The 55318-nt window shown below is 59.5% G+C and carries 61 protein-coding genes and 1 tRNA gene (2 of these 62 only partly in view); 40 read left to right on the plus strand and 22 right to left on the minus strand.

Annotated elements, in window-relative coordinates; translation table 11 throughout:
* The 5 genes in view from LZ536_RS09115 to LZ536_RS09135 are tightly spaced (at most 56 nt apart) and all read left to right on the plus strand, a layout consistent with a single transcriptional unit that may run on beyond the window.
* Nucleotides 1–443 carry the 3' end of a sensor histidine kinase gene (locus LZ536_RS09115; RefSeq protein WP_249848313.1) on the plus strand. 751 nt of this gene lie to the left of the window's left edge, so only the last 443 of its 1194 coding nucleotides appear in the window; its start codon lies beyond the left edge, outside the window; it ends in the stop codon at nt 441–443.
* Nucleotides 440–1246, plus strand: a complete 807-nt coding sequence (locus LZ536_RS09120; protein WP_249848315.1) for a LytR/AlgR family response regulator transcription factor — start codon at nt 440–442, stop codon at nt 1244–1246. The genes LZ536_RS09115 and LZ536_RS09120 overlap by 4 nt, the downstream gene beginning before the upstream one ends.
* Before the next feature lie 45 nt (nt 1247–1291).
* Nucleotides 1292–1579 (plus strand): hypothetical protein, encoded by a 288-nt coding sequence (locus LZ536_RS09125; protein ID WP_249848317.1) that lies wholly within the window; start codon nt 1292–1294, stop codon nt 1577–1579.
* A gap of 11 nt (nt 1580–1590) precedes the next feature.
* Nucleotides 1591–2334 carry an isocitrate lyase/PEP mutase family protein gene (locus LZ536_RS09130; protein ID WP_249848318.1) on the plus strand — a complete coding sequence of 248 codons (744 nt, stop codon included), beginning with the start codon at nt 1591–1593 and terminating at the stop codon, nt 2332–2334.
* 56 nt (nt 2335–2390) lie between these two features.
* Complete coding sequence (locus tag LZ536_RS09135) at nt 2391–3146, plus strand: isocitrate lyase/PEP mutase family protein (RefSeq protein WP_249848320.1); 756 nt, start codon at nt 2391–2393, stop codon at nt 3144–3146.
* On the opposite strand, the gene LZ536_RS09140 is transcribed toward LZ536_RS09135, so the two are convergent.
* The 4 genes from LZ536_RS09140 to LZ536_RS09155 all read right to left on the minus strand — a co-directional run bounded on the left by LZ536_RS09140 (nt 3115) and on the right by LZ536_RS09155 (nt 6481).
* Nucleotides 3115–3951, minus strand: a complete 837-nt coding sequence (locus tag LZ536_RS09140; protein ID WP_249848322.1) for a hypothetical protein — start codon at nt 3949–3951, stop codon at nt 3115–3117. The two genes, LZ536_RS09135 and LZ536_RS09140, sit on opposite strands and share 32 nt — an antisense overlap.
* Before the next feature lie 68 nt (nt 3952–4019).
* Nucleotides 4020–4310, minus strand: a complete 291-nt coding sequence (locus tag LZ536_RS09145; RefSeq protein WP_249848324.1) for a hypothetical protein — start codon at nt 4308–4310, stop codon at nt 4020–4022.
* 9 nt (nt 4311–4319) lie between these two features.
* Nucleotides 4320–5537, minus strand: coding sequence for an ABC transporter permease (locus LZ536_RS09150; protein ID WP_249848326.1), 1218 nt, complete (start codon nt 5535–5537; stop codon nt 4320–4322).
* Nucleotides 5534–6481, minus strand: coding sequence for an ABC transporter ATP-binding protein (locus LZ536_RS09155; protein WP_249848328.1), 948 nt, complete (start codon nt 6479–6481; stop codon nt 5534–5536). The genes LZ536_RS09150 and LZ536_RS09155 overlap by 4 nt, the downstream gene beginning before the upstream one ends.
* 28 nt (nt 6482–6509) lie before the next feature.
* Between LZ536_RS09155 and queG the strand changes: the two genes are divergently transcribed.
* Nucleotides 6510–7592: a tRNA epoxyqueuosine(34) reductase QueG gene (queG, locus tag LZ536_RS09160; RefSeq protein WP_249848330.1), complete on the plus strand. Its 1083-nt coding sequence runs from the start codon at nt 6510–6512 to the stop codon at nt 7590–7592.
* Here the strand turns inward: queG and LZ536_RS09165 are convergent.
* Entirely contained in the window at nt 7542–7880 is a 339-nt protein-coding gene (locus LZ536_RS09165) for a hypothetical protein (RefSeq protein WP_249848332.1), read from the minus strand. The two genes, queG and LZ536_RS09165, sit on opposite strands and share 51 nt — an antisense overlap.
* Before the next feature lie 140 nt (nt 7881–8020).
* On the opposite strand from LZ536_RS09165, the gene LZ536_RS09170 reads away from it, so the two are divergent.
* Complete coding sequence (locus tag LZ536_RS09170; protein WP_249848333.1) at nt 8021–9016, plus strand: adenosine kinase; 996 nt, start codon at nt 8021–8023, stop codon at nt 9014–9016.
* A 55-nt stretch (nt 9017–9071) separates the two neighbouring features.
* On the opposite strand, the gene LZ536_RS09175 is transcribed toward LZ536_RS09170, so the two are convergent.
* Nucleotides 9072–10643: an amino acid permease gene (locus LZ536_RS09175; protein WP_249848335.1), complete on the minus strand. Its 1572-nt coding sequence runs from the start codon at nt 10641–10643 to the stop codon at nt 9072–9074.
* Nucleotides 10644–10740: 97 nt separating this feature from the next.
* Nucleotides 10741–11118: a histidine triad nucleotide-binding protein gene (locus LZ536_RS09180; RefSeq protein WP_249848336.1), complete on the minus strand. Its 378-nt coding sequence runs from the start codon at nt 11116–11118 to the stop codon at nt 10741–10743.
* Nucleotides 11119–11165: 47 nt separating this feature from the next.
* Here LZ536_RS09180 and LZ536_RS09185 point away from each other — a divergent pair, with 47 nt between their 5' ends.
* The 4 genes from LZ536_RS09185 (at nt 11166) to LZ536_RS09200 (ending at nt 14155) form a co-directional block, all read left to right on the plus strand.
* Nucleotides 11166–11651 carry an SspB family protein gene (locus tag LZ536_RS09185; protein WP_249848339.1) on the plus strand — a complete coding sequence of 162 codons (486 nt, stop codon included), beginning with the start codon at nt 11166–11168 and terminating at the stop codon, nt 11649–11651.
* A gap of 143 nt (nt 11652–11794) precedes the next feature.
* On the plus strand, nt 11795–13189 hold the full coding sequence (gene fumC / locus LZ536_RS09190) for a class II fumarate hydratase (RefSeq protein WP_249848340.1): 1395 nt from the start codon (nt 11795–11797) through the stop codon (nt 13187–13189).
* Between the two features lie 40 nt (nt 13190–13229).
* Nucleotides 13230–13766: a DUF4142 domain-containing protein gene (locus LZ536_RS09195; RefSeq protein ID WP_249848342.1), complete on the plus strand. Its 537-nt coding sequence runs from the start codon at nt 13230–13232 to the stop codon at nt 13764–13766.
* On the plus strand, nt 13763–14155 hold the full coding sequence (locus tag LZ536_RS09200) for a hypothetical protein (protein ID WP_249848344.1): 393 nt from the start codon (nt 13763–13765) through the stop codon (nt 14153–14155). The genes LZ536_RS09195 and LZ536_RS09200 overlap by 4 nt, the downstream gene beginning before the upstream one ends.
* Nucleotides 14156–14162: 7 nt before the next feature.
* On the opposite strand, the gene LZ536_RS09205 is transcribed toward LZ536_RS09200, so the two are convergent.
* Together LZ536_RS09205 and LZ536_RS09210 are read right to left on the minus strand one after the other, a co-directional pair.
* Nucleotides 14163–14681, minus strand: a complete 519-nt coding sequence (locus tag LZ536_RS09205) for an acyloxyacyl hydrolase (protein ID WP_249848346.1) — start codon at nt 14679–14681, stop codon at nt 14163–14165.
* A 61-nt stretch (nt 14682–14742) separates the two neighbouring features.
* On the minus strand, nt 14743–15297 hold the full coding sequence (locus tag LZ536_RS09210) for a DUF2585 family protein (RefSeq protein ID WP_249848348.1): 555 nt from the start codon (nt 15295–15297) through the stop codon (nt 14743–14745).
* 67 nt (nt 15298–15364) lie between these two features.
* On the opposite strand from LZ536_RS09210, the gene LZ536_RS09215 reads away from it, so the two are divergent.
* From LZ536_RS09215 to LZ536_RS09230, 4 genes are all read left to right on the plus strand, one after another.
* Complete coding sequence (locus tag LZ536_RS09215) at nt 15365–16678, plus strand: NRAMP family divalent metal transporter (RefSeq protein ID WP_249848350.1); 1314 nt, start codon at nt 15365–15367, stop codon at nt 16676–16678.
* Nucleotides 16679–16763: 85 nt separating this feature from the next.
* Complete coding sequence (acnA, locus tag LZ536_RS09220) at nt 16764–19457, plus strand: aconitate hydratase AcnA (RefSeq protein WP_249848352.1); 2694 nt, start codon at nt 16764–16766, stop codon at nt 19455–19457.
* Between the two features lie 5 nt (nt 19458–19462).
* On the plus strand, nt 19463–19720 hold the full coding sequence (locus LZ536_RS09225) for a CBU_0592 family membrane protein (RefSeq protein ID WP_249848601.1): 258 nt from the start codon (nt 19463–19465) through the stop codon (nt 19718–19720).
* Nucleotides 19717–20376: a cyclase family protein gene (locus LZ536_RS09230; RefSeq protein WP_249848354.1), complete on the plus strand. Its 660-nt coding sequence runs from the start codon at nt 19717–19719 to the stop codon at nt 20374–20376. Before LZ536_RS09225 ends, LZ536_RS09230 begins: the two co-directional genes overlap by 4 nt.
* On the opposite strand, the gene ygfZ is transcribed toward LZ536_RS09230, so the two are convergent.
* A complete protein-coding gene (gene ygfZ / locus LZ536_RS09235) occupies nt 20369–21067 on the minus strand; it encodes a CAF17-like 4Fe-4S cluster assembly/insertion protein YgfZ (protein ID WP_249848356.1) in 699 nt (232 codons plus the stop codon). The two genes, LZ536_RS09230 and ygfZ, sit on opposite strands and share 8 nt — an antisense overlap.
* Before the next feature lie 23 nt (nt 21068–21090).
* On the opposite strand from ygfZ, the gene pyrC reads away from it, so the two are divergent.
* The 3 genes from pyrC (at nt 21091) to LZ536_RS09250 (ending at nt 23948) form a co-directional block, all read left to right on the plus strand.
* The gene (pyrC, locus tag LZ536_RS09240) at nt 21091–22116 is read left to right on the plus strand and encodes a dihydroorotase (RefSeq protein ID WP_249848358.1); all 1026 of its coding nucleotides are present in this window, start codon (nt 21091–21093) and stop codon (nt 22114–22116) included.
* An 81-nt stretch (nt 22117–22197) separates the two neighbouring features.
* Nucleotides 22198–22290: transfer RNA gene (locus LZ536_RS09245), tRNA-Ser, on the plus strand.
* Nucleotides 22291–22631: 341 nt separating this feature from the next.
* The gene (locus LZ536_RS09250; protein ID WP_249848359.1) at nt 22632–23948 is read left to right on the plus strand and encodes a tyrosine-type recombinase/integrase; all 1317 of its coding nucleotides are present in this window, start codon (nt 22632–22634) and stop codon (nt 23946–23948) included.
* Between the two features lie 562 nt (nt 23949–24510).
* Here LZ536_RS09250 and LZ536_RS09255 read toward each other — a convergent pair.
* From LZ536_RS09255 to LZ536_RS09285, 7 genes are all read right to left on the minus strand, one after another.
* Nucleotides 24511–25251 carry an isocitrate lyase/PEP mutase family protein gene (locus LZ536_RS09255; RefSeq protein WP_249848360.1) on the minus strand — a complete coding sequence of 247 codons (741 nt, stop codon included), beginning with the start codon at nt 25249–25251 and terminating at the stop codon, nt 24511–24513.
* Nucleotides 25252–25728: 477 nt separating this feature from the next.
* Nucleotides 25729–26550, minus strand: coding sequence for an SDR family oxidoreductase (locus LZ536_RS09260; RefSeq protein ID WP_249848361.1), 822 nt, complete (start codon nt 26548–26550; stop codon nt 25729–25731).
* Nucleotides 26551–26660: 110 nt separating this feature from the next.
* Nucleotides 26661–27491: a hydroxyacylglutathione hydrolase gene (gloB, locus tag LZ536_RS09265; RefSeq protein ID WP_249848366.1), complete on the minus strand. Its 831-nt coding sequence runs from the start codon at nt 27489–27491 to the stop codon at nt 26661–26663.
* A 2-nt stretch (nt 27492–27493) separates the two neighbouring features.
* Nucleotides 27494–27886 (minus strand): MAPEG family protein, encoded by a 393-nt coding sequence (locus LZ536_RS09270; RefSeq protein WP_249848368.1) that lies wholly within the window; start codon nt 27884–27886, stop codon nt 27494–27496.
* 23 nt (nt 27887–27909) lie between these two features.
* Nucleotides 27910–28548 carry a glutathione S-transferase family protein gene (locus LZ536_RS09275; protein ID WP_249848370.1) on the minus strand — a complete coding sequence of 213 codons (639 nt, stop codon included), beginning with the start codon at nt 28546–28548 and terminating at the stop codon, nt 27910–27912.
* 16 nt (nt 28549–28564) lie between these two features.
* Entirely contained in the window at nt 28565–28870 is a 306-nt protein-coding gene (locus LZ536_RS09280) for an EthD family reductase (RefSeq protein WP_249848371.1), read from the minus strand.
* A 99-nt stretch (nt 28871–28969) separates the two neighbouring features.
* Nucleotides 28970–29683 (minus strand): winged helix-turn-helix transcriptional regulator, encoded by a 714-nt coding sequence (locus LZ536_RS09285; RefSeq protein ID WP_249848373.1) that lies wholly within the window; start codon nt 29681–29683, stop codon nt 28970–28972.
* Nucleotides 29684–29806: 123 nt separating this feature from the next.
* On the opposite strand from LZ536_RS09285, the gene LZ536_RS09290 reads away from it, so the two are divergent.
* From LZ536_RS09290 to LZ536_RS09305, 4 genes are all read left to right on the plus strand, one after another.
* Complete coding sequence (locus LZ536_RS09290; protein ID WP_249848375.1) at nt 29807–30511, plus strand: isochorismatase family protein; 705 nt, start codon at nt 29807–29809, stop codon at nt 30509–30511.
* A gap of 50 nt (nt 30512–30561) precedes the next feature.
* Nucleotides 30562–30996 (plus strand): GFA family protein, encoded by a 435-nt coding sequence (locus LZ536_RS09295; RefSeq protein WP_249848377.1) that lies wholly within the window; start codon nt 30562–30564, stop codon nt 30994–30996.
* 810 nt (nt 30997–31806) lie between these two features.
* Nucleotides 31807–31974 carry an excalibur calcium-binding domain-containing protein gene (locus tag LZ536_RS09300; RefSeq protein WP_249848602.1) on the plus strand — a complete coding sequence of 56 codons (168 nt, stop codon included), beginning with the start codon at nt 31807–31809 and terminating at the stop codon, nt 31972–31974.
* 3 nt (nt 31975–31977) lie between these two features.
* A complete protein-coding gene (locus LZ536_RS09305) occupies nt 31978–32583 on the plus strand; it encodes an SOS response-associated peptidase (protein ID WP_249848379.1) in 606 nt (201 codons plus the stop codon).
* On the opposite strand, the gene LZ536_RS09310 is transcribed toward LZ536_RS09305, so the two are convergent.
* Nucleotides 32578–33237: a hypothetical protein gene (locus LZ536_RS09310; RefSeq protein ID WP_249848380.1), complete on the minus strand. Its 660-nt coding sequence runs from the start codon at nt 33235–33237 to the stop codon at nt 32578–32580. The two genes, LZ536_RS09305 and LZ536_RS09310, sit on opposite strands and share 6 nt — an antisense overlap.
* Before the next feature lie 325 nt (nt 33238–33562).
* Here LZ536_RS09310 and LZ536_RS09315 point away from each other — a divergent pair, with 325 nt between their 5' ends.
* Together LZ536_RS09315 and LZ536_RS09320 are read left to right on the plus strand one after the other, a co-directional pair.
* Nucleotides 33563–33706, plus strand: a complete 144-nt coding sequence (locus tag LZ536_RS09315) for a hypothetical protein (protein ID WP_249848381.1) — start codon at nt 33563–33565, stop codon at nt 33704–33706.
* On the plus strand, nt 33706–34551 hold the full coding sequence (locus LZ536_RS09320; RefSeq protein ID WP_249848382.1) for a hypothetical protein: 846 nt from the start codon (nt 33706–33708) through the stop codon (nt 34549–34551). The genes LZ536_RS09315 and LZ536_RS09320 overlap by 1 nt, the downstream gene beginning before the upstream one ends.
* 35 nt (nt 34552–34586) lie before the next feature.
* Here the strand turns inward: LZ536_RS09320 and LZ536_RS09325 are convergent, their stop codons facing one another.
* The gene (locus tag LZ536_RS09325; protein WP_249848390.1) at nt 34587–34868 is read right to left on the minus strand and encodes a hypothetical protein; all 282 of its coding nucleotides are present in this window, start codon (nt 34866–34868) and stop codon (nt 34587–34589) included.
* A gap of 230 nt (nt 34869–35098) precedes the next feature.
* On the minus strand, nt 35099–35596 hold the full coding sequence (locus LZ536_RS09330; RefSeq protein ID WP_249848391.1) for a hypothetical protein: 498 nt from the start codon (nt 35594–35596) through the stop codon (nt 35099–35101).
* A 354-nt stretch (nt 35597–35950) separates the two neighbouring features.
* Here LZ536_RS09330 and LZ536_RS09335 point away from each other — a divergent pair, with 354 nt between their 5' ends.
* Nucleotides 35951–36880 (plus strand): DUF4157 domain-containing protein, encoded by a 930-nt coding sequence (locus LZ536_RS09335; RefSeq protein WP_249848393.1) that lies wholly within the window; start codon nt 35951–35953, stop codon nt 36878–36880.
* 242 nt (nt 36881–37122) lie between these two features.
* Complete coding sequence (locus LZ536_RS09340) at nt 37123–37647, plus strand: hypothetical protein (protein ID WP_249848394.1); 525 nt, start codon at nt 37123–37125, stop codon at nt 37645–37647.
* A gap of 114 nt (nt 37648–37761) precedes the next feature.
* Here LZ536_RS09340 and LZ536_RS09345 read toward each other — a convergent pair whose 3' ends face one another.
* Nucleotides 37762–38052 (minus strand): hypothetical protein, encoded by a 291-nt coding sequence (locus LZ536_RS09345; protein WP_249848395.1) that lies wholly within the window; start codon nt 38050–38052, stop codon nt 37762–37764.
* A 685-nt stretch (nt 38053–38737) separates the two neighbouring features.
* On the opposite strand from LZ536_RS09345, the gene LZ536_RS09350 reads away from it, so the two are divergent.
* The 12 genes from LZ536_RS09350 (at nt 38738) to LZ536_RS09405 (ending at nt 50670) form a co-directional block, all read left to right on the plus strand.
* The gene (locus LZ536_RS09350) at nt 38738–39178 is read left to right on the plus strand and encodes a hypothetical protein (RefSeq protein ID WP_249848396.1); all 441 of its coding nucleotides are present in this window, start codon (nt 38738–38740) and stop codon (nt 39176–39178) included.
* Nucleotides 39179–39202: 24 nt separating this feature from the next.
* On the plus strand, nt 39203–39526 hold the full coding sequence (locus LZ536_RS09355; RefSeq protein ID WP_249848398.1) for a helix-turn-helix domain-containing protein: 324 nt from the start codon (nt 39203–39205) through the stop codon (nt 39524–39526).
* Nucleotides 39519–39851 (plus strand): hypothetical protein, encoded by a 333-nt coding sequence (locus tag LZ536_RS09360; protein ID WP_249848400.1) that lies wholly within the window; start codon nt 39519–39521, stop codon nt 39849–39851. Before LZ536_RS09355 ends, LZ536_RS09360 begins: the two co-directional genes overlap by 8 nt.
* A complete protein-coding gene (locus tag LZ536_RS09365; protein WP_249848402.1) occupies nt 39848–40024 on the plus strand; it encodes a hypothetical protein in 177 nt (58 codons plus the stop codon). The genes LZ536_RS09360 and LZ536_RS09365 overlap by 4 nt, the downstream gene beginning before the upstream one ends.
* Nucleotides 40025–40299: 275 nt before the next feature.
* Nucleotides 40300–40602 (plus strand): hypothetical protein, encoded by a 303-nt coding sequence (locus LZ536_RS09370; RefSeq protein ID WP_249848403.1) that lies wholly within the window; start codon nt 40300–40302, stop codon nt 40600–40602.
* Nucleotides 40603–40607: 5 nt separating this feature from the next.
* Nucleotides 40608–41312 (plus strand): hypothetical protein, encoded by a 705-nt coding sequence (locus LZ536_RS09375; RefSeq protein ID WP_249848405.1) that lies wholly within the window; start codon nt 40608–40610, stop codon nt 41310–41312.
* A gap of 35 nt (nt 41313–41347) precedes the next feature.
* Nucleotides 41348–41776, plus strand: coding sequence for a hypothetical protein (locus tag LZ536_RS09380; protein ID WP_249848407.1), 429 nt, complete (start codon nt 41348–41350; stop codon nt 41774–41776).
* A 28-nt stretch (nt 41777–41804) separates the two neighbouring features.
* Nucleotides 41805–42266 carry an SHOCT domain-containing protein gene (locus tag LZ536_RS09385; protein ID WP_249848408.1) on the plus strand — a complete coding sequence of 154 codons (462 nt, stop codon included), beginning with the start codon at nt 41805–41807 and terminating at the stop codon, nt 42264–42266.
* A gap of 247 nt (nt 42267–42513) precedes the next feature.
* Nucleotides 42514–43098, plus strand: coding sequence for a tyrosine-type recombinase/integrase (locus LZ536_RS09390; protein WP_283938398.1), 585 nt, complete (start codon nt 42514–42516; stop codon nt 43096–43098).
* Nucleotides 43099–43217: 119 nt separating this feature from the next.
* The gene (locus LZ536_RS09395) at nt 43218–48977 is read left to right on the plus strand and encodes a DUF4011 domain-containing protein (protein ID WP_249848412.1); all 5760 of its coding nucleotides are present in this window, start codon (nt 43218–43220) and stop codon (nt 48975–48977) included.
* A 180-nt stretch (nt 48978–49157) separates the two neighbouring features.
* Nucleotides 49158–49349: a hypothetical protein gene (locus tag LZ536_RS09400; protein ID WP_249848414.1), complete on the plus strand. Its 192-nt coding sequence runs from the start codon at nt 49158–49160 to the stop codon at nt 49347–49349.
* 82 nt (nt 49350–49431) lie between these two features.
* Nucleotides 49432–50670: a hypothetical protein gene (locus LZ536_RS09405; protein ID WP_249848415.1), complete on the plus strand. Its 1239-nt coding sequence runs from the start codon at nt 49432–49434 to the stop codon at nt 50668–50670.
* A gap of 961 nt (nt 50671–51631) precedes the next feature.
* Here the strand turns inward: LZ536_RS09405 and LZ536_RS13175 are convergent.
* Nucleotides 51632–52231 (minus strand): GTP cyclohydrolase II, encoded by a 600-nt coding sequence (locus LZ536_RS13175; protein ID WP_431357927.1) that lies wholly within the window; start codon nt 52229–52231, stop codon nt 51632–51634.
* A 52-nt stretch (nt 52232–52283) separates the two neighbouring features.
* Between LZ536_RS13175 and LZ536_RS09410 the strand changes: the two genes are divergently transcribed.
* Together LZ536_RS09410 and LZ536_RS09415 are read left to right on the plus strand one after the other, a co-directional pair.
* Nucleotides 52284–54524 carry an AAA family ATPase gene (locus LZ536_RS09410; protein WP_249848416.1) on the plus strand — a complete coding sequence of 747 codons (2241 nt, stop codon included), beginning with the start codon at nt 52284–52286 and terminating at the stop codon, nt 54522–54524.
* Nucleotides 54525–54785: 261 nt separating this feature from the next.
* A protein-coding gene (locus LZ536_RS09415) for a tyrosine-type recombinase/integrase (RefSeq protein WP_249848417.1) crosses the window boundary here: on the plus strand, nt 54786–55318 show its 5' end (the start). 682 nt of this gene lie beyond the right edge of the window; only the first 533 of its 1215 coding nucleotides appear in the window; the start codon lies at nt 54786–54788; its stop codon lies beyond the right edge, outside the window.

A 55318-nucleotide genomic window follows, 5' to 3' on the forward strand; every position in this document is an offset into this window, starting at 1 on the left:
AGGAAGTGGAGACGCTGAAGCTCTACCTCGAGATCGAGAAGATGCGCTTCGAGGATCGCCTCCGCCCGCACTTCCGTATCGACCCGTCGACCATCGGCGCGCGCTTGCCGTCACTGCTGCTGCAGCCGCTGGTCGAAAACGCCATCAAATATGCGGTGACGCCGAGCGAAAACGGCGCCGACATCTGGATCAAGGCGGAGCGGCAGGGCCACGGCATTCGCATCGAAGTCGCCGACAGCGGCCCGGGAACGCAGTCCGGCCTCGCGGTCCACGAGTCCACCGGCGTCGGTCTGCCGAACATCAAGGACCGTCTGGCGCAAGCCTATGGCGCCGCGCACGACTTCCAGACCAGACAGAACGAACATGGGGGGTTCAGCGTTATTCTCGACATTCCGTTCGAGAGCAGGGGGCGCGACATTCACGAAGATAAGGAATCCGAATGACCATCCGCACCATCCTGGTCGATGATGAGCCGCTGGCGACGCAGGGGCTGCAGCTCCGTCTGCAGGCGCATGAGGACGTCGAGATCGTTGCGACCGCCGCCAACGGCCGCGAGGCGATCCGCGCCATCAAGACGCACAAGCCCGACCTCGTCTTCCTCGACATCCAGATGCCGGGCTTCGACGGCTTCTCGGTCGTCCAGGGCCTGATGGAGGTCGAGCCGCCCTTGTTCGTCTTCGTCACCGCCTTCGGCGAGCACGCCTTGCGCGCATTCGAAGCGCAGGCCGTCGATTACCTCGTCAAGCCGGTGGAGGAAGACCGCCTCGCCGCTACCCTCGACCGGGTGCGCCAGCGCCTCGCCGAGAAGCGCGGGGCCGAAGAGGCCGAGCGCCTGCGCGAAACGCTTGTCGAACATGCGCCCGAAGCGGCGGAGGAACTGGCCGAAACCGTCGGTGCGGAAGGCCCCGCCGCCAACCGCTTCGAGAAGATGATCAACATCCGCGACCAGGGCCAGATCTTCCGGGTCGACGTCGACACGATCGAGCGGATCGATGCCGCCGGCGACTATATGTGCATCATGACCGGCGACAACACGCTCATCCTGCGCGAGACGATGAAGGACCTCGAAAAGCGGCTCGACCCGCGCCGGTTCCAGCGCGTGCACCGCTCGACGATCGTCAACCTCGACCTCGTCCGGCAGGTGAAGCCGCACACCAACGGCGAATGTTTCCTGGTCCTGGATTCGGGAGCGCAAGTGAAGGTTTCGCGTTCCTACCGGGACGTGGTTGCGCGGTTTGTGCACTAATCCTGGCTGCGCCGTCGTTCTTTAAACCATCAACGAGAGGCTGCCGTGGCGAGACGGGTGAAGGATTTCATCGAGATCAGTGAGTACACCTCGCTCGACCGGCTGATCGAATATCTGAAGACGATCCGGGACAATTTGCCGGAGGATTCGGAGGCCGAGCTCAGGCTCAAGGGCGACGATTTCTTCGGCCGTCGGCTGACCATTTCCTATACGCGCGAGCTGACTCCCGAGGAGGCGGAGCGGGAGATCCGCTACGGCACTGCCGCCACCACGCCGGGCGGGTCGGAGGACTGGATCGAGGAATTGAAGAAGAAGCTCGACAAGGTTCCTTAAGGGGGAAAGTCATGCCGTCGAAATATGAGACCTTTGCCGCTTTGCACGTGCCCGGCGACCCAGTCATTCTGTACAATATCTGGGACCCGGGCAGCGCGGTCGCGGTCGCGGCGGCAGGCGCAAAGGCGTTTGCGACCGGCAGCCATCCGGTCGGCGACGCCGCGGGTTTCGGCGACGGCCAGAAGGTCCCGCTCGACTATGTCTTCGCCAACGCCAGCCGCATCATGGCCGCGGTCGACCTGCCGCTCACCGTCGATTTCGAGGGCGCCTATTCCGAGGATCCGCTGCTGGCAGGCGCCAATGTCGCGGCGCTCGCCGCAATCGGCGTCATCGGCTGCAATTTCGAGGACCAGGTGATCGGCGGGGAGGGCGTCCACCCGTTGAAGTCCCAGGCGAAACGCATCGAGGCCATCCGCAAGGCGGTCGGCGATGCGTTCTTCATCAATGCCCGCACCGACCTCTACATCAAGTCCCAGGACCATGATGCGGCGCTGCTCGACGAGGTGATCGAGCGCGGCAAGGCCTTCGCCGATGCGGGCGCCAGCGGCTTCTTCGTGCCGCGCATGGCCGATCCGAAGCAGGCCGAACGCGTCGTCAAGGAAGTGCCGCTGCCGCTCAACCTCATCGCTTTCCCCGGCGCACCCGACAAGAAAGTCTGGGCCAATGCCGGCGTCGCCCGCATCAGCCACGGCCCCTTCCCGCACCGCGCGCTGATGGCGAAACTTACCGAGATGGCGAGCGCGGCCATCAACTAGGGGTTGAGCGCAAGAAACGGGAAGCGGCGCCACGGACCGACGGATACGGGGGCGCAATGACCCAGAATGACCAGGCACGCGCCTTCGCGGCGCTTCATATTCCCGGCGACCCGTTGATCCTGTTCAACGCCTGGGATGCAGGCTCGGCCACGGCCATAGCCGAGGCTGGCGCCAAGGCCATCGCCACCAGCAGTTCCTCGGTCGCCATGGCCAACGGCTTTCCCGATGGCGAGGCGGTGCCGATGGACTTCGCGCTCGCCAATGCCGACCGCATCGTCCAGTCGGTCGGCCTGCCGGTGACGGTCGATTTCGAGGGCGGTTACGCTGTGGCGCCCGAAGCCGTCGCCGCCAACGCGAAGCGGCTGGCTGCTACCGGCGTCGTCGGCTGCAATTTCGAGGACCAGGTCGTCGGCGGCGAGGGACTGCATTCGATCGACTATCAATCCCACCGCATCCGCGCCCTCCGCGACGCCGTCGGCCCCGACCTCTTCATCAACCTGCGCACCGATTTGTTCCTGAAGGCCGACGCCTCGGCCCATGACGCCACCTTGGCCGACGCCGCCATCGAGCGCGGCCGCGCCTATGCCGATGCGGGCGTGAGCGGCTTTTTCATTCCCGGCCTCGGCGACCTGACGCTGGTAGAGCGCATCTGCAAGGCCGTGCCCCTGCCGGTGAACGCCATGCATTTCCCCGGCGCGCCGAACCGCGAGCAATGGGCCAGCGCAGGCATCGCCCGCATCAGCTACGGGCCATTTCCCCACATGGACTTGATGGCTGCGCTTACTTCGATGGCGCGGGAGGCGATTTCTTAGCGTGGTCCTCCCGGTACTTGAGGATTGCCTTGTTCAGGATCTTCATATCGTCAGGAGCCAGTTGGCCGCCCACAGTCGGGTTACAGCGCCGGCCGAGGCTCTCTCCTAGAGCCGCGCACATCCAGATTGCGTCTTCATATGCCCCTTCATGATAGCTTAGCGCAACGCGATGCTGTCGGGTTTCCTGGGCCATCCGGTTCTTAAATGCTTGATCACTGCAAAGAGCCTCACGATCATAGGTTTCAACCTGCGGCTCATCCGCTTTTGGATCGTACGCCACACGTACTCTGGCGTCTTCAGCGGGGACTGGATCGCGTTTCACCATCCTGAAATAGTCGATCTGCTTTTGGCCCCACGCCATCGACCGGTTGAAATTCGTGATCTGCGCTCGAACGGACTCGTCGTCTATTGACGATAAACCCCCGGCCCCCATCAACTCATTGTAAACCGAGCGAGGGGCATCAAGAGCCGGCAACATCGCTACGGTACCCACGGCGCGCCAGAGATCTTCTGGCGGGCACTTGCCGCTGCTAAGCTGGGAGGCGAACTCCTCCTCATCTTTCACTTGCTCACGCATGCCGTCCCTGAACGGTCGCAGGATGGTGATGTCCCACTCCGATTCCTCGAATAGGCGTTCCATCATCATTTGATGACGCGCAGCCTCGTTCCGCCGCGATGCCCATTCGTTGAGTTCGAACGCGATCATGATCCCGGCGACGACGCCTAGCGTCTCCAGCGTCAGGAGCGCCCACTCACGCCCCTCGATGCCCTTGAAAGCACTGCCCACGCGCTTGAACAGGATCATGCCCCACGCCCCCCGTTGGGCGCACTATGCCTGATTCTGCGCGCCTTGCCAGATGGCGCGCGGCGCCTTCAGATCACCGACGACCACCAGGCCGCGACCAGCCAACAGGCGATGGGCGCGGTGATGGCGCCGCACAGCCAGCCCGCCTCCGTCAAAGTCTCGCGGCGACGGAGTGACCGGATGGTCATCGGCACGGCGAGGGCAAGCATCAGTACGTATGCGGCGAAGCTCGCCATCAGGACCATGATGGTGCCGATGGCGCCGTCGCCATATTGAGGCAGCTGCATCGCCCAGACTAGCAACAGGATCGCTATCACGGCGAGCGTGATGATCAGCCCCTTTGTACCTTTGACGATCATTGTCCCAACTCAGGCCGCCGCGCGCCTTTGCCACGGCCAGCGGAAGCCGGGGCCGGACTTGAGTACGCTTCGGCGGAAGAGGCCTGCCGAAATCTTCAGGATCAGCACTACCCACAGGGCCTGCCAGAGCAGTGCGACCGCGTGCGGCCAGAGCGCTGCCTGTTCGGCGGCGCGGCCGAACATCGAGAAGGGCGAGGACAAGGGGAAGACGGACGCGCCGAGGGCGACGGGACTGTCGGGATGGCCGACGCCCATGCTGGCGAAGCCGAACAGCAGCACCTGCGCCATGGTCACCGGCATCGACAGGGTCTGGACCTCGCGGACGGTCGAAGCCTGCGCGCCGATGCCGAGGAAGACGCCGCCGATCAGCAAATAGCTCATGGCGAAATAGACGGGCCCCAAAGCCAGGAACATCGGCCAGCCGACGGCCGGCTCCGGCAGGCTGCCGAGACCGTTGGGGGCCCAGATGGAAATGGCCGCGGCGCCGGCGATAACCCAGACGGCGATGCCGACCAGCGAGATGGCGAGCATGGCGAACAATTTGCCAAGGAAGATGGCGTCGACCGGAACGGCGGCGGACAGAATCTCGATCACCTTGTTCGATTTCTCCTCGATCAGCTGCGACAGCACCATGCCGGCCAGCAGCAGCGTCAGGAAGAAGAGCAGGAACTGCCCCGCTCGCGCTGTCAGTGCTCGCGCGGCCTGCAGCGTCCCGGACGACTGGTTGAGGATTTTCACGCCCAAGGCGACGTTCGGGACATGCTCCGCGATGGGCCTTCGGGTGTCGTCGAGCATCCACTGCAGCTGGCGGATGGTCCGCCCGTCGGCATTCACGGCGCCGGAGAAGAACGGCTTTTCAAGACCGCCTTCGAGGACGCCGAGGACAGGCGGGTCTTCCTGCTTCAGCAAGCGGTCTCGCTGGGCGCCGAGATTTGCTTCGGGCCTCGCCTGGACGAGGATGATCAGGTCTTCTTCGCTCATCGCCATGGCCAGACGCCCTCGCGCTTGCGCGATTCGGGCAAAGTCCGTGTCGTTGGCGATCACCTCCACCACCGGCTTCCTGGCGTCTTCGTCGATCTTGGCCCCGATGCCGCCCAAGCCGCCGCCCAGCAGCGCCGGGAACAACGGGCCGATCAGGAATAGCAGGAAGGTCTTGCTGAACACCGTCGCGGTGAAGTCGCGGCGGGCGATGACGAAGGCCGACTGGATGATTTGCTTCAGCTTCATGCGGCCACCGCCTGGTTCTGGGCGTCGCCCATTTCACGGGCCGCCGCCTCGCCGGCGATGGCGACGAAGGCATCGTGCAGGCCTGGCCGCTCGATGCTCAGGGTCTCGATACCCGCGCCGCCTTCAATCAGCGCCTTGAGCAGCGGCTCGGGGCCGCCGGACGGAAGCTCGAACACCCATTCCTTGCCGACGCGGCGCGCATCCGCCGGGATCGCGGAGCGCCACGGGCCATCCTCGGCGCGGGTGCGCAAATGGACGATCTGCCGAAGCCGGTTGCGGGCCTCGTCGACGCCGCCTTCGAATGCGACCTTGCCGCGCGCGATGATAGCGATGCGCTCGCACAGCCGCTCGGCATGGGCGATGACGTGGGTGGAAAAGAGGATGGTCGTGCCCTCCGACGTTTGCCGCCGGATCAGCGCCTCAAGCTTTTCCTGGTTGATGGCGTCGAGGCCGGAGAAGGGCTCGTCGAGCACGATCAGCTTTGGCTTGTGGACGATGGTGCCGAGCAGCTGGACCGTCTGCGCCATGCCCTTGCTCAGGGTGCGGATCGGCTTCTTCGCCCAGTCGCCAAGGCCATGGCTCGCCAGCAATTCCGCGCCGCGCGCCCTGCCTTCGCGGACCGGAAGGCCGCGCAGCGCACCCATGAAGGCGATGGCTTCGAGGCAGCTCATGGCGGGATAGAGGCCGCGCTCCTCGGGCAAATAGCCGACCACGTGCGCGGCCTCTAGCGGCCGGTCGTAGCCGAGCAGGCTCCGCTCGCCGGTCGAAGGGTCGATGATGCCGAGCAGCATCCGCAAGGTCGTCGTCTTGCCGGCGCCATTGGGGCCGAGGATGCCGTAAATCGAGCCGGCCGGGACGGCCAGGCTGACGCCGTCCACCGCCTTGGTGTCCCCGAAAAATTTCACGAGATCGCGGGCCTCGACGGCCAAAATACTGGCGTTCATGGCCACTGTGCTAAGCCGCCATCCTTAAATGACAATGACCATCGAGCAGGAGATCCGCGAAAAAGCGGCCGAATTGGGCTTTATTGCCTGCGGTTTCGCACGCGCTGACTCTGCGCCCCAAGCCGGCGGCGAGCTGATGGACTGGCTCGGTGACGGCCGGCACGGCGAGATGGGCTGGATGGAGGAGAGGGCGGCGCAGCGCTCATCGCCGCAGGGCCTGTGGCCGGATGCGCGGTCGGTGATTGCGCTGGCGATGAGCTATGCGCCCGCGGTCGATCCGCTGACGCTGGCGGAGCATCCCGAACGCGCCCGCATCTCGGCCTACGCCCAGGGCGGCGACTATCACAAGACGGTGAAGAAGGGGCTGAAGGCGCTTGGGCGCTGGATGCACGACCGGTTCGGCGGCGAGCTCAAGGTCTTTGTCGATACGGCGCCGGTGATGGAAAAGCCCTTGGCAGCGGCCGCGGGCATCGGCTGGCAGGGCAAGCACACCAATTTATTGAGCCGCGAGCATGGCAATTGGCTGTTCCTCGGCATTATCTACACCAGCCTGGAGCTTCAGCCGGATGAGCCGATGGAAGCCGGGACGCATTGCGGCAGTTGCTCGGCCTGCATCACGGCCTGTCCGACCGGCGCCATCACCGGCCCACACCGCATCGATGCGCGGCGGTGCATATCCTACCTCACCATCGAGCATCACGGGCCAATCCCGCATGAGTTTCGTGAGGCGATGGGCAATCGCATCTACGGCTGCGACGATTGCCTGGCCGCCTGCCCGTGGAACCGCTTCGCCGACAGTGCCGCCGCCAACCGCGCCTTCCTGCCGCGCGCCGAATTGACCGCACCCAGGCTCGAAGATTTGCTCGGGCTCGACGACGCCGGCTTCCGCGAAATGTTCTCCGGCTCGCCGATCAAGCGGATCGGCCGCAACCGCTTCGTCCGCAATTGCCTGATTGCCGCGGGCAACAGCGGGGATGAGTCCCTTGTCGACAAGGTCGCGCCGCTCGTGAGCGACGAGGATCCCGTGGTCGTCGACGCCGCCCAATGGGCTCTGGAACGCCTATCGTTGCAGAAGGTCGAGGCAGGTGTTGATCGAGATGTCGGCGCCTGAGGGCGCGCGGGTGTCGACATGGGCGACGCGGTCGCCGATGTGACCGCTTTCCGGATAGAGATAGGCGTCGAGCACGCAGCCGTTGTGCGCCCACTGCAGCTTGGTGCCCGGGCCTTCCTTCACCTGGAAGGTCGGCTGGCCGAAGCGCGAGACGAGGTCGTTCTCCGTGAAACCGATCATCGTCGTCCCGACCGGCGCTATGGGCCTGGTGACGACCGCCGGCGTCTGCACCTTAGGGGCGCAGGCGGCGAGGGCTGAAATACCAACGATGATGAACAGGCGACGCATGAGCAAGTCATGGCGGTTTTTCTACTGTCCGTCATCCCCGCGGAAGCGGGGACTCAGGAAAAGAAAATCTAGGTTCCCGCTTTCGCGGGAATGACGACTTGGGTAACGGGCCGCTCTCCGGATTCTTGCAGGAAGTTCAAATGACCGCTCCCCGCCTCGATGTGCTGTGCATCGGCAATGCCATCGTCGACGTCATCGCCGATGCCGACGACCGCTTCATCGAGGAGCAGGGTCTCACCAAGGGCATGATGCGCCTGATCGACGACCGCGAGGCGGAGCGGCTCTACGGAGTCATGGGGCCCGGGGTGGAGCAGTCGGGCGGATCGGCCGGCAACACCGCCGCCGGCCTCGCGGCGCTGGGCTGCAAGACCGGCTACATCGGCCAGGTCGCCGACGACCAGCTCGGCGCCATCTACCAACATGACGTCGAGAGCCTCGGCGTCGACTTCATCGTCCCGGCCCGGGCCGACGTCGGCGCCACCGCGCGCTGCCTGATCCTGGTGACGCCCGATGCCCAGCGGACGATGAATACATTCCTCGGCGCGGCGCAGATGCTGGACAAAGAGGACATCGACCCGGCCGAGGTCGCCGCCGCCGGCATCGTCTATCTCGAAGGCTATTTGTGGGACCCGCCGGTACCGCGCGCGGCGATGGAGAAGGCGATCGATGCCGCCCATGCCGCCGGCCGCAAGGTCGCCTTCACGCTTTCCGACACCTTCTGCGTCGACCGTCACCGCGACGGCTTCTGGCAACTGCTGAACGACGGCAAGGTCGACATCCTCTTCGGTAACGAAGCGGAGATCGCTTCGATGGCCGAGGAGAGCGATCTCGATGCCGCCATCGCCAAGGTCGCCGCCGCCGTGCCCATGCTGGTCGTCACCCGCTCCGAGAACGGCGCCACCGCCATCGCTGGCGGTGAGCGCGCCGATGTCCCGGCCGAACCGATCGAACGGCTGATCGATACGACGGGTGCCGGCGACCTGTTCGCCGCCGGCTTCCTCGCCGGCCAGGCATGGGGCAGGAACCTACATGATTCGCTGAAGCTCGGCGCTATCGCTGCCGCTGAAGTCATCCAGCATTACGGTGCGCGGCCCGAGGCTAATCTCAAGGAACTAGCCGGCGGCCTCCTCGCCTGACAGAAAGGGCGGCCCCGTCGCCGGGACCGCCCTCTCTTTTGCCCGACGACAGGAACTACGGTCGCATGACCGGCTTGCCGCTCTCGTCGCGCGGCTCGTCTTCAGGGAACAAGGCCGGTTCGCCGGTCGCGGCGACCTGGTGGCCCTTCGCCAGCTCGGAATTATGCATTCCGTAGACGAAGTAGAGGGCGACCGCTCCGACGATGTACCAGCCGAAGAAGATCAGCACCTTCGTTTCGACGGTAAAGATCAGCGCGAAGCAGCTGACGATGCCGAGCACCGGGAGCACCGGATAGAGCGGCACCTTATAGCCACGCGGAATCTCCGGATGCGTGCGACGGAGCCAGATCACCGTCAGGCAGACGATGCCGAAGGCCGCCAGCGTTCCGACCGAGGTCGCGTCGCCAAGGAAGTTGATGTCGAAGAAACCGCCGGCAATGGCGACGAGGATTCCGACGACGAGCGTGTTGATCCACGGCGTCCGGAACTTGGGGTGCACGGTCGAGAAGACCTTCGGCAACAGGCCGTCGCGGGCCATGGTGTAGAAGATCCGGGTCTGGCCATACATCAGCACAAGGATGACCGAGGTGAGGCCAACGATCGCGCCAACTTTGATCGTTTTTGCAAACCAACCCCACTGCGGCCCGAAGGCGTCGACCGCGACCGCGACCGGATCGGGCACGTTGAGCTTGGTATAAGGTACGATCATCGTCAGCACGATCGACACCAGAATGTAGATGACCGTGCAGATGACCAAAGATCCGATGATGCCGAACGGCATGTCCTTGGCGGGGTTCTTTGCCTCCTGCCCGGCCGTCGAAACCGCTTCGAAGCCGATGTAGGCGAAGAAGACGATCGATGCAGCGCGCAGGATTCCGCTCCAGCCGAACTCACCCTTCGCCCCTGTGGGCGGCGGAATGAACGGATCCCAGTTGGGCAAATAGGTGGGCAGATTCTTGAGCAGGATGAAGCCGCCGACAAGAATGAAGGCGGTCAGGACCGTCACCTTGATGGCGACGATCGCATTGTTGAACTTGGCCGATTCCGACACGCCGACGACCAGCAGGATCGCCAAAGCCGCGCAGACCAGGAAGGCGGGCAGGTTGAAGACGGTCGTGATGACGGTCCCGTCGGCCAATTCCTTGGGATGGCCCATCGGACCGGTCAGCGTTGCCGGGATATTGACGCCAATATCGGCGAGCAGGCTTACCATATAGCCCGACCAGCCAACCGAGACGACCGAAGCCGCCAGGCCATATTCGAGCAACAGCAGCGCACCCATGATCCAGGCGGCAAATTCGCCGATGGTGGTGTAGCTGTACGTATAGGCTGACCCGGAGACGGGCAGGGTTGAAGCCAGTTCGGCATAGCAAAGGCCGGCGAAGGCGCAGACGATGCCGGCGATCACGTAAGAGATGAGCACGGCCGGACCCGCGTGAAGCGCGGCTGCATTTCCCGTGCGAACGAAAATACCGGCGCCGATGATGCAGCCGATGCCGAGGAAGACGAGGTTCCAGGGGCCGAGCGAGCGCTTGAGCTCGCTTGTCTGGGTCTCATGCTGAATTTGAGCAACGCTCTTGCGCAGCATGATGCGCCCGAGGAGCCCCCGTGGAGCGGCAGTGGCCATGTGTACCAACCCTCTACTGAAAAGTGCCGATTGTTTCGATCGCGGAGCCTAGCGGCTGAAACCGTGAGGGCAATTCAAAAAATCGCGACAGAAACGCTCAGCGCGCCAACATGGGCCCCAGCGGCTGCCCGCCGAAGATGTGGATGTGGAGGTGCGGCACTTCCTGGCCGGCGCGCTTGCCGACGTTCGACAGGACCCGGTAGCCCTGAGCATCGGCGCCCACCATCTTTGCGACCTCGCCGACCGCCCTTGTCAGCGCCGCAATCTCGACGTCGCTGGCCGTTTCAGAGAAGTCGTCCCAGCTGACATAAGGTCCCTTGGGGATCACCAGGACATGGACCGGTGCCAAGGGGTTGATGTCGTGGAAGGCGAGGACATGCTCGTTCTCCATGACTTTCTTGCAGGGTAAATCGCCTTTCAAAATCTTCGCGAAGATGTTCCCATCGTCATAAGGCTGCTTGGAATCGATCGGCATGTCTGTCTCCGCTTGACCGGCTTGCGCGGCTCGCTACCACGAAATCGATGACCGACGACACGCCTGAAAGCCTGATTCCGTACGATGAGATCGTCCAGGAGGCGCTGCGCCAGGTGGTGGGCCGCGTTCTGCGCGAGGTCGAGGAGACTGGCGGGCTGCCCGGCGGCCATCATTTTTACATCACTTTCCAGACCCGCATGCCCGGGGTCAGCATTCCCAAGCATCTCGCCGAGCGCTTCCCCGACGAGATGACGATCGTCATCCAGCACCGCTTCTGGGATTTGAAGGTCGAGGACGACTGGTTCTCGGTCGGCCTGAGCTTCGGCGGCGTGCCGACGACCGTGTCCGTGCCATTCGAGGCCGTTACCGAATTCGTCGATCCGGCAGTGGACTTCAGCCTGAAGTTCCAGGCCAATGCGCCGGAGCCGCCGGAAGATCATGACGACGCGGACAATGACGTCCCGGCCGCACCGTCGGCGACGAGCGAAGACGGCTCCAACGTCGTCAACGTGGATTTCACCCGCAAAAAGTAGCTGGTGACGCGTCACCCCGGGCTTGGTGATGCAAGCCAGCAATGTTTGGGGAACATTGCGCTTGCATCACGGTCTGCCTTCCTTAAGCCGCCAACAAGAAAAGGCGGATGCCGGATCAGGTCCGGCATGACGAAGGAAGAACAATGGCCACCAACACCCGTACCGAGACCGACAGTTTCGGCCCGATCGAAGTCCCCGGCGACAGCTATTGGGGCGCGCAGACCGAGCGCTCGATCGGCAATTTCCCCTTCGGCCCGCGCGAGCAGATGCCGCTGGAGATCGTCCACGCGCTCGGCTTCGTGAAGCAGGCCGCGGCCAGGGTGAATGCGCGGCTGGGCCTGCTCGATCCGGAAATCGCCGAAGCCATCCAGCAGGCAGCCGGCGAAGTGTCGCGGGGCGACCTCGACAGCCAGTTTCCGCTCGTCATCTGGCAGACCGGCTCGGGTACGCAGTCGAACATGAATGCCAATGAGGTGATCGCCGGACGCGCCAACGAGAAGCTGACCGGCAATCGTGGCGGCAAGTCGCCGGTTCACCCCAACGACCATGTGAACAAGGGCCAGTCGTCGAACGACAGCTTTCCGACGGCCATGCATATCGCCGCCGCCATTGGCGTCGTGCGTACGCTGATCCCGGCGCTGAAGCGCATGCACGAGCGACTGGCCGACCAGGCGCTGCGTTGGGATTCGATCGTCAAGATCGGGCGTACGCATTTGCAGGATGCGACTCCGCTGACGCTTGGCCAGGAATTCTCCGGCTACGCGGCGCAGATGGCCGACAATATCGAGCGGGTCGAAAGCGTCCTGCCGCGAGTCCTCAAGCTGGCGCAGGGGGGGACGGCGGTCGGCACAGGCCTCAACGCGCCCAAGGGCTTTGCCGAGGAGTTCGCCAAGGAAGTTGCCAACCTTACCCAGCTTCCCTTCACCTCGGCGCCGAACAAGTTCGCCGAGCTCGCCGCGCATGACTCGCTGGTCGAGCTGTCGGGCGTGCTCAACACGATTGCCGTCTCGGTTTCGAAGATCGCCAACGATATCCGCCTGCTCGGCTCCGGCCCGCGTTGCGGGCTTGGCGAGCTGAAGCTGCCGGAGAACGAGCCGGGCAGCTCGATCATGCCGGGCAAGGTCAACCCGACCCAGTGCGAGATGCTGACGATGGTCGCCGCCCAGGTGATGGGCAATCACGTTGCCGTGACCGTCGGCGGCCTGCAAGGCCACATGGAGCTCAACGTCTTCAAGCCGCTGATCGGTGCCAATGTCGTCCGTTCAATCAACCTGCTCAGCACCGGCATGGTGAGCTTCACCGAGCGTACCCTTGATGGCCTGGAGGCGGACGAGCAGAGGATCGGCGAGCTGATGGGCCGGTCGCTGATGCTGGTGACGGCGCTGGCGCCGGAGATCGGCTACGACAATGCGGCGGCCATCGCCAAGCATGCGCACAAGAAGGGAATGACCCTGAAAGAGGCCGGGCTCGACCTCGGCCTGGTCGATGAGGAAACCTTCGACCGTGTGGTGAAACCCGAGAAGATGCTCGGCCGCTGATTTCCTGCTAGAGTGACGTTGAACGGCAGGGGACCTGTTGATGCGCCGCTTTCTTGCCAAGACAGTCGTCTTACTGCCAGCGCTCGTGCTCGCCGGTTGCGGCGGTTCGGGTGCGCGGGTGCAATCGGCATCGGTGACCCCGGCCGTCATCGCCTCGCCGGTCATGATCAGCGCCGCGGCTTACGTCGCCACGGCCTCCTCGATCGACCTTTATGAAATGCAGTCGGCGCAGCTGGCGCTCCAGCGCACGCAGGATCCTGCGACCCGGGCACTGGCCGAGACATTGTTGAGCGCGCATCGGGGAACGAGCGCGCAATTGTCTTACGCCGGCCGCCGCCTCAACCTGCTGCCTTCGGCCTCCCTTGATGCCGAGCATCTCTCGATGCTGAATGCGCTCCAGGCGACGAGCGACTTCGACAATACCTATCGCGCCCAGCAGGCCATCGTCCTCCAGGAAGGCCTGAAGCTGCATGAGGGTTATGCAAAGTCCGGCGACAGCCCGACTCTGAGGCCGATTGCCGCGAATGCGGAGAATGTGATGCGGGCCAATCTGCAGGCTTTGAGGGGATCGCGATGAAGCGCCTGGTGGTTGCGTTTGCGGCGTTAGGAACGACGGGAATGGCACTTGCGTCCTCGCCCTTTCTGATGGGGGTCTGGGGTGGTCAGCATGCCGGCATCGCCTTCCAGGGCGGCCTGGCGGAAGTAAAGTTCGATTGCGCCGCGGGCAGCATCGACGAACCCGTCTATCCCGCCAAGGACGGCACATTCACGGCGCGCGGGACTTTCAGGGCAGGGGCGACGGGGCCGGTCAAGGTCGGCCAAATCTTCCGCAGCCAGCCGGCGACCTATTCGGGGACGGTCAAGAAGCACGTCATGACCTTGTCCATCGAACTGGAGGACGGAACCACCACCGGCCCGTTCACACTCAACGAAAGCGCGCCGTCGCAGCTGACCCGCTGCCTCTAGATTCGGGTCAGAGCTTCCAGCTGAAGCGGGCGCCGATATTGTCGATTCCTGGATTTTGATCACTGAAGATCTGAGCGTGGCTCATGTGGATCCAGCTGGCTTCGATGCTCATTCGGTCGCTGAACCGATAGCCGATGCCAAGCTCCGGCTCGAACAGAACCCGGCTCCCAAATGCGATTTTGTCGTCACCGGGCCGGGTGAAGTCGCGCGACGAGCCGGTATGAACGGCGAGCCCGAGGCCTGGCCGGACGAAGACCTTGGTCCCGAATTTGAAGGCCAAACCCGCAGCCGCATAATGGGTCTTGCCGGCACTGTTGGCGGCGACAAAGACGTAGGGCTGCGGGCCCTTCGGGCTCATCAGCGGGTCCCAGCGATAGCCCGCCTGCAGGTCGACGCCGCCCTCGATCCCGCTCTTGTCGAGCGGCGTGTTGATGTCATGGACATAGAGTCCTCCGAAAACTTCGCCGGCGGTTGCGGGCGATGCAACGACAAGGGCGATCACGGAAAGAGGGATAAGGCGAAACACGGGACTGGCCTCCATTACGGATGCAATGGCCACCAATGCTTGGGAGAGAAAATCGTGCCGGTCAGCCGGCCTGCCAGTTGCGGATGAAGTCCGTCGGGAAGAGGAACATCCAGATATTCAGCGTCAAATTGTCGCGGACGGCAATCAGGGCCGCGACTTCGAGTGTCACGACAAGCATGGCCGAAGCCCACAACGGAAGTTTCCGGGCGAACCAGAAGCCAAGCATCATCATGCCTATGTCGCTCAGCGTATTGACGATGCTGTCGCCGGTGTAGCCAACGGCAATTGTCGCTTCGCGATAGCGAGTGATCGCCCAATTGCTGTTTTCCACCAGTTCCCAGGCGGCTTCGATGACGGTGGCGATCAGGAAACGCAGCTCGATCGGCAAGCGCCGGAATGCGAGCCACAACAACCCATAAAAGAGCAGTCCGTGGATGACATGACTGGGGCTGTACCAGTCGGCCAGCATTTGGCTGGTCCTTGGGCTGTCGCCCTCGTTCACCCAAAGCGAGATCGAGCCGCAAGTGCAGATCGGCGGACGGCCCATCATGTAAAGGATAACCACGGCGGCGGCGACGATGGCCGCGGCCCAAAAGAACGTTCTATTGCGCGTCACAACGCTGAGCTTGGCGGGGCGAAGGCGAGTGCGCAACCTTCGGCTTGGATCGTCGGTTTAAGCGCCTATGTCGAGCGTACCCGATGAGTGCCCAATCCCGCCCGCGCTGAATGGCGTGCCCGGACGCCAGCGTCGCCTAGACTGGCGCCGTGTCGTCGGGCCGGGGCTAATTACGGGTGCCTCGGACGACGATCCGAGCGGCATCGCGACTTACAGCCAGACCGGCGCCCAGTTCGGTTTCGCCCTTTCGTGGACCATGATCCTGACGTTTCCGCTGATGTGCGCGGTGCAGATGATCAGCGCCCGGATCGGCAGGGTGACCGGGAGAGGCCTCGCCGGCAACATCGTCCGTTTCTACCCCGCGTGGATAGCCAATTCGCTGGTCGCGCTGCTGCTGATCGCCAACACGATCAACATCGGCGCCGACCTTGGCGCGATGGCCGATGCCGGCAAGCTCGTCACCGGTTTGCCATCGCAAGTCTTCCTGCTGATCTTCGCCGGATTCTGCGCCGCCGCCGAAGTCTTCATGCGCTATAAGGCCTATGCGCGCGTGCTCAAATGGCTGACGCTGGCGCTCCTCAGCTACATCGTCACTTTGTTCATGGTCGACATTCCCTGGTTGGAAGCTGGCCGGGGCCTGGTCTTCCCGCATGTCGAGTGGAGCCCGGAAACGCTGATGATGATCGTCGCCATCTTCGGCACGACCATCAGCCCATACCTCTTTTTCTGGCAGGCCAGCCAGGAGGCCGAGGAGGTCGAAGACGACGATGAGGTCCAGCCGCTGAAATGCGATCCTGCCGAGGGACGCGTCGAGCTGAAGCGCATCGGCATCGACACGATGATCGGCATGCTGGCGTCCAACCTGGTTGCGCTGGCCATCGTCTTCACCTGCGCGGCAACGCTCAACGCCCACGACATCCTCAACATCCGGACCTCGGCGGACGCGGCTTCGGCGCTCAAGCCGTTCGCCGGCGACTATGCCTCGATCGTATTCGCCGTCGGCATCGTCGGAACCGGTCTGCTCGCGGTGCCCGTGCTGGCCGGCTCGGCAGCTTATGCGCTGGGCGAGGCCCGGCACTGGCCGGTCGGCCTCGATCGCAGGCCGAAGCGGGCCAAGGCGTTTTACGGCACCATCGTGCTCGCGACCGCCATCGGGGCGCTGATGAACTTCACCCCCATCGACCCGATCCGCGCTTTGGTGGTCGCCGCGATCATCAACGGCATCGTCTCGGTGCCGGTCATGGCGGTGATGATGCTGGTATCCACCCGTAAGTCAGTAATGAGCGTATTCACGGTCGGCGGCGCCTTGCTCTGGCTCGGTTGGCTGGCAACGGCGGTCATGGCGCTGGCGGTCGGGGCGATGATCTACACCATGATCTGACCCTAGGGGTTCCCGCCCTTTCGCAAGCGGCGCGAGGTTGTTAGAGGGCGCACGCGCCCCCAACCAGCGACACCAAGGAAAATCGATGATCCCGACCGGCCAGGACAGTCTCAATACCCGCTCGACCCTGGAGGCTGGAGGCAAGAAATACGCTTATTATTCGCTGCAGAAGGCTTCAGAAGCTCTCGGCGACGTCTCGCGCCTGCCCTTCTCGATGAAGGTGCTTCTGGAGAACCTGCTCCGTTTCGAAGACGGCGTGACGGTCACGCGCGATGACCTCCAGGCGATGGTCGACTGGTTGAAGGACCGGCAGATCAACCGGGAGATCCAGTACCGCCCGGCGCGCGTGCTGATGCAGGATTTCACCGGCGTACCTTGCGTCGTCGACCTGGCCGCCATGCGTGACGCCATCACCGCGCTCGGTGGCGACGCGGCCAAGATCAACCCGCAGGTCCCCGTCCACCTTGTCATCGACCATTCGGTCATGGTCGACGAGTTCGGCACACCCCAGGCGTTCGAGGACAATGTCGCACTCGAATATCAGCGTAATTCGGAGCGCTATGAGTTTCTGAAGTGGGGCAGCACGGCGTTCGATAACTTCCAGGTCGTGCCGCCAGGCACCGGCATCTGCCACCAGGTGAACCTCGAGCATATCGCTCAGGCCGTCTGGACCTCGCAGGACCAGAGCGGCGAGGAAGTCGCTTACCCGGACACGCTCGTCGGCACCGACAGCCACACGACGATGGTCAACGGCCTTGGTGTCCTTGGCTGGGGCGTCGGCGGGATCGAAGCCGAGGCTGCCATGCTCGGCCAGCCCATCTCCATGCTCATTCCGGAAGTCGTCGGCTTCCGCCTGACCGGTGCGCTCGGCGAGGGGATTACCGCCACCGACCTGGTGCTGACCGTTACCCAGATGCTGCGCGCCAAGGGCGTCGTCGGCCGCTTCGTCGAGTTTTACGGCCCGGGCCTCGATGCGCTCAGTCTCGCCGACCGTGCGACGATTGCCAACATGGCGCCGGAATATGGCGCGACCTGCGGCTTCTTCCCAATCGATGAGCGGACGCTCGACTATTTGCGCCTCACCGGCCGCGACGATGCTCGCATCGATCTGGTGAAGGCTTACGCGCAGGCGCAGGGCATGTGGCGCGACGGCAGCGGGGCAGAGCCGCTATTCACCGACACGCTCGACCTCGACATGGCGACGGTGCAGCCGTCGCTCGCCGGCCCGCGCCGGCCCCAGGACAAGGTTCTGCTGGGGGATGTCGACGACCGCTTCAACGATGAATTGGAAGCGACATACAAGAAGGGCAACGACCCGCGCGTGCCGGTCGAGGGCGAGGACTTCGACCTCGGCAATGGCGATGTCGTCATCGCCGCGATCACCAGCTGCACCAACACCTCCAATCCGTCGGTGCTGGTCGCTGCCGGACTGGTGGCGCGCAAGGCGCGGGCGCTGGGGCTGGACAGCAAGCCATGGGTCAAGACATCGCTCGCGCCCGGCAGCCAGGTGGTCACCGACTATCTCGACCGCGCCGGTCTCAGCGAGGACCTGAACGCCATCGGCTTCGACCTCGTCGGCTATGGCTGCACGACCTGCATCGGCAATAGCGGCCCGCTCGCGGAGCCGATCTCGAAGGCCGTCAACGACAAGGACCTCGTCGTTTGTTCGGTCCTGTCCGGCAACCGCAATTTCGAGGGCCGGGTCTCGCCGGACTGCCGCGCCAATTATCTCGCTTCACCGCCGCTGGTCGTCGCTTATGCGTTGAAGGGCACCGTCCGCACTGACATGAGCGACGAGCCGATCGGCATTGCCCGCAATGGCGAGAAGGTGTTCCTGAAGGATATCTGGCCGACCAACGAAGAGGTGCGGTCGCTCATCGATGCGCACGTCAATTCCGACATGTTCCGCGCCCGCTATGCCGACGTCTATCGTGGCGACGACCGCTGGCGCGCCATCGAGGTGACGAAGAGCGACACCTATAGCTGGCCGTCGGGATCGACCTACATCGCCAACCCGCCTTATTTCGACGGCATGACCATGACTCCGGCCCCGTTGACGGACGTCAAGAATGCGCGGGCACTGGCGGTGTTCGGCGATTCCATCACCACCGACCACATTTCACCGGCAGGCTCGATCAAGCTCGACAGCCCGGCGGGCAAATATTTGACCGAGAAGGGTGTGCCGCGGCTGGAGTTCAACAGCTACGGCGCGCGCCGCGGCAATCATGACGTGATGATGCGCGGCACCTTCGCCAATATCCGCATCCGGAACCGGATGCTGAAGGACGTCGAAGGCGGATTCACCAGCTATGCCGCGCCAAATAGCTCGGGTGGCGGAGAGACGCTGCCGATTTACGACGCCGCCATGCGTTACAAGGCGGACGGCACCCAACTCGTCGTCATCGCCGGCAAGGAATATGGCACCGGCTCGTCGCGCGACTGGGCGGCCAAGGGTACGATGCTGCTCGGTGTCCGCGCCGTCATTGCCGAGAGCTTCGAGCGCATCCATCGCTCGAACCTTGTCGGCATGGGCGTGCTGCCGCTGCAGTTCCAGGACGGCGAGGGCGCCAACACGCTCGGCATTGATGGCACGGAGACTTTCTCGATTGCGAATGTCGCCGGCATCCAGCCGCGCCAGGACGTTGACGTGATCGTCACCGGCAAGGACGGCAGCAGCCGGATGATCAGGGCGCGTTGCCGCATCGATACCTATAACGAGCTGGAATATTTCCACGCTGGCGGCATCCTGCCCTACGTACTTCGGAAGCTTGCCGCCTGAGCGCGATCGACCTTGCGGTTGAGGCTGCCGGATGGGCCGGCGCGGTCCTGATCCTGCTTGCCTATTTGCTGCTGTCGGCGGGCAAGTTCAGCGGCAATTCGCTGATCTACCAGGCGATGAACGTGGTCGGCGCCGCCGGCTTCGTCGTCAACGGCTGGTGGCACGGCGCCGTCCCGTCGGCGACCCTGAACGTCTTGTGGATGATGATCGGGTTGTTCGCATCGGTCCGCATCTTCAATCGTCGGAGAAAACCTGTCCAATGAGCCGGCTCGTCGATCTCAGCCATCGCATTACCGAGGGCATGACCACCTACAAGGGCCTGCCCGGCCCGCACATTTGCGATTTCTGGTCGCGCGAACAGTCGGCGGCCAATTACGACGACGGCTCGACCTTCCAGATCGGCCGGATCGACATGGTCGCCAACACCGGCACCTATCTCGACGCTCCCTTCCACCGCTGGGAGGAGGGCGCGGACCTGGCCGGGCTCGAGCTTGACCAATTGGCCGCGCTGCCCGGTTTGGTCGTCCGCCAGCCTTGGGAGAACGGCCTGTCAGTCGGTGTCGACAAGTTCGAAGGCCTCGAGGTCGGCGGCAAGGCCGTGCTCGTTCATACAGGCTGGGATCGACACTGGGGTAGCGACGCCTATTTCAGCGATCATCCCTTTTTGACCGCGGAAGCCGCCGAGTGGCTCGTCGATCATGGCGCGGCCCTGGTCGGCATCGACAGTCACAATATCGACGACATCCGCGTAAGAGCCCGGCCCGTCCACACGATCCTGCTGCGCGCCGGAGTCCCGATCTGCGAGCATATGACCGGCCTCGGCGCGCTGCCTGACGATGGCTTCGCCTTCACCGCGGCGCCGCCAAAGATCGAAGGCATGGGCACATTCCCGGTCCGCGCCTTCGCTCTGCTCAGCTAAAAGCGGGCTTCGCCCATTCCGGGAGGATGGCGTTGTCCGGCATGTCGCCTATGCGGGCGTGGACGACTGCAAGGCCAAGTTCGGGATAGGCAATTCGCACCCGATCGCCGCCGTCGCCTTCAACCACAACCAAGCGCCGATTGACCTTGCTCCGCCAGTTCATTCGGGCGGTGTTCTCCTGGCCGACGAAACAGCCCTTGGTGAAGCTGACGCCGTTTAGCTCGGCAGCATTGCATTCCAGCCAGAGTAGGTCGCCAAGCTCTGCTCGGCCTTCGCAGACGCCCAGACGTAGCCGGTGCTCCAGCCAGCCCTGGGCGGCCGCCGTCGCGGGGCCGAGCCATCGGCGGCCCAGGTCTGGAAGGCGCGGGTCGATTGCCCCTTGCTCACCCTCCCTCGACCAATGCGCGGCAAGACTGTCATCCCGCTCAATCCGGATCGGCCGCCTGAGGCGATAGATGCTGAGCCGCTTGATGAGATCGTCCGCCGCTTCCGCCTCGCAGTCGAGGACCAGGTCGTCGCCAACGTCCCAGACCATGAAATCGAACAGGCATTTGCCCTGTGGCGTCAGGAGCCCAGCCCAGACCGGCAGCGCCCCGCCAACCTCCTGCGTGACGAGGCCGTTCAGGAATCCGCGAACGTCCTCGCCAGACAGTCGGACGATGGCGCGGTCGGTGAGGGTGGTCGCAGACATGACCTTCAGTTAGGGAGCGGGGCGTGACCTTGCAAAGCCTGACCATCCGCCGGCCCGACGACTGGCATGTGCATTTGCGCGACGGCGAGATGCTGGAGCGTGTCGCGCGGCATACGTCCAAGCAATTCGCGCGGGCGATCATCATGCCGAATCTGGTGCCGCCCGTGACCAGCGTGGACGCCGCCTCCGCCTATCGCGACCGGATTAGGGCTGCGTCGGGCGAGGGCTTCGAGCCGCTGATCACGGCCTATCTCACCGACGAGGCCGATCCGGCAGAGCTCGCTCGCGGGTTCGAGGAAAAAATCTGGGTAGCCGCCAAACTCTATCCGGCCGGCGCCACCACCAACAGCGCAAGCGGCGTGACGAATATCCGCAACATCTATCCGGCGCTCGAAAAGATGCAGGCGATCGGCATGGTGCTCTGCGTCCACGGCGAAGTGACCGATCCCGAGATCGACGTCTTCGACCGCGAGGGCGTGTTCATCGACCGCGTGCTCGAGCCCTTGGTCGACGACTTTCCCGACCTCAAGATCGTCTTCGAGCATATCACCACGGCCGAGGCGGCCGACTTCGTGCGCGATGCGCCGGCGACCGTGGCTGCGACCATCACGCCGCAGCACCTTCACATCAATCGCAACGCTTTGTTCGCAGGGGGGCTCAGGCCCCACGCTTATTGCCTGCCTGTCGCCAAGCGCGAGCACCACCGGCTCGCCGTGCGCGCCGCCGCGGTTTCCGGCTCGGCCAAGTTCTTCCTCGGTACCGACAGCGCGCCGCATGCGCGCTCGGCCAAGGAATCGGCCTGCGGCTGCGCCGGAATCTTCAACGCCCCCTATGCGATGGAAAGCTATGCGGCGGTTTTCGAGGAAGAGGATGCTTTGGACCGGCTGGAGGGATTTGCGTCAGAGCATGGCCCCAATTTCTACGGCGTGCCGCTCAATGAGGATCGCGTGACTCTGGAGCGGGTCGACCAGATCGTGCCCGAGGAGGTCGGCGGCCTCGTTCCGTTCCATGCCGGGGAAACCTTGAAGTGGCGGTTCGCGGGCGGTTGATGCCCGCGCAACCCTTCGCTACATGCGCGGCTCGCTGCTCGCGCCAGCCCTCCTAAACGAGGACCGGCGCGCTTCGCATCCGGAGACGTGGGTGAGTGGCTGAAACCAGCGGTTTGCTAAACCGCCGTACGGGGGATTCCCGTACCGAGGGTTCGAATCCCTCCGTCTCCGCCAGGTCTATCTCAGAATCCGTGCCCAGAGCATCGGACTCGGCACCCCAAAAATGCTCCGCGAACAGGCATTATACGAGGCATTATACTCGGACGCCTGATAGTCACCCGATCGAATAGGCTCCGGTTGGTTTGCCTAAACTAGTTCCGAGAGGCCGAATTCTAAGCCGATTCGCGGCTAATCGTGCTTGTTCCGGCGGTTGTCGGTAGGAAATATCGACCTAAAATGCCACTAAGTCTTTGAACCGTGCACGATTTCAACTTTTTAATCTGGAACATTTAAACCTTTTGGATCTCACGAGTTCTGGCTTTATATGCCTGCGGTCTTTTTCCAGAGTGCCGCAATTGAAGACCGAACCGATCCATATTCGCCCCGGCCTGAGCCTCTACAAGCAGCCCATTACATCGAAGGGCGGTAGCCCTTACTGGTATGCCCGCGTCCGGATGAAGATCGAGGGCCGCAACCTTCATGCGAAGTCGACCAGCACGACCGATGAGGCGGCGGCAAGGCGCTTCGCTGAGGCGTTCTACACGGAGTGCTTCGTTGCGGCGAAGTTCGGTCATCTGGGCGGACCATGCTCTTCGACTGACCACCGGCGACGTTTTGATGTCGTTGCCGATGAGTGGCTGACCCAGAAGGAGCTTCTCGCTGGTAAGGATAAGCGAAGGCTGCGCGGATGGGACGATGCACGAAAGCTGATCGTTGCCCCCAATGGCCTCGGCGCCTTCTTCAAGCGCAAGGACATCGCCAACATCACCACCGACGACGTTCGGCAGTACCTTTGCTTCGCCGCCGCCGGCAGCAAGCAGGGTCAGTTGGCAACGACGACGCAGCGCAACCATCTTTCGACCCTTAACGCGATCCTGAAGTTCGGTGCCGAACGGAGGCTTATTGAGGCCGCGCCTCCCATGCCGAGGCTGCGTTTGAAGGATAACCCCCGACCTTACTTCAACGACATCGAGATTCGCGAGCTCTGCCTATGTGCAGGCTTCTTAAAGCGGGGTGCTGCGGCGAAAGGCGACGAACGCTTGGCTGCGCAATGGACCGAGGTGGAAGATTTCGTCACCTTCATGCTGGCCACCTTCCTGCGTGCCGGCGAGTGGAAGGAGCTCAGGCAGAAGCACTGCTACCCTGTCGACGGGGCTAACCCGTACCTTGAGGTCTCAGTGCCAAACGGGAAGACCCATCCTCGCCGCGTCGTGTCGATGCCCGAGGCGCTGCCGGTCTGGGGCCGGATTATTGCGCGCAATGGCGATGACCCCGAGCGGCTACTTTTTCTGCAACAGTATCAAAACCGGGAAACCGCGAAGGAGCATATGGACGACCTCTTCAAGGCGCTGCTCCGTGAGGCCGACCTTGAGTTCGATAGCTTTGGCAACAAGCGGACCCTGTACAGCCTTCGCCATACGGCCCTGATGAACCGTCTTATCCACGGCCAGAACATCGACATCTTCATGTTGGCGAAGAACGCTGGGACCAGTGTGGATCAACTGGAGCGCTTTTACCTCAGCCATGCAGACCCGGCGATGAAGGTCGCAAACCTGCACAGCTCGAAGCCTCAGCCGGTTTTCCAATTCATCGAGCCCCCGGAGGACCCGCGTGGTTCTATTCAGATTGAAGCGTCACTCAGCGAGCCACACTCTGACCCGACTGTTAGCTGAGCTATCGGATGCCGAGGTTTCGTTACTGCTGACCGGCGACTGCTGGGATTTACGGGATGACTGCGTTTGCCGGTCCTTCGGGCGGTTCGCGTTGCAGGTGCGCGGAGTGGTCGATGTCCATGGGCACTTCACAGCACAAGGCCACGCTGCCCGAGACTGCCTGATCATCGATTAAAACTTTTAATCGTTAATGGCGGCTTTCGACCCAAAGCTGCCACTGGCCAGACACGCAGCTGAGTACAGAAGGTGTAAAATGTACTGGCGCCCAAGAGGGGCCCAGCGGCGGTTCAAAACGGCTACCGCAGAGCGCGAGTCTGCCCGCCCTCAGACTCAGTCAGCGAGCGAGGCGATCGACACGTTCGTGCCGCGCAAGCTTGCCCCCTCCGAGCAACTGGTGATCCGGTCACTGAACAACCTCATGGCCACCGGACAATTGATCTGAACATCGCGTCAGCGTTGAGGGCGCGCTGATAGTTCTCCTCGCACTCAGGGCAGGCCAATTCTGCTCTCCGACTTTCGGCCTGTCACATTCGCGGCTGCAAACCGGGCTGCATCCAACCTCTCAACCGATTGCATCGATCGACATCTCGTCTAGTTTGTCCATCAACTGCCGGTACGGATAAGGGCCATGGCTAACTCGCGCCACGCCCGCGTTGACCCAAGTCTGTTTGTCGGGCGACCCTGCAAGAGCGATGAGATTCAGTGGAAGAGGTACTTCCTTGATCACCCGCTCAACATGCCGAGGATCTCCCATGCGGGGGACAAAAAAGCCGCTTGCGCCAGCGTCTGCGAAGGCCTTGCCGCGCTCAATGACCTCATCGACGAGCGCTTCATTATGATCTTGTGTCTGGAGGAAGAGGTCCGTGCGTGCATTGATAAAAAAATCTTCGCCGACTGCCCTGCGAATCGCCTTAATTCGCCGTGCCTGGCATTTCAGGGGATGGATGCCCATTCCACCGATGACTTGATCTTCAAAGTTGCAGCCAACAGCCCCCGCTTCCTTCAGGCGAAGTGTGTTTTCCGCGCCAACCTCTTGGTCCTCCGAATAAGCGCCTTCGAAGTCGACGGAGAGAGGAAGGCTATTAGAGTCTGCGATCCGCTTAGCGTTCTCAATCACGAATTCGATCGGCGCATTTTGCCCGTCCTGCCAACCATGAGCTTCGGCAACTGCCTGACTGCTAGTCGCTAGAGCTTTTGCTCCACTTTTGGTGACCGAGATCGCACTTCCAACGTCCCACACATTGTAAAGCACAACTGGGTCGCCGGGGACATGTAGCTCGGCGAAGAGCTCATACTTTGACACCGCAGATTCCTCTCGGAAAGTTCGTCGGCCGGCTAATAGGGTCACCGTGAATTTCGTAAGGCGGAATACGTCCCGTAATTCACGACCAAGAAGGGAACGAGATAAGTCAGTCCGAGCTTCCAGATTACTGGCCATTGACCAGCAAGGATCTCAGGGCCCTGGTTGATTCCGTTTACGATGGTACCGACGATAGTAGCGGCCACGCCAGCACGACGCACGGACGACCAGCTGAGTATTGTCAGTACGGCCTCCCGCCGACCTGCCATAATCACCAAGGCTCCGCGGCCAAGAGCAATATTTCGATATGCTTGCGGAGTTTGGCAACTTCCTTGCGAAGTGCCTCGAGTTCGATGGCTACCGCGCCAGATGTTTCTTCCGCTGCCGTTCGTCGCTCGGCTTTTGGGCGGGAACAATCGCACATAATTATTTCCTTTCGGGGTGACACTGCCAATGAGCACATTGGTCCGATTCTTGGGCTCAACGCGGTACTTGCAGGGCCAAAGGAAACTCGGGGTTCATCAGCGACCCGCCGCCATCAACGACTATGCTCTGCCCGGTAACAAAGGCAGCTTCGTCGCTGCAAAGAAGAGCGCAAAGGTTAGCCACGTCAGATGGTAGACAATTTCGCTTCATCGGGTTCCATCCGACGCGACCCCATTCGTTCATCGCGTCCTGAACCTGTTGAGGTGTCTGGCCGAAGAGTGTGGATTTATCGCCCCATGCGCCCGGACTGACCGCATTCACGGTGATGCCGTCTCGCGCCATTGCCACCGCCAAGTAACGGCACATGCTCTCTAGTGCGGCTTTCGCTGAACCCATCCCGATCCAAGGTTGCCAACCTCCGGTCTCAGCGCCTGCTCGATAAGACAAGGCAATGATCCTGCCGCCGTCTCGCATGTATTTTGCGGCCGTGGGGGCAGCGATGAAGAATGCTCGGGCCTGGCTATCGAACGCCAACTGCCATTTGGACAGCGGGACCTCCGTCGAAAGCGCGTGCTCGTAAATTTTCTCGAACGTTGGGACAGCACTCTGAACGAAAATATCGCAGCCTCCGAGTTCCTCTGCCGCCTGCTCGACCACTGATCGAGCCTGCTTTGCATCCGACGTGTCGGCTTGGAGGAGGACGCCCGAGCTGCCCGCTTGGGTTACCAACGCCAACGTCTTTTCGGCTTCGTCTCGACGAGAGTGGTAATGAATGCCAATCCGCTTAACGCCCTCGCGTGCAAGCTTGGTCGCAATCGCGCGCCCAATACCTCGCGAGCTCCCCATGACTAGCGCCGTACTTAGCTTGATCTTCATTTTGGGACTCCGGTGCAATCAAATTGCCCAGAATAAGTACTGCTCAATGCGACGTGCGTGCGGTACGGAATCCTTACCCGCATAGCGCCGACCTTGCGAGTGCAGCGTCCCTAAGCGACGAACTCGTTCTTCCAATTGCGCAGAGCTTCGAAGCCCTGTGTTCGAGTTCGTGGAATGATGCCACGGTGATACCGCAGAGAGTCGAGCACTTCGCGTTCCATCACTCGGAGAAAGGGATTGGTTTCCAGCTCTAACGCAATTGTTGATGGAACGGTTGGAAGGTTCCGACTGCGCTTTTTTTCGACGTCGACCATTCGCTTGGCCAATGCTTTGTTTCCCGGCTCAACAGCCATTGCGAACTTTAAATTATTCAGCGTGTACTCATGCGCGCAGTAGACGCTGGTATGGTCCGGAAGGGCGCCCAGTCGATCGAGCGAGCGAATCATGTTTTCCATAGAGCCGCCGAACACTTTGCCGCAGCCGCCCGCAAACAAGGTGTCGCCGCAAAACAGCCATCCCCGTCGTTGCTCGACAAAGGCAAGATGACCAAGCGTATGCCCAGGGACGGCTAGGACAGTAAATTCCAGGCCCACCGACTCCAATGTGATGGTGTCGCCCTCGCCAACCACATGCGTGACGCAGTCTAGTGGCACGGTGCCCGGTTTTGGGAAGGGCGGATGCGTCATCCGGTCATGGTCATTCAGGAATGGGCCGATGACGGGTACGGGCGTGCGCTCCAGCAACCCTGGAACGCCAAGATTGTGATCATAGTGCAGGTGCGTGAGCAAGATGGCGCCAAGCTCGAGGCCTTTGCTATCGAGAGCCTTTATTACAGGCGCAAACGTACCCGGATCGACGACGACAGCCCGCTCGCCATCGTGCATCATCCAGATATAATTATCCTTGAATGCGGCAATCGGTTCGATTTGGATGCGGTCCACGGTCAGGCACCCAGCAGCTGAAAAGCAAAGATCATCTGGGCAATAAATCCGCCAACGAACGCCACTGTTCGGACACCCGGTACGCCCAGCACATAGGCTGCGGCATGTGCGACGCGCGACCATAGATACAAGCTCGCCGCGGCGACCGTTTCCGGTGAGTGGATGTCCAGTATCTGAGCGGTGAGTACCAGGGCTGTGAAGACAGCCAGGTTCTCAACCGCATTTTTGTGCGCCAAAAGGAGGCGCTGCGCCCAAGCAGAAAGCTTCGCCGGCTCATCGGGATAACCGAATGTCGCGGCGATTCCGCCGACGAGAAGTCTGTTAAACACATATGGCACCCACAAGAGCGCAGTGAAGGCGCTGACCCAGATAAGGGCCTCAAGTTCCGGTTTCATCGCATGGTCCTTTTCGGTCAGGCTCAGCTGGGAAGTTGCGAGCTGGGAACAGTGTCTTTCCAAGCAGGGATTTCATGAAGGCGCGCCCACCACGCCTGGAGATTGGGCAACCCTTTGACCGGGAACTGGCCGCGCTCGAGGTATGTCGCTGAACCAGCAACCACAAAATCGGCGAGAGTTACATGATTGCCAGCTAAGAAGGGCCTGTCGGCAAGCTGGTCATTGAGCAATTTGGCAAGTGGGCGGAATCGTTCTTCGCCCTCCAAAATCCGCTCCGCGTCCGGCTGGCCAATCTGCATCATGGGCTTTCGGACGTTCTCATGCGTCAGTATCTCGGTCGCCTGTGCCCACGAAGAGGCATCCCAGAACAACCACCGGGCGATGTCGGCCCGCGTTCGCGCATCATTGGGGTAAAATGCCGAGGCCCCCTGCCGCTCGCACAAGAACTGACAAATGGCGTTCGACTCCCAAAGGACAAAACCATCGTCGTCGACCAAGGCTGGCAGCCTTCCCATCGGATTGATGGAAAGGAAATCGGATAGCCGCTGCTCACCTTTGGCAAGATTGACGAGCTGCATGTCTACGTCGGCAATACCCAGGTGCGAGATTACGGCGCTTACTTTCCGAACATTCGGAGAAGGTGGAAACGAATAGAGTTTCATGATGAGTTTTCCTCTTTCAAGCGTCGTCCATTGCGGCGAGGATCAAAGGCTCTCCGCCGGTGCTGATAGCTGCCGCATGGGCCAATGCTTGCTGGCCCCCTTTGGACATCGCACAGGCCAACAACGCCTCCATGGTCGGGAAGCAAACGTCTGAGATCAGGTGGTAGTCGGGCAGTCCTGGCCCGATCGTCCGCTTGGTGGTTACCTCTGTAGCGCCAATGAGCATGGGACCGGCAAGCGGCAAATGCTCTTCATGATACACTCGCTCAAACTCGGGGCGATCGCTCGGCCGTGGGTAAAGAATTAGCAGATGTGCCGCCATGTGACGGATCCTCTCGATCACTTGATTGCGAGAAGATCCTAAACCGCTTGGAGGAATTGAGGGGGTACGGAATCCTGACCGATTACGGTCAACTCAGAGTCAGGACGCTGCGGTCGCGGTTCGCGAACCCCGAACGTTCTCATTGGCAACCTTCGTTGCGGGCTCAACCTGTGCAAAAAAGTAAAGGTCGAACCAGGTCGGGAAGGCTCGGATCATTGGTCGAGGAGCCTCAATTTGCAGGCCAATCCGTTGCGCTTCGAGAAAACTTAGGTCCCCACGCCACCAGGCGACGAGCGCCTCAAGCGGACCACGTACACAAAGCGGTTCAGGAAAGCCCAGGTTCTGTTGGCAAATCGAGGCTTCCGTCTTCTTGAGCAGCATGAAACGGGGACGATGACCGCGAATTTCGAAGCGTATTACGATCGGGTCTTTTGGTAGCGCGTCGAAACGTACGCGACGTTCCATATCGACTAAGACTGCTTGGAGATCGATGTCTTCCTTAGCGGGCTCGCGAGCCAGCCATCTCTGTCCCCATTTTCCGAGCACGGTCACGAGTGCGGCCAGCTCCTGTCCCGCTGCCGTGAGCACATATTCCGGGCCATGTGCCCCATCGATGCGCGTGACTGCACCGGCAAATGTGAGCTCTTTTAGGCGCTCCGAAAGCACGGTACGCGAAATACGCGGAATGCCCCGACGGATGTCGTTGAATCTTCGGTTGCCGAATAGAATTTCCCGCACAACGAGAAGGGTCCAGCGCCCTCCCAAGACCTCGTGCGCTCGGGCCATCGAACAGAACTGTCCGTATCCGTTCATGCGGTCATCATAACACAATGGACCTGCCGGGCTGGTACGGATTTCGGACTTGGCTTTGCAGTTCTGAAATTCGATTCTTCTTCCTCAGCGGCCCCCTCAACTGAGGGGCGGAAAGGAAGAGCTGTGTTTGATCATCGTTCGCCGGAAATGACGCTAAGGGGCGGAGCTGCCGCCTTGGTATTCACGGACCTGCACAACGATTTTTTCATGCCGGATGGCAAGGCTTACGGCCTCATCAAGGAGAGCCTTGAGCGCAACAATACCTTTGCCAATATCGAAGTATTGCTTCGCACCGCCAAGAGCGCGGGCATGAAAGTCTTTGTTTCACCGCACTATTATTATCCTCATGACCATAAGTGGGTCGCGCCAACCACCCCATTAGAAGACCTAGCGCATCAGATTGGTCTTCTGGACCGCGAAGGGCCACTCAGCCTCGAGAACCTCGAAGGTTCGGGCGCCGATTTCCCGGACCGGTACAAGCCATACCTTCTCGATAGGGAAACAATCATCACGAGCCCGCACAAGGCGTATGGTGCTTCGACCAATGACATGATTCTCCAGCTGCGACGCCACCGCATCGAGCAGATTATCCTCGCCGGGCCTGTGGGTAATCTCTGCGTCGAAGCGCACATGCGCGATTTCATCGAACACGGATTTGAGATCGCAATGGTCAGGGATGCGACGGGCGGAGCACGAAATGAGGAAGGCGACGGCTACGAGGCAGCCATGATCAATTGGCGCTTCCTTGCCCACGCCATGTGGACCACGGCCGAAGCCGTCAAACGGATCGAGGCGTGCGACGTGGCTTCGGCGCCGATCGCAGCCTGACAAGAGCAACATCCCGTTGCAGCTTTAAGCGAATAAAGGGAGTTCGATTGATGAGTGATGTAAAGACGTACCACGGCAGCTGTTTTTGCGGCACCGTCCAGGTGGCAGTGACGGGTTCACCAGTCGCCGCCGGATACTGCCACTGTGAATCTTGCCGGCAGTGGTCGGCAAGCCCGGTGAATGCCTTTACGCTTTGGTCGCCGGACGCCGTGAACGTCACTAGAGGTGCCGAAAGCATTCGCACTTTCAACAAGACGGCCAACAGCGACCGGAAATGGTGCGAGAAATGCGGCGGTCACCTGTTCACAGCACATCCGAGCTTGGGTCTGGTTGACGTTTACGCGGCCACAATTCCGGATTTCCCGTTCCAGGCAGGTGTTCACGTCAACTACCAGGAAACTCAATTACGCATTCGTGACGGCCTTCCCAAAATGCAGGACTACCCGGCAGAGATGGGCGGGTCCGGTGTCATCCTCCCTGAATGATCGCCTGATCTAGCCAACTAACTGGCAGCGTCACGACTAGAAGCGGCCCAGCCTGCCCCTCTCGCTGGGCCGCTTCGCTTCCTTACGCAGAACCCAATGACGAGGCTGGCTTCCTAGTGGCAGCTTTCGACCCAAAGCAGACACTAGGAGCGCATCGGCATCTTTCTCGATGTGAGCTGGTTCATTGACCCCCTATCCGGTCATCGTCGTCCGTCCTCCACACGGAGCGACAGGCCCGCCGCCCGCAGAACCCGCTTCGGCGGGCCTTTTTCATTGGCGGCTTTCGACCCAAAACGGACTCTTGCACCGCAGCATTTTCGATCCGTTTGACTCGATCTGTTCACTAAACGTTCTCGTCAGCTTAAGCAGCGAGAATGTCTTTCAAGCGAGTCACTAATCTATCTGAGCTCAGTCGGCACCGATGCTCGCTGCAGGTGATCTGCATGTTCTGTGACAACATCAGGACGCTGAATGGCGCAGAGATTTGCTTGCCCGGCAACACACCACTGGAGGGACTGTCTCGCCGCTTTCGATGCCGTCGATGCGGTTTCAAGCAAGCGCGGATCAAGGTGCTCTTGCCCATCAGTGGCAGCGAACCCTACCGATTGCCCTAGCCCAACGATTGCGCGACGCTTCGGCCTGATGAGCTTCGGTAAGCCCTTCCGCGCTAAGCCAGTCGTGCTAGGCGAATACGCTCGCGCTCAGGCCGCGCGCCGACGCCGCAAATCGTCGTTGCGAACCTTGTGGCTAGGGATCGGCGGAGCGGTGGCCGTCTTCGCAACAGGGATGGTTGTCACCAATTGGAGCGCGATGCCGACCTTCTACCCGAGCTGCTCGTGGGCTCGGACTTTTGGAGCCGCTCCGATTCATCGCGGCGAGCCGGGTTATCGATCGCGCCTCGATGCCGATGATGACGGGATTGCCTGCGAACCCTACGCCGGGAATCAAGAATGGCGCCGGGTCCAAAGGTGGCACTGAGCGATGTGCAACCTCTACAATATGCGGAAGAACGTCGATGAGGTCGCCCGGCTGTTCCGGGCCGACCCTGACCCGCGCGGCAATGCCGGGGAGTTTGCCTATCCCGGCTATCCCGGCCTCGTCGTTGCCGAAGGCCGGGTGCGGCAGATGACGTGGGGATTCCCGCTAACGCTAAAGGGCAAGAACGGCCAGCCGCTAAAGCCCAAGCCGGTCAACAATTGCCGCACCGACAAGCTCGACAGCTTCATGTGGCGCTTCTCGTTTCAGGAGCGGCGCTGCCTGATCCCGGTCACCGCTTATTGCGAGGCGGAGGGCGAGAAGGGCGCAAAGACCCGCACTTGGTTCTCACTGCCTGATCAAGAGCTGTTCGCCGTCGCCGGTATCTGGCGCGACACGGATGAATGGGGCCCGGCCTATTCGATGGTGATGACCGAAGCCTGCGAGCATGTGCAGGGGGTCCACGACCGCATGCCCGCAATCCTGCCGCCCAGTGACTGGGACGATTGGCTCAGCGGCCCGCCTGATGCGGCAGGGCTGCTGTGCCGGCCTTACGAGATGGCGATGACGGTTGAGCGAACCGAGGAGCCTTGGGTTAGGCGCTCGTCATAACGTCCGCGTATAATTCAACTGGTCATCGCTCACGGTGACCAGTTCGACCACATCACCTGCGCCGAACTGAACCTTGAACACTCGGCTGAGCCCATCTGGCCCCAGCGCCCAGAAGATTGGCGGACGCCGACGGCGAAGTGCCGCCACCTTCATGTAGGCATTTCGCTCTTTGCCTGCTGTCGGTGCCTCAATGTCGGCCGCTCGCCCGTATTCGACCATCAGCGTGACGAGATCATCAATCTCCCGTGCGGTCTTCTTGACCTCTCCGGCGATAGATTCAGTGGAATTGCCCGGCAAGAACGTCACCAAATCGAACGCGAAGTCGGCAGACTGGGTCCCGATCGATTCCTTGGGCCAGCCATGATCGAAATGGAGCCGGGCCAACCCAGCTACGGTAATTACCGGCTCGAGCCAGAGTGTGAAGGGCCGGGGCTCCAATGCCTTTCGACCCTCCCAAAAGAACTGCTCGAATGCTGAGCTGGCGGCGGCTTTGTACCGACCGCAGCCGAGGTGTTCGAGTAACCCTGCCTCAATCGCCATCAGGAAGTAGCGAGCATCAACATCGCTCACCTGCACGGGAGATGCGACGAATCCGTCCGGTTGGCAGTTGCGACCCGCCTCTCCGCAAAATTCGGGGATGAGCTTGCTGTGCAAGATCTCCTCGAATCGAGACCGATGGTTCCCCATCGCCCGACGCTAGGACGATCCGTCTCGGCCAGCTACCCGACGGCTTGGCGGGCCACCGGCCTATCGACCAAGGGTCTGAAGCCGCAACTCGAGCTCCTCTCCCGCTCCCCCGCTGGACATGCGATTCGACCGTTGTTCCAATACAACACCTAATTAAAATCTAATTGGGGTCGGAAATTGCAAAATTCACGAGGGAAAATCACGGAGAAATGGCAAAGAAAATCCATTTTCTCCTTTTCACATTCGCATATCTTGTGTGTAGTTATACGGCTCCTCAATTAGGAGCCTAAGAATGAAACCGATTATTGACAAGAATGGTGTTCCACGCCTGCTGAATAGCAAAGAGTTGTTTACCGAGCTCTACAAATTCCCCTACTTCCGAAAGCTCGTCGAGGCCGCATCGCGCGCAGATCCAGACGAAAAGGGGCGCTCCTAATGAACCCCTTGATCGAATACGAAAGAACCGAAACCGATAGCCCCGAATTTGAAGCCGTCGTGAAGGTGGTCACGGAGCGCTACGACGCCTGCGTAGATGTCCTCAAGCGGGGCCACGATGCGCTCTATTCGTTCCTCGGTTGCGTCTACGAAAACGCCGAAAGAGTCGATTCAACCTTTGGGCTTCGCGGAATGTTGATCGCCGACGTTTCCAAAGCGCTCAACCACGGGCTTAAAAAGCGGAGCCGGTGGAAGCCGGAGAACCATGACACCTACGATCTGCTGCTTACACTTAAGACAGGACTTTCGCCTGATCTGGCGGCGTCAAAGTCTCAGTGGCTAGGAGCACTTCGCGCAGCCAAAAGCCGCAAGGGATCAGAGGGTCAGGATGATCCCGTCGATCCCACCGAATCTGCTTTCGTGGATTGGGTGGCAGAAAAAGGCGTCATCGCAGCAGCCAAGCCGGGTAAGCGGAGTTCCGGTTTCAATCTGTGCGAGTTTGCCGAGGGGATTGCACCCACCGGGACGACTGTCACGATTGACCTACCCATTGAGGCTACAGCGCCGGAGGACGTCGTTGAATTGCTAGGTCGCATCCGCGCTCGGCATGGTGGTCAGGCAGAGGTCGAAATTCTCGGTGTTATCCTCGATGAGAAACGTGTCCGAAGTTCAAGCGCATGGCTCGAAAAGCATATCGACCAAGAGAACCGGGTCCATGCTCGGAGGCTCTCAAAAGCCATGAACAAATTTGCAGGCTCGGAATACGGAGACCCGAACGAGAAGGACCTCGACCCGGACAAGGAGCTGACTGCCGAGGACCTCGTCCGACTATCCGAGGAAACCTAGCTTCATCGATTTAAAGTTTTAATCGACCGACCACTTCAGCCCTCCTCGCGCGTGTCTACCAAGGCACGTGCGAGGACCTTTTCCAGCGTCGACCGGGTAAAGGATATTAGGTCGTCGTCCCGAAGATCGGGGTCATCAAGCGGGGTCGTCATGGCGTCGTGGAGACCGAGAACCTGATCGTCGGTTAGCAGGCCGTTTTCGGCGAGGGCGGCGGTCAGCCTGCATAGACCGTTAAACAGGGAAACCATGATTAGCTGGACCGCGTCGTTGCTGACCTCGTCGTCGGGAAGGTCGGTCGACAGCGACGGGTATTCCAATGTCAGCGGAGGTCTCCTGCTTTCGTGGATATTTTAGTTCCTGCCGGAATCCTCGATCAACCGGGTCTATTAGCTCCAGCTGCGCTGGCCTGCGGCTTCGCCTTCGGTGCGGTCGACTTTTCGTTGTTTCGATGATCTTTGAGACCACAGCGAAGTTTGCCGTTGATCCTCATTCATCCGGCTATGCATGTTCGGGGGTTGGACACAGAGGTCGTTAAGACCGGGGCATGCTAGGACGCCGCTACAAGTCCGAAGCTTAGTGTCTCTATGAGCAAGGCCTCGTCGCCTTCCTTGTGGCAATAGCCGACGAGATTTGAGCCCCGCTCTCGCTCCATGATTTTGACCGCGCGTTGGTCCGTGGCGGCCCAAGGGCTCTTAAGCCACTCCTCGCGCAGGACGGCCTCAAAGGCATCGAACTCCCAATTGGCGGGCCGGCGGAGCATGACGTTAAGGTGGGGGCCGTCGAACAGCTTCTCGATCGTTATGGCATTCGGCAGAAACCGTTGGTCAGGAGGCAGCCGCCGATGGGTCGCCTTGCCTCTGACTCGTTTCGAGAGGCGCGCCATGAAGCCAAGTGCCTCTCGCTCGTATAGCTGCCGCTCGCCACGACAACCGTCCAACTCTCGGCGGAGGTGTAGAACGGCGTAAGTGTCAGGGGAGATCGCGGCGTCGAACGCCTTGGCGATTTTGGCCGACATCCGTTCGCCGGCGACGATTTCAGGTTCCATCCACTTACTTATGAAGTTCTCAATTTTGAGGTTCTTCAGAGGCGATGAGTCGTGAGCCTCACGTGGCACGACTGGGCCTCACTAGAGGTGGGAGCAGCTGGAAAGAGCTCGTCCCTGAAAGCGATTTTGCGAGCAGGCCAGTAAAACGATCAATTGATGGCGGATTAATTTTGCGTTAACCTGGAGCCATAGTCTTGAACGAGATCGCCCATGACGCGCGCCAAATCATCGTTCCTATTTCGGCCAGCGAAGTATTGGTATTTTTGAGCGATGATCGCGGCACACATGCTCCTGCATCCCGGGCCAATTCTCACGTAGCAACTGCGAACGGCATCTAAATGACGGGGGTGAGAAATGACCGGTGTTCCAGGAGTGCCAAGAATCCTCACTGCAGCCGAGAAGGTTGCCAAGGCTGCAGTCGCTCCGTTTCGGGCGCAATACCGCGTCATTAGAGGAAGAGAAGAGCCGCTCGAGGCGGCTAGAGAGGCCTATGCTCGACAAGCGGAAGGCATGGCGGCTGGCGCGGACGCCGTCGCCAGCTTAGAGACCATCGAACATACAATGGAAGAGCGTGCTGGTGGGCGGCTACTTGGTAGCGAGGCAGAAGGCGCTCTCGCTGATATACACTCAATCAGCGATGCACTTGGCCCGGGCGTCTCTGCGGCATACCTGACTGCAGTCGCTCAATTCATCCGAACTGGCAATTTTCGAGATCTTGATCCGACAGTTGCCATCGTCGCCGCTCAAATTGCTCGTGAGCGAGATCGACTATGGAGCAGAGGCCGCCCCTTAACCGAGGCAGAGTTCAACCTGATTCCCAACAATAAGGCGCGGTCGAATGCGTTCTTGGGTGTACGCGTGTTGTCAAGAAGGCAGGTGCCGGGTGAATTGAGTATCCCCAAGTTGGCATTTGCACATTTCGAGACGACGACGGCCATTTGCCTAATAGACGTCATCGTTTTCAACGGCCCGATACCGGGCACAAATGAAGTGAATGACAAACACAAGTGGGCGCACGAGCTGCAGCATGTTCTCCAGTATCAGAGGCTGGGGCTGATTAGATTTGTTCGCGAGTGGCTAGCCGGTGCACTTGGTCCGCGCTCTGAGGCTACATGTGGCACATCATACATTGAAATAGACGCGGACATCTGGGCCTGCAGCATTTATCCCGACGCAGAGCCGGCTTATATTCCCTATTGCGGCTGGACGCTTCCGCAGCCCGCACTGATGCCTCCGCGTCGTAACTGGCCTTTCAGAGTGCCAAAATTACGATTTTGGCGGTAGCGCCCGAATTCTCACTGATTGCCCGCAGTTGTGGACCAAAGTTGCTCATTAGCTTTTCCTGAAAGCCTAATGAGCCGGGTTTCGTCTGACTTTCCTTCTTTCATCAATGCCGCGCGCGTCCCGAGGGGCAAGAGATCGAGGCGGCAGAAGGACTGATTTTGCAGCCAAAGAATGGACTTGCCGCTCGCGCCATGCGCGACCACAAACCCTGAATGGGCTGTTGATTGGGGGAAGAACCGCGAATGAGAGTGATAGTAGGCGTGGCGTGCTTGGTGTTATTGTCTGGCCTTGCCGCATGCAAAGCTGACCCTCAAGGCGACGGGTTCGCGGACATCAAATATGGCATGACACCGGAGCAGTTGAAGCCGCTCGGCTTTGAGTGCGATGCCGACGAGTATTCGTGCAAACAAGATGATCCCGCACCGGCATCTGCGCGTGCGACGTTGTTTGAGAAGCCTGTTCGTCTCTCTGTCCAAATGACTGAGGGCAAAGTGGCTGCGATCAACGTCTTGCTAATGGATTACACAGATGATGAGCTAATCGACCTGTACGATAAAGCTTACGGAAGCTCCAAGGTTTACCGCGCAAGAAACGCGCTTGCCGCGTTGGTCGAGCGACACATCTGGACTGCGGACAGTGGTGCAACAATCGTTGTCAGCAAACTGTTAGACCATGGCGCTGCGCCAGCAGTCCCGACCTTCGGTGGATATGGGACTTCTGCGGTCTATCGAAGCCCCTTGCTGAGCGCTCAATCTGCCGCCCAGTAAATCGGGGCTCTGGGGTGGCGTGGTGCACGCAAAAAGATGAGGCCGCGCCAAGGCGCGGCCCACATCCCCTATCGGAGGCGGAAAGGTAACACCCTCGACAGTGCGGTGAACTGATTACCGAGTGCCGACAGCGGGAATGCCGAGGTTGGCGGCAATGGAGGGATCCAAGCGGTAGGCGACGGCCTGGCGAGCCTTACCGCTGAACTTAAGTACTGCGGGCTTTCGACCGTCCGCGCAGACAAAGCGCCCATCTTGACCATCGAGCAAGATAGCTTTTGCGAAAGCTTCAAGATGTGTTGGTTTGGCAAGACGGGCTTTTCCAACTTGGAAAGTGCCGCCGATGATCGCGGCGAAGCGCTCGTCGCCATCGCTGTCGATCAGTGCGAATTTGGGACTATGGTTCATTTGTGCCTCTTCATCCAGTTGATTGAGGCCGAACCAGCTATCGGGATGTCGCAGCCAAAGCCAATGGCTTCGGTGGGGGATTATAGTCACCCCTTGACAGGGGGCTTATTGTTACCCCATGTAGGGCAAGTCCGACCCGCTGAAAGCGGAAAGCGGCATCAACCTCCAGCAGGAGATCAACTGTGCGCAACCTCTACAACCCGACCACGCTTGCTCGTCACCCCGCCGTGGGAGACGACTTCTTTCGGTCGTTTGACGCTGGCAATCTAGCGCCAGCTTACGAAACCGCTCAAGGTACCCACCTGCTAGAATTGCTAACGTCCGTCCACGGCGTCTGCGCTGTATTGGGCGCTGTCAGCGCCGCGCCGACAAAGCCCCCTATGCCCGCAATTGAGGGCATGATTCGTGACCAGCTTGGCGCGGACATTCTTCGGCGTCACGACATGAAACAACTCACCGGTCGAGCGCTGAAACAGATAATCGAATACCTTGGAGGTAAGTGGGAGGGGCGCGGTACGCCTATCACCGTCACGTCCGCTTTCAGTAAGGGCTCGACGTATTCTCTTCCTGAGTTTCAGCGACGCGCTAAGGAACGCAAGGCGCTATAGCACTGCGCTCGACAGCGCTTCTTACATTCTTGGAAGATTGAATTCACTGGCTAAACTGCCAGTCAAAGGGGGCTCCAATGCCGTGGACAATTGAACGCCTGAAGTCGCTTTCACTGAAGCAGCGCGAGACGTTATTCGACAACGCTCGACAGCAGGACGGGCCGGACGCGGCGGAAATCATGAAGCTGCTCGTGGACCACGATTTACTGGTCAGGGAGGGCGGCGGTTATCCGCGCGATCACCCAATCATCCAACGGATGGAAGAGATCATCCGCTCAGATGAAGGTCGTGCCGCCGCCAAAACTGCCACCGATGGCGGTGAGGCTGCGATGGCGGGGATAGACCCGCTGCTCACCGCTGATCTCGGATCGGACTACGGGGAGCGGGACACGACTAATTGGGCAGGCTCGTTGACTGCCGAGATCATGGCGGAAGCGGGATACGTGCAAACGGGGAAGAAGGCTCTGCCTCCGACCTGCGTGGCTAAGACTGCCGCCTTTTTCCAAAAGCGCCGATAGATCGGCCAGTGAACGGAGTAGCACATGGAGAAACCCACCTACGATCTATGGCCGGACACCCTTGAGGCGAACGAAATGCTCGCTGAGTGGGAAGGAACGCCATTGTCCTTTTGGCGAGAGCAACGCGGCCTGACACAGCAAGAGCTTGCGGATTCGTCCGGTATGGAATTGCTGAGGGTTCAGTTGCTTGAGCTTGATACCGAGAAGGCGGAACCGGAGGAAGCGGCTGCAATGGCCAAGGTTCTAAGTGTTGACGCGTCCGACATCCAGTTGGGCGATGACATGATTGGCGAAACCATGCTGCCTTATGAGCCTAAGAAGAAAGAAGGCTCCCAGTCCGATGAATGACGAGTTCGACGATCATTACGCGCGGAACGACCCATTTTCTGTCGCCGAGTTTCAAAGGACGAAGCTCGGGAAGGCAGTACTGGCAACCATCGAGGAACATGCCGACCGCATCAGGAGCGCCGCTGACGCGGGCGAGCCACCCATATCCTTCTTCGAAGGCTTTGTTTCGATCGTCGATGAACGGCTTCATTGGTCTTTGATTGAGTGGATGATCCGCGATTGGCTTGGGCCGGAGTACAAGCGGGCCGGTCGCAAACCTGTGCCACTCCGTACGTACCGCCAAGGGCAGTGCTACGAACGCACTCGTAAGGAGCGGTCCTCATGACCGATGCGGACAGGCTCGACGCATTACGCATCGAATTGCAGCAACTGCGAGCGGAGATCGCGCTGAATTTACCGCGCAGTCACACGGATTTACGCTTGGTTCGGCGGGAGCACGAAGTTGCGCGGCGGATCGACCTGTTGACGCGCAAAATCCGAGACGAAACTGGCGGATGAGTGCCATGACGCGCTGGACGTGGTGCCAGCCAGCTGCGCGTATATCCTGGCTCATTAGCTTTTTATGAGAACCTAATGAGTGCCTGCACCTTGGCATGCCTCAGAATTTCTACGGCCCGCCCACACGGTTGCGTGCCCCTGCGGCGAAATGCTTCTGAGCGGCCCGATTTTTCCACCGTGAATAATGGGGACGAAATAGCCGCGAACCGACTTCTTCGCCCGTTTGCAAGCGAGACTAAATCCCTTATTCCTCGCGCAACTTGGGGGAGAAAGTCATGCCTGTTGTACGTCGCGAAGTCAGCGATCGAACCGCGTTCGGTAAGGTCGTCAAGTGGACCTTCATCTTATTTAATATCTTGATGTTGGGCTTGCTGCTTTTAAGCTGCAAAACGAACAGCGACGCTATAGCGAATGCCTCCAGCCAAGCTGAATATGCTGACGCTGCCACGGCTGGTGCAACCATCGGCGCAGGTTTAGTGTCGGGGACGCTCATTTTCCTCTGGCTCGCTGGGGCGGTAATCCTCGGCCTCTTCGTCCTGTTTACTCGTCGGAAAAAGATTATCGAAACAGAAGAGTAAGCTGCGTGAGTGGCCTGTTCGTAATCATCTTCTTCGTCCTGCTGTTTGGCGTATTCAAGCCATTCAAAGGTGTGAAGCGCTGGCAGTTCGGCCTAGGCGCCTTTGTCGCCTTCATCTTAGTAGGCGTGTTTGCCCCCGACACGCATCAGGGCGGCAAGCAAGCCTCGACGGATACGGGCGGCTCGGGCGTTGGGTCCGGATTGTCCGTCGAGAAAATGGCGGCAGTCGAAAAGAAGAATGAGCCCGAAATCTCGAAGCTCAGAAGAGCCGCAAGGACGCTCCCGGCGACCGATGTTGAAGGCAACCTTCGGCTTTATAAGCAGCTATCTGCCCTTGCCCCGGGCAACGAGTCATACGTTAGCAAAGTGCGCGTCTATGAAGGAAAGCTCGCAGCGCGAGCGCGGTATCCCGACCATCCGGAAGAAGCGCTTTCGATTGCCGATTGGAATTGGCAGGCTGCTGGGTTCGGGAGCGTGATGGAAATCACCAAGCTGACCGTTCGAAATGACGCCCCTTTTGCGATTAAGGACTTCAAGTTGCACTGCGTTCACAGCGGTAATTCCGGTACGGAAATCGACGAGAATACCCGCGTGCAATTTGAAATCGTCCCAGCCAACAGCCAGCGAACCTTTCGAAACATCAACATGGGATTTATTTCTTCGCAGGCCGCCAGCAGCAGGTGTGAGATCACCGACGCGGTTAGAGCCTGACCTTAAGTCCCTCCTTCAACGGCTAGGGGAAACATATGCTTGGCTTACTGGTCCTGTTCGCGGCAGCGGCTCCGGAAATTCCCGAGGCCCAGCTCGAATGGCAGAATGGAGATGAGGAATTCTTCCCTCTCGCCTTCCGAGGAAGGTGGGCGCCGAAGTTGGCGGATTGTACCGGTGATGGCGTGGAGGTTTTCGAAATCTCGGCCACCAAGATGTGGTTCTACGAAGGCGATTCGAAACTAATCAAAATCTCTAATGTGAACTATACCAGCAGTCCTTCCGGAACACCGGCCTATACTATCAACGCTTACACGGCTGACCGTGAACTCATGGACCTTTCGACGGGTACCATTCGACTGACGTTGTCCGGCGGCAAGCTGTACATGACCCGCCTCAAGGCAGTCCCCGAGGACAAGCAGTGGCAACACCCGAATGTCCTGTGCCCCGAATCGAAGGCTAGCTAATTCAACTATCGAAAACGGAGGACAGCAGATGAGCGAAGAAGCACTGGCGCTGCCTACAGAAGCCCGGCCGTTCAAGACGGTTGGTCAGACAATTTGGATCGACGGTGACTCCCTCGTGATCAAATACGGCATGCTCTACTACGGCTTCCTCGGTCAGAAGAGAGTGCCCGTTCAGAACATCAAGACGGTCTCATGGAAGGAACCGGGAGCACTCACCACGGGGTTTTTAGAAATCTCTATCCTTGGAGAGCCACCGCCTAGCCCATTCGCAAGCCCGAATGTGCAGCATCAGAATCGTTTTATCTACGAACGAAAGGACGTCGAGCAGTGGCGCTCGCTAAAGGGCTGGATTGAGAAACAGATTGGCGGGCGCGACACCGCCGCACCCGCGTCCACGGCTGACGAATTGCGCAAGCTAGCCGACCTGTACAAAGAAGGTTTGCTGACTGAATCCGAATTTGAGAGTCAGAAAGCAAAACTCCTCGGTTAGCGGGTGCTTTTCTCCTCAGCAAAGGCCAAGCGATCCAGTAATTTTTGGACAAGTGCCATCGAGGATTGAGGCGCACTAGTCATTGCTGTTTCGTGACGAAACAAGATTCATTAGCTTCCCATGAGAACCTAATGAGTTGGTCTGAACCCCTTGGCGTCGCTCAAGATTTTTTAGCCTCGCCAACCCGGTTTAGCCTCAACACATTAGGAAATATAATGCTGGACCAATAACTTAATGGGACTCCAGCATGCTTCAGCGCCAAGCGAAGACCCTTCGCGCGGGTCAAATCCGCGCGGTCTTGGATCACATCAGCCGCACCAGGCATCCGGCACGCAATCGCGTCATCTTTCTGTTGTCGTTACGGGCCGGATTGAGGGCCAAGGAGATCGCAAACCTTGAGTGGCGCATGGTCACTGATGCCGAGGGCGAGGTATCCGAAACGGTCCGCATTTCCGACAAGGCATCAAAAGGCAACTCGGGTGGTGTTGTCCCAATGGCCGCCGAATTGAGGGCGGCGCTAATGGCACTACATCGGGTCAGCCCGTTGCCGTTCGGACCTTCCAAGGTCGTCCAGACTGAACGAGCTTGCTTCACGTCGGCGCAGGTCATCATCAATCTATTTCGAGAGTGGTATTCCGTGCTCGGCTTCGACGGCTGTTCGAGCCACTCGGGTCGCCGGACATTCATCACGATGGCTGCGAGAAATATCGGTAGGTTTGGCGGGAGCCTCCGCGACGTTCAAGCTCTTGCCCGTCATCGTTCATTGGCGATGACCCAGCGATACATTGAGGTCGACAGTCTCGCGATGAAGAAGGTCGTGGATGGGTGGTGATACCGATTATTTCAGACCGCTAGCGAGTAGATAACTGAAGAACAGCGGTTTATGACCGCCATCTGTTTTGGGGGGAGCGGCATCCACTCACCCCTTGTTGTGGCGTTAAGGGAGCGGGTGTGTCGCGACCACTGATCAATAAGACAGCAAAAGAATTAAGTGAGGCGGTCGAGCGAAATCGCGGCAATCGCGCCGAGCTCGAATTGCTAATTAGGGAGCTCGGTCACAGAAGCACGCCAAGTGCGAGGCAGGCAGCTGCTAAAGCGAGGGCCTACATGCGGGAAACAAATGATGAAGGAAACGGTGGTGGAGAGCCGCCCGACATCAAGCCGGAATCTGCCGAAAAACGCCAGCGTCGCGAATGGACCTTGGAGGCGATTAAGGGTCTCCGTGCGAAGCTGATTGACCTTAGCAAGCGCAATCAACTCGTTTCATTCAAGCACTCCGAGCGAGGTGCCACCTATCTCCGAATTGTCGATGAGCGCCCAGATCAGCTGTTCGACACATTAACTGACGGGCAGATGCGCTTTGAAGCTCTTCCGGATGAGGACATTGTCCCTCCGGACGAACAGACGGACGATTTCCTCATCGCTTGGGAGCGGGCTCGTCTCACCGATCCTGATTACCTTAAAGCAATCGAAGGGCTTGGGGAGGACGAGAAGGATGCAGCCGAGCTACAGAAGGCCGAGCGGTCTCTCCGTGCCGCCGTCCGGCAAGAACTAGGCCTCCCTAAACTCCAGTTTGGCAAATCGATCGATATTGTGGCGCTGGCCCGCGCGCACGGATTCGATCCGTCGTTTGAGCTTCCCGACTCAGACGAGGATGAAGACGAGGACCATCATCGAGACAACAAAATTCGGGTTTTGCTGACTGAGAAGCAGCTAGATCGACGGCTCAGCACGATCCATGACAGGTATCGAGGGCATGAGCGTGAGACTGGGCTCCACACCTTGTTTCTCGCTTTTGGTTTCGTTGAATGGTTCGAAGACGATGAAAGCGATCTGGCATTCCACGCGCCAGCTCTGCTGCTCCCCGTCCATTTGGAGCGAACCCTCGTCAGAAGCCGTTACGTTTTTACAATTTCAGGCCAAGACGAAGATCTTCAGGTCAACGTCGCTATGCGTGAGCTCCTGCGTCAGAGGTTTGGCTTGGAGGCCCCCGAGCTACGCGAAAACGAAACGCCTGAGTCCTATTTTATCCGCTTGTCCGGAGTGCTCGACGAAACGAAGCGATTCCGCCTTAGGCGCTTTCTGACACTCGCCGTGCTTCCCTTCCCCCGCATGGTTCTTTGGCAGGATTTGGACCCTGACCAATGGTCGGAGGGCGCATTTGAAAGCCATGAGCTACTCGTCCGCTTATTGGGCGCGGATAGCGCGGGCGGCGCCCCGTCATTTGGGGAGGATTACCCGATTGATGAACCCTCGTTTGGCAAAACAGTCCCCCCACTTGTGACGGACGCCGACGTGTCTCAGCATAGTGCGTTGGTTGACGTCGCAGCCGGCATTCCGTTGGCGATTGAAGGGCCGCCCGGCACGGGCAAGTCGCAGACGATTACAAACATGATTGCAGGGGCCTTAGATGCTGGGAAAAAGGTCTTGTTCGTTGCCGAGAAACAAGCTGCATTGGGGGTTGTTGCGGAGCGTTTAAGGGCGCTTGGCTTTGGGCCTTTGTTGCTCGAACTTCATTCGGAGCGCGCGACTAAAGCGGGTTTGATTGACAGCCTCCGCGAGCGGGCCGAGGCGCGGGTGTCCGACGACAGCCGCAGCGTTGATGAATTTCACGTATGGCTAATTCAGCAGCGCACCCAGCTTCGCACGTATCTCGGTCTTTTGCGGCAGCCCCTCGGAGATTTAGGTAAGACCGCCCATCAACTGATTTGGCGTGTCCTCAATCTCAGGCAGGGGATAGGCGACAACGCGATTGTCGTCGGTGAGAGTGCTGAGCAGCTGGCGGACTCAGATGAGCTGAACGCCCATGCCTTGTACAACCGGCGCGAAATCCTTGAGCAGGTTTCACTCAAAATTGAAGACCACGCGGCCATTTACGGAAGTGTCGGGGTCAACGCTTGGTCACGAGCAAATCGGCTGGATGTCTTCGACGCGGCGGCAACTCTTACTGCTGCGCGCGGGGCGGCGGATTCAGCTCAAAAGCTTGCGACAGCCGTCAGTGCAGCAAAATCAGAGACGGGTTACCCCGTCACGTCTGACCCTGCTTCATTTAAGAAGCAGGCTGACCAAATGCGCGATGCGCCCGAGCCGGAGGCGTCATCATCTTCGGCTTTGGCTTCGGTCCTTGCGGAGCCGGAAGCAGCCACGGCGCTCTTGCGAGACAGAACCCGCTGGTCTCAGTTCCAGAATTCACTCGCCTCCATTGGGATTGATCCCCTCGAAGCTGATGAAAAGCTCGTTGACGAACTCACCGAAGCCCTCGATTCTGCGACATGCTCAGCATCAACAGTTGGCGAAGCAAAAACTGAGGCAACTGGCGAGAGGGCACGTCACGGAACGTTAGAAGGGCTGGCCTCCGACACTCAAAGTTTGGCTCAACGCTTTGGCCTCGATGGGACGCAACTAAAGGTCGGCCAACTCCGGGTGTTAACAGCCACGCTCGCCAAGTGGAATGCGACTAGCGACTTAATCCGAGCCTTATGTCGCACATCAATCATGGACGACGCGTTCCCCGGCGTGTCGCGCTCGGCGTCAGTGGCAGCGGCCGAGCTGGCCGAGCGACACGAAACTCTAACTCAAATCGCTCCTGAGGGATTCCAGTCCTCCGTCGAGACTTTGGATTTGGCAGCCGACACACTTGAGAATGCCAACATTTTCGAACGAGTCTTTGGGGGTGAATTCAAGCGGCAGCGGCAAGCGGCTCAGCGTATCGTGCCCGGTGTCTCGGCGCGCATGGACCTTATCAGCCAGCTGAGGACGCTTCGTCAGCTGCTGGCGGATGAACGTGATTTCAAGGAACACTCCGCCGCACGTTCATACTTCCCACAAGAGTATTGGGAAGGCCGAACGTCTGACTGGGAGAGCTTATCGCAAGCTCGCTCTTTAGCCGAACAAACCTATGACTCTCTATCTGCCGCAGGTATCGATCAGGCAGCCTCACGAATCATTGATGCGCCGGCGTTAGAGCTCCGCGCGCCCATGAAAAAGGCCGCTGCATTGGCTGAGCCGTTGAGCGGGCTTCAGAGCTCCGACGGAGGAATTACCTTCTCCGAGATGCTCGAAACCCTCAATCAGCGGTGCCTTGGCCTCGAACGATTGAGCAGCGCTCTCGTAGCGTTGAATTTGTCCAGCGAAGCACCCCTTCAAATAGGCTCTTCACGTTTGGGTCAGGCCATCCAGCAGTTTCGTGCTTTCCACCAAGAGTATTTGACGACCGACCGACCGAAGGCTCTGAAATGGGCCGTAGACCCCAAATCTGAGGCGCCGGACCTTCAATCAGCACTGACCTACCGGGGAAGTCTTGATCCCGACCTGCTCTCGACACTGACTTCGAGCAAGGATCCCAAGCAGTCTGTCGAGAAGGTTAGGTCTGCTGGGCAGACTTTGGGTGACATTTGGGACGCATGGGAGGTCGCTCGGCAGCAATTCGAGCGGGCAATAGACACCGCTACCGAGACAGTGTTGCCCGATGCAGCGACAATCGAATTGCTCGCTGACGGTCTGCAACGACTGAGCAATGACGAGGCTGGGTTGCGGCTTGCAGCTGACTTGCATCGATATCTCAGCGAGGCTGAACAGCAAAATTGCCGGTTCGTTGTCGATCTTGCGAACCAAACTGGCGTTCCCGCTAACCGGCTTGCTGATTTGTATGAACTCCTTGTGAGCCGATCGATCCTAGGACGATATCTACGCGCTGAAGGGGATGAACTTACTCGACTTGGAGGACTCACACTCGACGCAGTTCGATCGAGGTTTAGAGAGATTGACCGCGAGCTTCAGAATCTTGAGGCACGACGGATCAATGCTGCGCGGTTGGATGACCGCGCGCCGTGGGGAATTGATAGAGGACCAAAGTCCGGTTGGACCCAGAAGGCGCTCATCAACAACGAGCTTGGCAAGAAGAAGCGCCACATTCCAATTCGCGATCTTACAAAGCGCGCGGGTGAAGCTCTTCAGGCGATGAAGCCGGTCTGGATGATGTCACCATCATCAGTGGCACAATACGTCCAACCTGAGACCGTTACCTTTGACCTCATCGTTATCGACGAGGCGTCGCAAATGCGACCGGAGTATGCCGTCAGTGCAATCCTTCGGGGCGAGCAGCTAGTTGTCGTGGGAGACAGCAAGCAGCTTCCTCCAACTGACTTTTTCCAAACTGGCTTGGCCGGAATGACCGACGGTGATGGTGGCGACGAAGACGACGGCATTACCGTCGATACGGAATCGATTCTGGATCTGGCCCATTCTCGGATCGGAACCCGGCGCCAGCTGAATTGGCATTATCGGTCGCGGCACGAGAGCTTGATCCAATTCTCAAATCGTCAGTTCTACGACCGACGCTTAGTAGTCTTCCCGAGCCCCAGCACGGATGACCCCCTCCTTGGAGTGAAACACTTCTACGTGAAGGGAACATATGAGGCGTCGATCAATCAGCAGGAGGCCGAAGCTGTCATTAACGACGCGATCGGGCTGATGATTGCTCACCCCGAGTGCTCGATGGGCATCGCAACGATGAACATCAAGCAGACTGACCTTATCAAGGCGGAATTTGACCGTCTTGCTGGAGAGCAGGAGGCGGTCAGAAACTACATTGCGGCTTGGGAGGGCGGCATCGATCGATTCTTCGTCAAGAACCTCGAAAACGTGCAGGGTGATGAGCGCGACATAATACTGATTTCAACGGTGTATGGCCCGGACGAAAAAACGGGGCGCGTTATGCAGAGGTTCGGCCCGATAGCTAGCGATGTGGGCCACCGACGATTGAACGTGTTGGTTACACGAGCCCGACTTTCGACTCGTCTCTATACTTCGCTTCGTTCGGGCGATGTGAAGATCGTGGAGGGATCCAAGCCTGGGACTATCGCCACTCAAGCCTACCTCACATATGCCGAGGGCGGAGCCCGATTTGATCTGGCTGACGGTGGCGAGCCGGACAGTGATTTTGAGGTGTTTGTTGCAGACCGTCTGCGGGCTGCGGGCTTCGAAGTGATACATCAGGTTGGGGTCGAGAAGTTCAGAATCGACCTTGGCGTTAGGCACCCGGAGTATCCGCTCGGATTCGTCGCGGGGATCGAGTGCGACGGCGCCCGCTATCACTCGGGGTTCACCGTTCGTGACAGAGACAAGATTCGTCAGTCCGTGCTCGAAGGTCTCGGCTGGAAGATTTATCGGGTCTGGTCGACTGATTGGTTCACGGACCCCGATCGCGAGGCTGCAAAGCTGATGGCTCAGGTGATCGCATGGCGTGACGAGGCGATCGAGAACTTTCGGGCACGCCACGCGAGCGGCGAGTTCCAAGACAAGCTGCCTGAGCCCACACATGTCGAAGTCATCGACAAAGAAGCAGCGCGCGATAGGATCGAGCCGGCCAATGATGAAATCGAGATTCCGGCAGTGGCGTCAGAACCTGAGGGTCCGCGCCAACCTCCCGACGGAAGGAAGCGCGAGCTCGACGGCATCGACTGGTACGAAGTCGAAACCGCCACTCTTTACGAGGTTTGGCCTGATGGTGAGTTCGCCGGCGAAGTGGAAGTAATATCGAGAGCCACCGGGGCACCCCAAATCTATGGGGGTGGCTCTATGCGGATTCCCAAGTCAGAGTATCGCGGGACCGTGGAAGCCACAGGATCCAGCTTCATAGAAAACGATATCTACGCGGCGGTTAGAAAGGTTGCTCAACTTGGGCGTAAGTCGCGCGAAGCTGAAGAGTGATCTAATGGCAATGGGCCAATGGCGCCGCTAACCAACGCCTTTCATGAAGGGAGATATGTGGCTCTAGCGGCAGCTTTGGGTGGAAAGCGGACACTTCAAATAGTTCAGATGGCCGGGTTGCCCGCTGCTGGAACCCGGAGTTGCTACCGATTATAGCCCATCCCGGAATGGAGGCCCACATTGCGCTACAAAGCGGTATTTAGTTTTGGACACGACCCCGAACAAACGCTGACGTACCAGACTGAGGAAGACGCTCGGCACGATGTTGCTGTGCTATCGAAGCGATACGCTCGTGAGCACGGCAGCTGCCACACCCAGCTGTTTGAAGACGAACAAATCATCCTTGATTTGACCGAAACGTATTACGGCTAAGCTCAAACATCATTCGCGTCATCTTTCTTTTGCGGGCCGGACCGAGAACCAAAGAGATTGGAAACAGTGAGAAAATCCGGTGGTGAGTGATTTCGGCCTCTTCCGAACTGCCGATGAGTTCAATGTCGACGCAACCCCGAACCCGAAGCCGGGTAGCGCGGACAAGCGTGGCTATGGCAGGCTGGCGAGCCTCTACACCGCATTTTCTCTAGACTTCGCTAGATTCGCTCTCGAGCTTTGTACGAGCCGTGGGCATGCGAGCATTCTAGACCCGTTCGCGGGCATGGGGACATTGGGCGAGGCGGGACGCCAGCTTCCGATCAGTCTGACCATGAATGATCTAAACCCTTTTGCCGCGACGGCTTGCGCTTTCAGGACGGCTGAGAGCCGCCAACTCGCGCGCGCGCTCAAGACATTTCACGACGCCCCCATGAGCGCGATCGAAGGTGATGACTATGTGCTTTTCAGCGAATTGCGGGAGGCGCTTACGGGAGCGCCATCATTCAGGGATATTCTTCAGTCAAGGGGCAGCAATTCGCGACTGCTAACCAGTCACATTCTAGCATTATTTCGGATAGCACTTCACCGTCGATTCAAAGGGTCGAATCCCACTTGGACGAAGAGAGCTAAGGGTATCTTTCTCACCCAAGACGAAGTTTGCCGTGAGCAGCAAAACACATGCTCTGATGTGGCGAACTTCATAGCGGGACTGAAACAGTTGAATCCTGACTTCCGTTCGGCGGTAACGCTGGCCGACACCAACACGCTTCAAATTGAGAAGGGATCGGTCGAAGCGATCATTACATCGCCGCCCTATCCTAATAGGACCGACTACATCCGGCATTATTTGCCCGCTGTTGAGCTTTTGCTCGATCAAAATCACGACGAGGAGCGAGGGCTTCGCGAGAGCCAGATCGGCACCCCCCTTATTCGAGCCAGCAATCGGAATATCCAGTTGCCGCGCACTGTCGTGGACGTGATTGATCGAGTGCGCGAGCACGGCAGCTACGCGTCAGAGCGTTATTACGCCAAGGGCTACTCTTACTATTTTGAGGATATGCAACTTGCCTTGAGCAAATTTCGCCAATGGTTGAGTCAATCCGGCCGCGTCATCCTCGTTATCCAAGATGTTTACTACAAGGAGTTGAGGATTGGCGTCGGAGATCTATTCTCTGACATGGCTAAGGATATCGGACTTCGCCCTGTCGGTCGGCGCGATTTCGTTGTCCGCAATAGCCTTGCGCGCTTGAGCCCCCACTCGAGGGCCGCGCCCCGATCGCAGCAATCGTGTGAGACCGTTTTGGTCTTGGCGCATCAATAGATGGCTTTTTCGAATTGGGGCTCGTGATACCAGCCATACTTGTCATCGGTTCTAGACCGACAGCCTTCTCCAAACGGGCAGCCTGATGAAATCAAGCTGCGAACATCATCAGGCAACGGGTTGGCCGATCCTGCTGAACAGTATGGGTGCCATTCCGCATTCAATTCACTGACGCAGACCGACCGGCCCAGTTGCCATTCGACATAGTTCAAGGTCGCCACATCCAGCCCGGCATAGAATGCCGTTTGACGCATGGCCTCATCAACGGTCTCGCGCAGGAGCTTAACGAGCCTTTCCCGAGCCTCTCGCGGCTGTCCAATTAGTAGATCGCGAACAGGGGCTTTGGTCGGGAAAACCCTCCCGCTTCTCAGATAAAGCCGGATGAGATGATACTCGACGGCAGGCCTAAGATTCTCCGGATCGCCGAAACGCAGGACTCCCTCGCGGTATAAGTCGTGCGCTAGGACACGCGCCTTCTTTTCGACTGGATCACTGGCGTAGGCATCTAACTTTCGAATTGTCTCGTAAAACCCGTCGGGGCCAGCGAGGCGAGGTGCCCTAAGTAGCCTGCGGAGGTTCCCGTCCGGCCCGAGCAGTTGGATTAGGTGGCCAGCGGTATTCCGCAACATTGCTGACCGCTCTGAGGCTCGAACCCTCTCCTGCTTCGGATAGTTTGCCAGCAAACGGCTGAGGGTCGGGGCCCTGACTGCAGCAAATTCCTCAAGCCTCTCGGATGGAGTCGGAAGCATCCAGTCCGCAAGGGCATCCTGCAGGACGTCCCAGTTCATTTGATGGCAGATTGAAATGAATAGCGTCTTGAAAACGACCTGAGACTCGACCGACTCCCTAGACCAACGATGGCTCTCAGGTTCCGCTCGATAATTTGCCAGTTCCCTGCCGGCCTCATGACATCGGAAGAGATCGATCCCGAAAGGCACGCCACTCAGTGCCCTATCGATAGTCATTGCCGTAGGTGGCCCAACGCAGATTCTTTCTCTGCCAAATATGCGATTCGTTCCGGTGTATCTGGAACTTGCAGCGTGACTCGCTCAACGATCTCAAACCCAGCGGACTTTAGTGCCTTTACCTTTTTCGGGTTCGATGATGCCAGCCGAACTGGGCCCCCGGGGAGTATGAGGCGTAGCACCGCAACGTGATTTTCAAAGTTGCGTGGCTCTGGAGGATGACCGAGGCGGGCGAATGCTTGAGCTGTGTCGATACCCGCCTCTTGCTGCAGGGCTATGGCTCGGAGCTTAGCCTCAATCCCGAGGCCCCGGCCCTCTTCCCACGCATACGTTATGATACCGCCCTCTCGTACAATTGCATGCAGAGCCGCGACCAACTGAACGCCACAATCACAATCCACAGCCCGCAACGATTCGCCGAAGACACACGCGGAGTGAAACCTTACGATCGGGATTTTGACTGCTTGCTGACTGCAGATCAGCAACATCGGCGATCCAGCAATCTCCGCAACTTGGACCAAGACAGGTCCTTCATCGGTCGGCAAGTGAATTGGGGTCTGGCCAGGTATCACAGGCCATTGCATCGAAGTAACCATCTGCTCCAATAACTACATTACAATGCCCGCGGACGAGATCGAATTCCAGAGAATGGATCGCGAGCCATTATATGGCCGCGATCAGCTTCTCGCTCGTCTTATGGACAACTATCGAAGTGGTTGCACGCTGTTCGGTCTAGATGGGGTTGGCGGAGTTGGCAAAACAGAAGTTGCCGAGCGCTTAAGCGGAGCCATTGCTCAGGCGGGAGATAAGCAGGTCGTCCGCGTTGATATGGCTCTAGCCTCTACTGAGTCATTGGTAGTTGCCGCCCTTTACGAGGCCCTGAAGCAGATTCCAAAATCAACTGGGCAGGCAGTCGAGGTTGCCACCGAAAAAGCACTGTCGGCAATCGTGGGCAACGGCAGGAAGGTTCTGGCGGCGATGGCGCAGGACCTTTTGCAGGCGGTTACGGACAAGGCTGAAAAGACGATAGAAGTAGTTGGCGGATTAATCTCTGGGGAGAACGACGCACCGACAGAATCACTGGGACAACTCGACCAATTCAACCGACGAGCCGCTATCCGACAGTTCATGCAAATCGTGGCTGACTTAGGCAACCCGGTTGTCGTAGTGCTCGACAACTACGAGGGCGCGGACGCGTCGGCACGCGAGTTCGCTAGGTTCATTGCGGGCAACCAGCCAGCCGGTTGGATACTGATTGCTGCATGTAACACCGAGACGGATCCGAGCGACTGGAATTCCGGTTTCATTACGACTGTTGAGGGGCTGGCTGGAGTCTGTGAGACTGTTCACGGGCTAGATCGCGAGGGAATTCGACAATGGCACATTGACCAAGTGGGTAACGATCCCTCGGATGACCTCCTTTCGGAGTTACATGAGAAGTCACTTGGTGGCCGCCCGGTATGGTTGGAGCTACTGATTAAGGGCCTTCGCGAGGGCGTCGAGTTTCGTCTTCCTTCAGTCAACATGCTTCACGCTGCACGAAGAAACGCCTTGTCGTCGCCCGCACGAGCGGTTGCCGAGATGCTCTCCATAATCCCGCCCGACAAGGCGGTGCCGATCGACTTCCTTGCGCTCGCTTGTCGTATTGGGGAAATTGGGGAGATCGGCGGTGCCATCGATGAATTGCGATTGGCTGCGGAGATCCAGCAAGATGCCTCGCATGTTCGTTTCGCAAATTCCAGCTACCGCAACAGTTGGTTTGACAGCATCGGCCCTGCCGGATGCGAGCAACGTACGAATATTTGGTATCGTGCGTTCGAAGAGAGTGGTCGCGTACCTCAATTGCTGAGCACGACAGGGCTCGTTCCGGCAATTGCAGGGAAGATTGCGTCCGGGCAAAGTCAAGCCGTCACCGATGTCGCCGGCGCGCTGCTCCAACTCGGAGCTCAAGAGGACGCGCTAGTGATCCTTGATGCTGCGTGGCAACACGGTCAGTATGAAGCCGGTAAAGGGGACCAGATGATTGAGCATGCCTTGATCGCGGCTCAGACTCGCCTTGATCTAGGCCGATATTCAGATGTTCAGCCTGCCTTACGGCTGTTCGAACTGGGCCAGGGTTCCGAGAGTCAACGGCTTAAGGCTGATCTCATACAGATGAAGCTCGCCTTGAGGCTCAACACGTACGAGGCCGTTTGGGCTATTGGTTCGAAATTGACAGCAGCGGGTTTGGAACCAGAGGACGAAATCGAGCGAGAGCTAGTTCTGAACACCGCCTACCGAGACCTTCTCGATCTGGACGCACTCAAATCGTCAGTGGCACGGATCCGGGCCTTTCGCCTCGAGTCGGGATCCAACCAATTGTCTGTAACTCGGGCCTTGGCGAGGTCCCTCTCAAAATTGGGCCTGAGCGACGAGGCCATGGCAATGGCGACAGAGGCCTCCACCCAAGCAGCCGAAAGCGGCGATATCAGAGCTATCGGCAATGCACATTTGGCCATGGCCGAAGCCCTCCGGCATGCAGGTCGGCAGGCCGAAGCAATTGAGCATTATCGCCGAGGAGCTCAGCTGGCGAATGCTTGCGGCAACCGAGACAGTCTAATCTGGTGCAATCTGGGTGAAGCCTGCGCCTTCGTCGAACAGGGACAGTTTGAGAGCGCTTCCGATTCCTTGGCAGTGGTGGATTTCAAAGTGAATGAAATGGGCTACGAACACCCCCTCGAAAAATCGCATGCCCAGCTTATCAGGACGATCCTAGCCCTCGTTCAAGGCCAGGAAGTCGAAATCGATCCGATCCTAACGTCATACCGAAGGTTGGGTGTCGCATGGCCCGAGGAATTGCTCCGGACCATATCGAAAACTCGAGTGATTGAGGCTCCTATCCCCATCTAGAAGACATTATACTCGACATTATACGGCGGCCTTTTGGTCAATGATCTCAATGACCCCGGAGAATTGCTAAACCGCCGTACGGGGGATTCCCGTACCGAGGGTTCGAATCCCTCCGTCTCCGCCATTTGCCTGTTTCAGAGAATTTCTAGCTGAAGTAGATTTGCTCTAAAAACTCGACAATTCTGAGGTTTATGTGCCTCACTCTGACTCTTGCCGTCGCCACACATCTCAACTATAGCGGGGTAAGAATTGAGGGAATTAATGCCCCTTAAGGTCAAGCAAATTGCTACAGCCAAGCCAGGCCGACACTCCGATGGCCGCGGTCTTTATTTGCTTGTTAAGCCCACGGGGACCCGGTCCTGGGTCCTACGTGTCCAGCACAATGGCCATCGCCGGGACATTGGATTGGGCTCCGTGACGCTCGAGCCAATCCCACACGTTGAAGACGTCCCCATCATCCGACGACGTTCACTCACGTTAGCTGAGGCCCGAGAGAAAGCGCGAATTGGTCGAGAATTGGCTCGCGCCGGCCTCGATCCGCGGGCCGAGTGGACGATCGAAGAGAAGGTTGTTCCAACGTTTGAGACGGCCGCAAAGGAATATCACCGACAGGTGGCAAAGGGTTGGCGAAACGGAAAGCATGGCGCGCAGTGGATCAAGACGCTCGAAACCCACGCGTTTCCCGTGATTGGCAAGCGTCGGGTCGATGCGATTGATGCTCCAGACATTCAACGCGTGTTGTTGCCCATCTGGCTCAGCATTCCGGAGACTTCTCGGCGCGTCCGGCAACGAAT

The organism is Sphingomonas alba, assembly GCF_023516555.1.
GTDB classification, from domain to species: Bacteria; Pseudomonadota; Alphaproteobacteria; order Sphingomonadales; family Sphingomonadaceae; genus Sphingomicrobium; species Sphingomicrobium album.

What these genes read in the sequence shown, in the direction of transcription:
- LZ536_RS09340 (WP_249848394.1), top strand. Translation starts at nt 37,123, where the DNA reads ATGAGAGTGATAGTAGGCGTGGCGTGCTTGGTGTTATTGTCTGGCCTT.
- LZ536_RS09230 (WP_249848354.1), top strand. Translation starts at nt 19,717, where the DNA reads ATGAGCCGGCTCGTCGATCTCAGCCATCGCATTACCGAGGGCATGACC.
- LZ536_RS09370 (WP_249848403.1), top strand. Translation starts at nt 40,300, where the DNA reads ATGCCTGTTGTACGTCGCGAAGTCAGCGATCGAACCGCGTTCGGTAAG.
- LZ536_RS09195 (WP_249848342.1), top strand. Translation starts at nt 13,230, where the DNA reads ATGCGCCGCTTTCTTGCCAAGACAGTCGTCTTACTGCCAGCGCTCGTG.
- LZ536_RS09175 (WP_249848335.1), bottom strand. Translation starts at nt 10,643, where the DNA reads ATGGCCACTGCCGCTCCACGGGGGCTCCTCGGGCGCATCATGCTGCGC.
- LZ536_RS09360 (WP_249848400.1), top strand. Translation starts at nt 39,519, where the DNA reads ATGAATGACGAGTTCGACGATCATTACGCGCGGAACGACCCATTTTCT.
- LZ536_RS09130 (WP_249848318.1), top strand. Translation starts at nt 1,591, where the DNA reads ATGCCGTCGAAATATGAGACCTTTGCCGCTTTGCACGTGCCCGGCGAC.
- LZ536_RS09285 (WP_249848373.1), bottom strand. Translation starts at nt 29,683, where the DNA reads ATGAACGGATACGGACAGTTCTGTTCGATGGCCCGAGCGCACGAGGTC.
- LZ536_RS09135 (WP_249848320.1), top strand. Translation starts at nt 2,391, where the DNA reads ATGACCCAGAATGACCAGGCACGCGCCTTCGCGGCGCTTCATATTCCC.
- LZ536_RS09215 (WP_249848350.1), top strand. Translation starts at nt 15,365, where the DNA reads ATGTCGAGCGTACCCGATGAGTGCCCAATCCCGCCCGCGCTGAATGGC.
- LZ536_RS09315 (WP_249848381.1), top strand. Translation starts at nt 33,563, where the DNA reads ATGAAACCGATTATTGACAAGAATGGTGTTCCACGCCTGCTGAATAGC.
- LZ536_RS09140 (WP_249848322.1), bottom strand. Translation starts at nt 3,951, where the DNA reads ATGATCCTGTTCAAGCGCGTGGGCAGTGCTTTCAAGGGCATCGAGGGG.
- LZ536_RS09145 (WP_249848324.1), bottom strand. Translation starts at nt 4,310, where the DNA reads ATGATCGTCAAAGGTACAAAGGGGCTGATCATCACGCTCGCCGTGATA.
- LZ536_RS09275 (WP_249848370.1), bottom strand. Translation starts at nt 28,548, where the DNA reads ATGAAACTCTATTCGTTTCCACCTTCTCCGAATGTTCGGAAAGTAAGC.
- LZ536_RS09155 (WP_249848328.1), bottom strand. Translation starts at nt 6,481, where the DNA reads ATGAACGCCAGTATTTTGGCCGTCGAGGCCCGCGATCTCGTGAAATTT.
- LZ536_RS09200 (WP_249848344.1), top strand. Translation starts at nt 13,763, where the DNA reads ATGAAGCGCCTGGTGGTTGCGTTTGCGGCGTTAGGAACGACGGGAATG.
- LZ536_RS09365 (WP_249848402.1), top strand. Translation starts at nt 39,848, where the DNA reads ATGACCGATGCGGACAGGCTCGACGCATTACGCATCGAATTGCAGCAA.
- LZ536_RS09270 (WP_249848368.1), bottom strand. Translation starts at nt 27,886, where the DNA reads ATGAAACCGGAACTTGAGGCCCTTATCTGGGTCAGCGCCTTCACTGCG.
- acnA (WP_249848352.1), top strand. Translation starts at nt 16,764, where the DNA reads ATGATCCCGACCGGCCAGGACAGTCTCAATACCCGCTCGACCCTGGAG.
- LZ536_RS09150 (WP_249848326.1), bottom strand. Translation starts at nt 5,537, where the DNA reads ATGAAGCTGAAGCAAATCATCCAGTCGGCCTTCGTCATCGCCCGCCGC.
- LZ536_RS09185 (WP_249848339.1), top strand. Translation starts at nt 11,166, where the DNA reads ATGACCGACGACACGCCTGAAAGCCTGATTCCGTACGATGAGATCGTC.
- ygfZ (WP_249848356.1), bottom strand. Translation starts at nt 21,067, where the DNA reads ATGTCTGCGACCACCCTCACCGACCGCGCCATCGTCCGACTGTCTGGC.
- LZ536_RS09320 (WP_249848382.1), top strand. Translation starts at nt 33,706, where the DNA reads ATGAACCCCTTGATCGAATACGAAAGAACCGAAACCGATAGCCCCGAA.
- LZ536_RS09355 (WP_249848398.1), top strand. Translation starts at nt 39,203, where the DNA reads ATGGAGAAACCCACCTACGATCTATGGCCGGACACCCTTGAGGCGAAC.
- LZ536_RS09300 (WP_249848602.1), top strand. Translation starts at nt 31,807, where the DNA reads ATGCCGACCTTCTACCCGAGCTGCTCGTGGGCTCGGACTTTTGGAGCC.
- LZ536_RS09380 (WP_249848407.1), top strand. Translation starts at nt 41,348, where the DNA reads ATGCTTGGCTTACTGGTCCTGTTCGCGGCAGCGGCTCCGGAAATTCCC.
- LZ536_RS09410 (WP_249848416.1), top strand. Translation starts at nt 52,284, where the DNA reads ATGGATCGCGAGCCATTATATGGCCGCGATCAGCTTCTCGCTCGTCTT.
- LZ536_RS09385 (WP_249848408.1), top strand. Translation starts at nt 41,805, where the DNA reads ATGAGCGAAGAAGCACTGGCGCTGCCTACAGAAGCCCGGCCGTTCAAG.
- LZ536_RS09170 (WP_249848333.1), top strand. Translation starts at nt 8,021, where the DNA reads ATGACCGCTCCCCGCCTCGATGTGCTGTGCATCGGCAATGCCATCGTC.
- LZ536_RS13175 (WP_431357927.1), bottom strand. Translation starts at nt 52,231, where the DNA reads ATGGTTACTTCGATGCAATGGCCTGTGATACCTGGCCAGACCCCAATT.
- LZ536_RS09390 (WP_283938398.1), top strand. Translation starts at nt 42,514, where the DNA reads ATGCTTCAGCGCCAAGCGAAGACCCTTCGCGCGGGTCAAATCCGCGCG.
- LZ536_RS09165 (WP_249848332.1), bottom strand. Translation starts at nt 7,880, where the DNA reads ATGCGTCGCCTGTTCATCATCGTTGGTATTTCAGCCCTCGCCGCCTGC.
- fumC (WP_249848340.1), top strand. Translation starts at nt 11,795, where the DNA reads ATGGCCACCAACACCCGTACCGAGACCGACAGTTTCGGCCCGATCGAA.
- LZ536_RS09120 (WP_249848315.1), top strand. Translation starts at nt 440, where the DNA reads ATGACCATCCGCACCATCCTGGTCGATGATGAGCCGCTGGCGACGCAG.
- LZ536_RS09330 (WP_249848391.1), bottom strand. Translation starts at nt 35,596, where the DNA reads ATGGAACCTGAAATCGTCGCCGGCGAACGGATGTCGGCCAAAATCGCC.
- LZ536_RS09345 (WP_249848395.1), bottom strand. Translation starts at nt 38,052, where the DNA reads ATGAACCATAGTCCCAAATTCGCACTGATCGACAGCGATGGCGACGAG.
- LZ536_RS09350 (WP_249848396.1), top strand. Translation starts at nt 38,738, where the DNA reads ATGCCGTGGACAATTGAACGCCTGAAGTCGCTTTCACTGAAGCAGCGC.
- LZ536_RS09280 (WP_249848371.1), bottom strand. Translation starts at nt 28,870, where the DNA reads ATGGCGGCACATCTGCTAATTCTTTACCCACGGCCGAGCGATCGCCCC.
- LZ536_RS09335 (WP_249848393.1), top strand. Translation starts at nt 35,951, where the DNA reads ATGACCGGTGTTCCAGGAGTGCCAAGAATCCTCACTGCAGCCGAGAAG.
- LZ536_RS09295 (WP_249848377.1), top strand. Translation starts at nt 30,562, where the DNA reads ATGAGTGATGTAAAGACGTACCACGGCAGCTGTTTTTGCGGCACCGTC.
- LZ536_RS09180 (WP_249848336.1), bottom strand. Translation starts at nt 11,118, where the DNA reads ATGCCGATCGATTCCAAGCAGCCTTATGACGATGGGAACATCTTCGCG.
- queG (WP_249848330.1), top strand. Translation starts at nt 6,510, where the DNA reads ATGACAATGACCATCGAGCAGGAGATCCGCGAAAAAGCGGCCGAATTG.
- LZ536_RS09305 (WP_249848379.1), top strand. Translation starts at nt 31,978, where the DNA reads ATGTGCAACCTCTACAATATGCGGAAGAACGTCGATGAGGTCGCCCGG.
- LZ536_RS09260 (WP_249848361.1), bottom strand. Translation starts at nt 26,550, where the DNA reads ATGAAGATCAAGCTAAGTACGGCGCTAGTCATGGGGAGCTCGCGAGGT.